This is a genomic window from Bacillota bacterium (genome assembly GCA_013178045.1).
Classification (GTDB): Bacteria; Bacillota; Ch66; order Ch66; family Ch66; genus Ch66.
Genome location: JABLXP010000005.1, coordinates 115343 through 160614, shown reverse-complemented (window position 1 = coordinate 160614; position 45272 = coordinate 115343). Strand labels below are relative to the sequence as shown.

Annotated in this window: 51 protein-coding genes and 1 tRNA gene (1 of these 52 cut by a window edge); 49 read left to right on the top strand and 3 right to left on the bottom strand. The window is 49.4% G+C overall.

Features of this window, described 5'->3' with window-relative positions; translation table 11 throughout:
* The first annotated feature begins 169 nt into the window (after window positions 1-169).
* The 9 genes from yidD to HPY81_04980 all read left to right on the top strand — a co-directional run bounded on the left by yidD (window position 170) and on the right by HPY81_04980 (window position 8718).
* On the top strand, window positions 170-379 hold the full coding sequence (yidD, locus tag HPY81_05020) for a membrane protein insertion efficiency factor YidD (GenBank protein NPV26818.1): 210 nt from the start codon (window positions 170-172) through the stop codon (window positions 377-379).
* Window positions 380-515: 136 nt separating this feature from the next.
* On the top strand, window positions 516-1205 hold the full coding sequence (locus HPY81_05015) for a membrane protein insertase YidC (protein ID NPV26817.1): 690 nt from the start codon (window positions 516-518) through the stop codon (window positions 1203-1205).
* The gene (locus HPY81_05010) at window positions 1202-1822 is read left to right on the top strand and encodes a protein jag (GenBank protein ID NPV26816.1); all 621 of its coding nucleotides are present in this window, start codon (window positions 1202-1204) and stop codon (window positions 1820-1822) included. Before HPY81_05015 ends, HPY81_05010 begins: the two co-directional genes overlap by 4 nt.
* A gap of 165 nt (window positions 1823-1987) precedes the next feature.
* Window positions 1988-3370 carry a tRNA uridine-5-carboxymethylaminomethyl(34) synthesis GTPase MnmE gene (gene mnmE, locus HPY81_05005; protein ID NPV26815.1) on the top strand — a complete coding sequence of 461 codons (1383 nt, stop codon included), beginning with the start codon at window positions 1988-1990 and terminating at the stop codon, window positions 3368-3370.
* A 16-nt stretch (window positions 3371-3386) separates the two neighbouring features.
* A complete protein-coding gene (mnmG, locus tag HPY81_05000; protein ID NPV26814.1) occupies window positions 3387-5297 on the top strand; it encodes a tRNA uridine-5-carboxymethylaminomethyl(34) synthesis enzyme MnmG in 1911 nt (636 codons plus the stop codon).
* Window positions 5290-6009 carry a 16S rRNA (guanine(527)-N(7))-methyltransferase RsmG gene (gene rsmG / locus HPY81_04995; protein ID NPV26813.1) on the top strand — a complete coding sequence of 240 codons (720 nt, stop codon included), beginning with the start codon at window positions 5290-5292 and terminating at the stop codon, window positions 6007-6009. The genes mnmG and rsmG overlap by 8 nt, the downstream gene beginning before the upstream one ends.
* 234 nt (window positions 6010-6243) lie before the next feature.
* A complete protein-coding gene (locus tag HPY81_04990; GenBank protein ID NPV26812.1) occupies window positions 6244-7005 on the top strand; it encodes an AAA family ATPase in 762 nt (253 codons plus the stop codon).
* Entirely contained in the window at window positions 6998-7867 is an 870-nt protein-coding gene (locus HPY81_04985) for a ParB/RepB/Spo0J family partition protein (GenBank protein NPV26811.1), read from the top strand. Before HPY81_04990 ends, HPY81_04985 begins: the two co-directional genes overlap by 8 nt.
* 173 nt (window positions 7868-8040) lie before the next feature.
* Complete coding sequence (locus HPY81_04980) at window positions 8041-8718, top strand: DUF554 domain-containing protein (protein NPV26810.1); 678 nt, start codon at window positions 8041-8043, stop codon at window positions 8716-8718.
* 6 nt (window positions 8719-8724) lie between these two features.
* Here the strand turns inward: HPY81_04980 and larC are convergent, their stop codons facing one another.
* Window positions 8725-9960, bottom strand: coding sequence for a nickel pincer cofactor biosynthesis protein LarC (larC, locus tag HPY81_04975; GenBank protein NPV26809.1), 1236 nt, complete (start codon window positions 9958-9960; stop codon window positions 8725-8727).
* 243 nt (window positions 9961-10203) lie between these two features.
* On the opposite strand from larC, the gene HPY81_04970 reads away from it, so the two are divergent.
* The 4 genes from HPY81_04970 (at window position 10204) to HPY81_04955 (ending at window position 12521) form a co-directional block, all read left to right on the top strand.
* The gene (locus HPY81_04970) at window positions 10204-10716 is read left to right on the top strand and encodes a DUF4446 family protein (protein NPV26808.1); all 513 of its coding nucleotides are present in this window, start codon (window positions 10204-10206) and stop codon (window positions 10714-10716) included.
* A 35-nt stretch (window positions 10717-10751) separates the two neighbouring features.
* Entirely contained in the window at window positions 10752-11711 is a 960-nt protein-coding gene (locus tag HPY81_04965) for a M23 family metallopeptidase (protein NPV26807.1), read from the top strand.
* A gap of 66 nt (window positions 11712-11777) precedes the next feature.
* A complete protein-coding gene (locus HPY81_04960) occupies window positions 11778-12194 on the top strand; it encodes a polymer-forming cytoskeletal protein (GenBank protein NPV26806.1) in 417 nt (138 codons plus the stop codon).
* A 72-nt stretch (window positions 12195-12266) separates the two neighbouring features.
* On the top strand, window positions 12267-12521 hold the full coding sequence (locus HPY81_04955) for a YkuS family protein (protein ID NPV26805.1): 255 nt from the start codon (window positions 12267-12269) through the stop codon (window positions 12519-12521).
* A gap of 88 nt (window positions 12522-12609) precedes the next feature.
* On the opposite strand, the gene yyaC is transcribed toward HPY81_04955, so the two are convergent.
* The gene (gene yyaC, locus HPY81_04950; protein ID NPV26804.1) at window positions 12610-13233 is read right to left on the bottom strand and encodes a spore protease YyaC; all 624 of its coding nucleotides are present in this window, start codon (window positions 13231-13233) and stop codon (window positions 12610-12612) included.
* A 221-nt stretch (window positions 13234-13454) separates the two neighbouring features.
* Here yyaC and HPY81_04945 point away from each other — a divergent pair, with 221 nt between their 5' ends.
* The 13 genes from HPY81_04945 (at window position 13455) to HPY81_04885 (ending at window position 26852) form a co-directional block, all read left to right on the top strand.
* A complete protein-coding gene (locus HPY81_04945; protein ID NPV26803.1) occupies window positions 13455-14420 on the top strand; it encodes a hypothetical protein in 966 nt (321 codons plus the stop codon).
* Between the two features lie 101 nt (window positions 14421-14521).
* Entirely contained in the window at window positions 14522-15934 is a 1413-nt protein-coding gene (locus HPY81_04940; protein ID NPV26802.1) for an L-seryl-tRNA(Sec) selenium transferase, read from the top strand.
* Window positions 15931-17841, top strand: a complete 1911-nt coding sequence (selB, locus tag HPY81_04935) for a selenocysteine-specific translation elongation factor (protein NPV26801.1) — start codon at window positions 15931-15933, stop codon at window positions 17839-17841. The genes HPY81_04940 and selB overlap by 4 nt, the downstream gene beginning before the upstream one ends.
* Before the next feature lie 243 nt (window positions 17842-18084).
* Window positions 18085-19071: a 2-hydroxyglutaryl-CoA dehydratase gene (locus HPY81_04930; GenBank protein NPV26800.1), complete on the top strand. Its 987-nt coding sequence runs from the start codon at window positions 18085-18087 to the stop codon at window positions 19069-19071.
* Complete coding sequence (locus tag HPY81_04925; protein ID NPV26799.1) at window positions 19068-20159, top strand: CoA protein activase; 1092 nt, start codon at window positions 19068-19070, stop codon at window positions 20157-20159. Before HPY81_04930 ends, HPY81_04925 begins: the two co-directional genes overlap by 4 nt.
* A complete protein-coding gene (locus tag HPY81_04920; GenBank protein ID NPV26798.1) occupies window positions 20156-21115 on the top strand; it encodes a 2-hydroxyglutaryl-CoA dehydratase in 960 nt (319 codons plus the stop codon). The genes HPY81_04925 and HPY81_04920 overlap by 4 nt, the downstream gene beginning before the upstream one ends.
* Before the next feature lie 213 nt (window positions 21116-21328).
* On the top strand, window positions 21329-22507 hold the full coding sequence (locus tag HPY81_04915; GenBank protein ID NPV26797.1) for an ABC transporter substrate-binding protein: 1179 nt from the start codon (window positions 21329-21331) through the stop codon (window positions 22505-22507).
* Window positions 22508-22647: 140 nt separating this feature from the next.
* Window positions 22648-23535 carry a branched-chain amino acid ABC transporter permease gene (locus tag HPY81_04910; protein ID NPV26796.1) on the top strand — a complete coding sequence of 296 codons (888 nt, stop codon included), beginning with the start codon at window positions 22648-22650 and terminating at the stop codon, window positions 23533-23535.
* 9 nt (window positions 23536-23544) lie between these two features.
* Window positions 23545-24525: a branched-chain amino acid ABC transporter permease gene (locus HPY81_04905; GenBank protein ID NPV26795.1), complete on the top strand. Its 981-nt coding sequence runs from the start codon at window positions 23545-23547 to the stop codon at window positions 24523-24525.
* On the top strand, window positions 24503-25270 hold the full coding sequence (locus HPY81_04900; protein ID NPV26794.1) for an ABC transporter ATP-binding protein: 768 nt from the start codon (window positions 24503-24505) through the stop codon (window positions 25268-25270). The genes HPY81_04905 and HPY81_04900 overlap by 23 nt, the downstream gene beginning before the upstream one ends.
* Entirely contained in the window at window positions 25271-25975 is a 705-nt protein-coding gene (locus HPY81_04895) for an ABC transporter ATP-binding protein (GenBank protein ID NPV26793.1), read from the top strand. It abuts the gene before it with no gap.
* A gap of 45 nt (window positions 25976-26020) precedes the next feature.
* Window positions 26021-26665: a CBS domain-containing protein gene (locus tag HPY81_04890; protein ID NPV26792.1), complete on the top strand. Its 645-nt coding sequence runs from the start codon at window positions 26021-26023 to the stop codon at window positions 26663-26665.
* Between the two features lie 89 nt (window positions 26666-26754).
* Window positions 26755-26852 (top strand) — tRNA-Sec (locus tag HPY81_04885).
* A 122-nt stretch (window positions 26853-26974) separates the two neighbouring features.
* Here HPY81_04885 and HPY81_04880 read toward each other — a convergent pair.
* Complete coding sequence (locus HPY81_04880) at window positions 26975-27184, bottom strand: DUF378 domain-containing protein (GenBank protein ID NPV26791.1); 210 nt, start codon at window positions 27182-27184, stop codon at window positions 26975-26977.
* Between the two features lie 160 nt (window positions 27185-27344).
* On the opposite strand from HPY81_04880, the gene HPY81_04875 reads away from it, so the two are divergent.
* From HPY81_04875 to HPY81_04765, 23 genes are all read left to right on the top strand, one after another.
* Complete coding sequence (locus HPY81_04875; protein ID NPV26790.1) at window positions 27345-27563, top strand: hypothetical protein; 219 nt, start codon at window positions 27345-27347, stop codon at window positions 27561-27563.
* A 79-nt stretch (window positions 27564-27642) separates the two neighbouring features.
* The gene (locus HPY81_04870; GenBank protein ID NPV26789.1) at window positions 27643-27963 is read left to right on the top strand and encodes a hypothetical protein; all 321 of its coding nucleotides are present in this window, start codon (window positions 27643-27645) and stop codon (window positions 27961-27963) included.
* A gap of 12 nt (window positions 27964-27975) precedes the next feature.
* Window positions 27976-28821 (top strand): GGDEF domain-containing protein, encoded by an 846-nt coding sequence (locus tag HPY81_04865; GenBank protein NPV26788.1) that lies wholly within the window; start codon window positions 27976-27978, stop codon window positions 28819-28821.
* Between the two features lie 183 nt (window positions 28822-29004).
* On the top strand, window positions 29005-29442 hold the full coding sequence (locus HPY81_04860; protein ID NPV26787.1) for a prepilin-type N-terminal cleavage/methylation domain-containing protein: 438 nt from the start codon (window positions 29005-29007) through the stop codon (window positions 29440-29442).
* 4 nt (window positions 29443-29446) lie between these two features.
* On the top strand, window positions 29447-30979 hold the full coding sequence (locus HPY81_04855) for a prepilin-type N-terminal cleavage/methylation domain-containing protein (protein ID NPV26786.1): 1533 nt from the start codon (window positions 29447-29449) through the stop codon (window positions 30977-30979).
* Entirely contained in the window at window positions 30960-31547 is a 588-nt protein-coding gene (locus HPY81_04850; protein NPV26785.1) for a hypothetical protein, read from the top strand. Before HPY81_04855 ends, HPY81_04850 begins: the two co-directional genes overlap by 20 nt.
* Before the next feature lie 34 nt (window positions 31548-31581).
* Window positions 31582-32556, top strand: coding sequence for a TIGR01212 family radical SAM protein (locus HPY81_04845; GenBank protein ID NPV26784.1), 975 nt, complete (start codon window positions 31582-31584; stop codon window positions 32554-32556).
* A gap of 92 nt (window positions 32557-32648) precedes the next feature.
* Window positions 32649-32975, top strand: a complete 327-nt coding sequence (locus HPY81_04840; protein ID NPV26783.1) for a hypothetical protein — start codon at window positions 32649-32651, stop codon at window positions 32973-32975.
* 279 nt (window positions 32976-33254) lie between these two features.
* On the top strand, window positions 33255-33725 hold the full coding sequence (locus HPY81_04835) for a hypothetical protein (protein NPV26782.1): 471 nt from the start codon (window positions 33255-33257) through the stop codon (window positions 33723-33725).
* Window position 33726: 1 nt separating this feature from the next.
* Window positions 33727-34374, top strand: coding sequence for an accessory gene regulator B family protein (locus tag HPY81_04830; GenBank protein NPV26781.1), 648 nt, complete (start codon window positions 33727-33729; stop codon window positions 34372-34374).
* A gap of 15 nt (window positions 34375-34389) precedes the next feature.
* Window positions 34390-34524: a cyclic lactone autoinducer peptide gene (locus HPY81_04825; GenBank protein NPV26780.1), complete on the top strand. Its 135-nt coding sequence runs from the start codon at window positions 34390-34392 to the stop codon at window positions 34522-34524.
* A 72-nt stretch (window positions 34525-34596) separates the two neighbouring features.
* Window positions 34597-36135: a diguanylate cyclase gene (locus HPY81_04820; protein ID NPV26779.1), complete on the top strand. Its 1539-nt coding sequence runs from the start codon at window positions 34597-34599 to the stop codon at window positions 36133-36135.
* On the top strand, window positions 36132-36317 hold the full coding sequence (locus tag HPY81_04815; GenBank protein ID NPV26778.1) for a hypothetical protein: 186 nt from the start codon (window positions 36132-36134) through the stop codon (window positions 36315-36317). Before HPY81_04820 ends, HPY81_04815 begins: the two co-directional genes overlap by 4 nt.
* Window positions 36314-37996 carry an AarF/ABC1/UbiB kinase family protein gene (locus HPY81_04810; GenBank protein ID NPV26777.1) on the top strand — a complete coding sequence of 561 codons (1683 nt, stop codon included), beginning with the start codon at window positions 36314-36316 and terminating at the stop codon, window positions 37994-37996. The genes HPY81_04815 and HPY81_04810 overlap by 4 nt, the downstream gene beginning before the upstream one ends.
* Before the next feature lie 354 nt (window positions 37997-38350).
* Window positions 38351-38686 carry a hypothetical protein gene (locus tag HPY81_04805; GenBank protein NPV26776.1) on the top strand — a complete coding sequence of 112 codons (336 nt, stop codon included), beginning with the start codon at window positions 38351-38353 and terminating at the stop codon, window positions 38684-38686.
* A gap of 66 nt (window positions 38687-38752) precedes the next feature.
* On the top strand, window positions 38753-39502 hold the full coding sequence (locus tag HPY81_04800; protein NPV26775.1) for a CvpA family protein: 750 nt from the start codon (window positions 38753-38755) through the stop codon (window positions 39500-39502).
* A gap of 111 nt (window positions 39503-39613) precedes the next feature.
* Window positions 39614-41050 (top strand): aminopeptidase, encoded by a 1437-nt coding sequence (locus tag HPY81_04795; GenBank protein ID NPV26774.1) that lies wholly within the window; start codon window positions 39614-39616, stop codon window positions 41048-41050.
* Window positions 41051-41189: 139 nt separating this feature from the next.
* Entirely contained in the window at window positions 41190-42212 is a 1023-nt protein-coding gene (gene selD, locus HPY81_04790; protein NPV26773.1) for a selenide, water dikinase SelD, read from the top strand.
* A gap of 1 nt (window position 42213) precedes the next feature.
* Window positions 42214-42792, top strand: a complete 579-nt coding sequence (gene yedF / locus HPY81_04785; protein NPV26772.1) for a sulfurtransferase-like selenium metabolism protein YedF — start codon at window positions 42214-42216, stop codon at window positions 42790-42792.
* A 31-nt stretch (window positions 42793-42823) separates the two neighbouring features.
* On the top strand, window positions 42824-43768 hold the full coding sequence (locus HPY81_04780; GenBank protein ID NPV26771.1) for a HEAT repeat domain-containing protein: 945 nt from the start codon (window positions 42824-42826) through the stop codon (window positions 43766-43768).
* A gap of 117 nt (window positions 43769-43885) precedes the next feature.
* On the top strand, window positions 43886-44740 hold the full coding sequence (locus tag HPY81_04775) for a mechanosensitive ion channel family protein (GenBank protein NPV26770.1): 855 nt from the start codon (window positions 43886-43888) through the stop codon (window positions 44738-44740).
* Between the two features lie 47 nt (window positions 44741-44787).
* Window positions 44788-45000 carry a DUF951 domain-containing protein gene (locus HPY81_04770; protein ID NPV26769.1) on the top strand — a complete coding sequence of 71 codons (213 nt, stop codon included), beginning with the start codon at window positions 44788-44790 and terminating at the stop codon, window positions 44998-45000.
* A gap of 158 nt (window positions 45001-45158) precedes the next feature.
* A protein-coding gene (locus HPY81_04765) for a 30S ribosomal protein S6 (GenBank protein NPV26768.1) crosses the window boundary here: on the top strand, window positions 45159-45272 show its beginning. The gene runs 174 nt beyond the window's last position; 114 of the gene's 288 nt are visible here — the first part of the coding sequence; the start codon lies at window positions 45159-45161; the stop codon falls past the right edge of the window.

Genomic DNA, 45272 nt, shown 5'->3' with positions numbered 1-45272 from the left:
CCTGGAATAAAATGTTAAATTACATTGTGGTTTGGTTTTTGACCTTAATCTAGCGAAAAAAGAGTACATCTAAACGACTAACAATGTTTTACCTTTAACAAAAAAGCTAATTTTGCAAAAGGCTCATTTAATTACTGTTAGGATTGGGCAGGGGATATTAGTGGAGAAAATTCTCGTGTCGGTTATAACTAAGACGATCTTATTGTATCAAAAATATATTTCACCTTTAAAAACCCCGTCATGTCGTTTTTATCCCAGTTGCTCGACATATACCATACAAGCCCTGGAGAAAAAAGGGATAATTAAGGGTTTGTTTTTGAGTGTTCGGCGAATTCTGCGATGTCATCCATTTAATCCGGGAGGGTATGACCCTGTTTAATCTCGCCGGTAGGCCGTAAATATTCTTTTGAGTTTTGAGAGCGGTTTATGTGAAGAGTGGAGGAGGTGAATCCTGCGTCAAACCTAACGATAATGGTACCGGCGAGAGACGATAGGGTTTGAGCAGGGGAAGAACTTTGTGGGCGAAACTGGTTGCGGGATTTTCTGATATTATACAATTATTCTATAATTTTACAGTGCAAATTGGTCTCCCCAGTTATGGGTTGGCAATTATTCTGCTAACGATCGTGATCAAGATGGTATTGTATCCCCTGACGATTAAACAAATGATGTCGATTAAGGGATTAAAAGAGATTCAACCGAAAATTGACGAAATTAAGCGTAAATATCATGATAAGAAGGATAAAATGCAGGAAGCGATTATGCAACTCTACAGAGAGCACAATGTTAATCCACTGGCGGGATGTTTGCCCTTACTGGTTCAGATGCCTTTCTTAATCGCATTGTATCAAGCGCTTTTACATTTTAATTATATAAATCCAAGTCATGCAAGATTTTTTTGGATTCAGAATTTAAGCGAACCAGATCCCTGGATTATACCGATATTGGCTGGCTTAACCACCTGGTGGCAACAAAAGGTAAGCATGGTATCGCCCAATGACCCTAACCAAAAAATGATGTTGATCTTTATGCCGTTATTCCTGTTCTGGATTGCGCGGAGTATTCCGGCCGGGTTGGGTTTGTATTGGGTTGTCTTTAGTGTGGTGGGTGCAATTCAACAGATCATTATTAATCGGCAAGTACGACCAATACCGGTACCGGCAGTTGAGGGGAGAAACAAGAAGGAGGATCGGAACAAGAAATGAAGATGGTCGAAAAAAGCGGAAAAACAATAGATGAAGCGATTGAGGCGGCTTTAGCGGAATTAGGCGTTGGCAGGGAGAACGTGGAAATAGAAGTTTTAGAAGAGGGTAATAAGGGGATTTTTGGCATAATTGGTGTCCGTTTAGCACGTGTCCGTTTGACTGTTAAAGACGATCCGGCCGGTCGTGCCGTCGCTTTTTTAGAAGAAATTTTCAAATCAATGAATGTTCAAGCTCAGATAGATGTAAAAATGAACGGGGACAATATCTATATTTGTTTTAGTGGCAAAGACCTAGGTATTCTAATTGGACGGCGTGGCGATACCCTGGACGCCCTGCAGTACCTGGTAAATCTGGCGGTCAATAAATCTGGTGAAAAACGAGTTAAGATCGTGCTTGATGTGGAGGAATACCGTAAGCGTCGCGAAGAAACAATAGTCAAGTTAGCCCACCGACTTTCTGATAAAGTAAAAAGAACAAAAAAGAACGTTGTGTTAGAGCCCATGAATCCTCACGAGCGGCGGGTAATTCATACGGCCTTGCAAAATGACCCTTCTGTTTATACATTCAGTCAAGGGAATGAACCATATCGAAAGGTGGTCATATCTTTAAAAAAGTAGATCGCCCCGGTTCAAGAATTAGTTGGACGGGGCGAAAAGTACGGAGAGATAAGGAAGCGGAATCCAAATAGTAAGGGAATATCGATATTTGCAAGTGGGGCCGCTTGTTGTTAGTATTCTAACCACGGGCGGTTTTTTTGATCTGGTTTAAAGGAGTTGTTGAGTGTGCTTACTGATACGATTGCTGCTATTGCCACCGCTGTTGGCGAGAGCGGTATAGGGATTATTCGCGTCAGTGGTGAACAGGCGATTGCTGTTGTAGATAAAGTATTTTCCGCTAAGCGCGCAATAAGATTGAGGGAATGCGCTACTCACACCCTGCACTTGGGTTATATTATCGACCCGGTTAGTGGGGAAAAGGTTGATGAAGTTTTAGTTTCTCTGATGAGAAGGCCGAAAAGTTTCACTGGTGAAGATGTTGTGGAGATTAATTGTCATGGTGGATTGGTCCCGCTGAGAAAAACCTTGGAGCTGTTGTTAAAGGCGGGGGCTAGAATGGCCGAACCGGGTGAATTTACAAAGCGCGCGTTTTTGAATGGAAGGATTGACTTGGCTCAAGCCGAATCGGTGATCGATATTATTCGGGCGAAAACAGACGCCAGTTTAAACGTAGCTTTAGGACAATTAGAGGGTCGGTTATCGGAACGGATACGAGATGTTCGTCGCATGATTGTTGAACTGTTAGCGTTTATTGAGGCAAACATAGATTTCCCAGAAGAAGACATCGAGGAAATATCGCGAGGAGAAATTTTAGCCAGAGTTGAAACCATTCGCACCGCAATTGCTGATTTACTGATTTCAGCTGAGCAGGGAAGAGTTTATCGAGAGGGTTTGCGCGTAGTCATTGTTGGACGGCCAAATGTGGGGAAATCCAGTCTGTTGAATGCCTTACTCAAGGAAAAGCGGGCCATTGTTACAGATATTCCGGGGACAACGCGGGATGTTTTAGAAGAAATACTTAATATTCGAGGAATCCCGGTGCGCATTATCGACACAGCAGGAATCAGAGAGACAGGTGACCCGATCGAAAGGATTGGCGTAGAAAAGGCTCAGGAATATTTAAATCTGGCTGATTTGGTTTTGCTGGTACTGGATGCGGGTGAGAAATTGTCCGCAGAAGATCGCCGGATCATTGAGATGGCCCAAAAAAAGCCGACTATTGTCTTGATAAATAAAACAGATTTAGTCGAACAACGACTTAATGAGCAAGAGGTTGAAGAATTAGTAATAGGTGCCAAGATCTTGCGTATCTCAGCGAAAGAAGAATTAGGTCTTAATGAACTTGACGAAAAAATTGTTGAGATAGTCACTGGTGGTTCAATCAAACGGGAAAGTCCTCTGGTTAGCAATATACGTCATAAAATTGCCCTGGAGGAAGCACAGGCGAATTTAGCTGATGTCGTAGATGCATGCGTGGCTGGCGTATCTCTAGACTGTCTGGCGATTGATATACGGGAAGCGTGGGAACGCTTAGGTGAAATCACCGGGGAAACGGTGACTGAAGACATCATTGACCAAATCTTTTCCCAATTTTGTATCGGTAAATAGCTGGGGGTGAGAGAGTATGGAGTACATCGCGGGGGAATACGATGTCGTGGTAGTCGGGGCAGGACATGCTGGTTGTGAAGCCGGACTGGCGGCCGCACGCATGGGCTGCCGAACTTTAATTCTCACAATCAGTCTGGACAATATTGCATTAATGCCTTGTAATCCTGCCATAGGCGGACCCGCTAAGGGTCACCTGGTACGAGAAATCGATGCCCTGGGTGGAGAAATGGGTATAAATATAGATAAAACATTAATCCAGGTCCGGATGTTAAATACAGGAAAAGGACCGGCGGTGCGTGCGCTGCGGGCTCAAGCAGATAAAAAAGATTACCAACGGGAAATGACCTATACCCTACAAAAGCAAAAAAACCTGGACCTTAAACAAGCCATGGTGGAACGAATCATTACCCAGAATGGCCGGGTTGCTGGTGTAGTAACGAAAACCGGGGCGATTTTTAAGTGCCGTGCCGTGGTGATTACTACTGGTACCTATCTCAAGGGGCGGGTGATTATCGGTGATGTCGCTTACAGTAGCGGCCCGCATGGTCAGTTCCCATCGATCACGCTCTCCGATAGTTTACGTGATTTAGGGTTGGAACTGGGTCGCTTTAAGACTGGAACCCCGGCGCGTGTAGACCGGCGTAGTATTGATTTTAGTAAAATGATTCCGCAACCTGGGGATGAACAAGGATGGTGTTTTTCCTTTATGAATTCCCCTAGGCGTCGGAAGCAAGTACCATGCTGGTTGACCTATACCACAGAAGCCACACATCGAGTAATACGAGATAATCTTCACCGTTCACCTCTATATAGTGGTGAGATTAAAGGCACCGGTCCACGTTACTGTCCTTCAATTGAAGACAAAGTTGTGCGCTTTGCCGACAAACTTAATCACCAGGTATTTATTGAACCAGAAGGATGGAACACTCAGGAGATGTATGTTCAGGGTATGTCAACCAGTCTTCCTGAAGATGTTCAGATCGCTATGTTACGGACAATCCCTGGTTTAGAGAACGTCCAGGTTATGCGGGCTGGGTATGCGATCGAATACGATTATTTGGTGCCTACCCAATTATGGCCGACCCTGGAATGTAAAACGGTGCCTGGATTGTTCAGTGCCGGGCAGATTAATGGAACTTCCGGATATGAAGAGGCAGCGGCGCAAGGGATTATAGCTGGAATAAATGCAGCTTTGTCTATTAAAGGAGAAGAACCACTGATCTTGAAGCGTTCTGATGCTTACATTGGTGTTTTAATTGATGACTTGGTTACAAAAGGTACAAATGAACCGTATCGCATTATGACGTCCCGGGCTGAATACCGCTTGTTATTAAGGCAGGACAACGCTGATCTACGATTAACTGAAAAAGGATGGCAGGTTGGTTTGGTAACACCAGAAAGGTATCGGCGATTTTGTGAAAAACGTGAAGGTATAAAAAAAGGGCTCCAATGGTTAAAGGAGACCACTGTCACCCCGAATAATACAAAGGTGAGGGAGGTATTGCAGAAGCAGGGCAGCAGCGAGTTGCGACAGCCGACAACTTTATTAGAACTACTGCGCCGACCCGAGATCAGCTATGTAGATGTCACGATGATGGTGGAGGAAGAAGTAAAAGCAGTTCCTGATGAGGTTAAGGAACAGATTGAGATTGAGGTCAAGTATGAGGGGTACATCTGTAAGCAAATGGCCCAAGTCGAACGTTTTGAAAAGCTGGAGAACAGGCGGATTCCTGAAGAAATAGATTATAATAAGATAAATGGCTTGTCGTCTGAAGCGAGACAAAAATTAACACGTTTGAGACCAGCCTCGATTGGACAGGCTTCACGGATTTCCGGCGTTTCACCGGCGGACATTTCTATTTTGCTGGTGTACCTAGAGCAGTGGCGGCGTAGCCGTGAACAGGAAAGAAGGAACGAACTTGTCTAGTTTTAAAGAGAAATTACAGCAGGCAATTCAGGAACTGGGGATATCCCTTTCTGAGGAACAAGTAAGTCTGCTTGAGAAATACAAAAAAATTCTCCAAGAATGGAACACACGGATGAATTTAACAGCGATCGACGATGATGAAGCTATGCTTTGGAAGCATTTCATTGATTCTCTGATGTGCACCCGCTATGTTGAATTTACCCCGGGCATGAGGATTATTGATGTAGGAACTGGCGCCGGCTTTCCGGGAATCCCTTTGAAGGTTTGGCAGCCAGGATTGAAAATGGTGTTGCTCGATTCCGTTAAAAAAAAGGTAAATTTTCTCAACGAGGTAATTAAACAGTTGGATTTAACTGAATGTGTAGCAATATGGAGTAGAGCCGAAGAACTGGGGCATCAAGAAAATTATCGTGATAGCTTTGACCGAGTAGTCGCGCGCGCTGTGGCTAGATTAAACATATTAATTGAATACTGCTTCCCCTTCGTAAAAGTCGGCGGAATTTTTGTTGCATACAAAGGAGTTGAGGGAAGGAGTGAATTAGAGAATGCTATAAAAGCGATTGGTATACTAGGTGGAGAAGTGGAAAATGTGTATGAAACTGTGCTTGGTCCCGGTCAGGAAAAACGTACCATTATCGTTATTAAGAAAATTGTGCCAACTCCTAAGGGTTATCCCCGGCGGGTTGGCATTGCTGAGAAAAGACCTTTGTAAAAAACGAATAAAATTTTTGGTTGATATTAAAGCAACTAGGGAAGTTTTCATTTATGGCAGGATTTCTAAACATGAACAAGAATATTGAGAATGAAAGAGGTACAAGAGACGGAACAATCGATAAATCTTTTTGTTAGATGTTCACCCTGGACAATGCAGGAAGGAAGTTCGGTGTATTTGTTGAATTCTAAGTGATAATGTGATGTGTAAGGCTGGCAGGGGGGTGATCGGGTCATGGGCAAGGTAATGGCTATTGCTAACCAAAAGGGGGGTGTGGCGAAAACCACTACCGCAGTTAACCTAGGAGCATGTTTAGCCGCTAACGGCCGAAAAGTGTTGCTGATAGATATCGATCCCCAGGGGAATGCAAGCAGTGGGCTGGGTGTAGATCGGCAGGATTTAAAAGCTTGTGTGTATGATATTTTGATCAACGGCATTCCGGTGGAAGCGGTTATTCAAGGGACGGAAATTCCAAATTTGTATGTTGTTCCTGCTACTATCCAGCTGGCTGGCGCAGAGATTGAGCTGGTTTCCGCGATATCCCGGGAAGCCAAGTTAAAAAAAGCCATCGAACGGGTTCGAGATGAATACGATTATGTCATCATCGACTGCCCACCGTCGCTCGGCTTGTTAACTCTGAACGCGCTTACTGCGGCCGACCGCTTATTGATCCCGATTCAGTGTGAATATTATGCCCTGGAAGGGCTCGGCCAGTTAATACATACCTTTCAGCTGGTCAAAAAGCACCTCAACCCCAGCTTGGAAATAGAAGGCGTTGTTTTAACTATGTTTGATGCGAGGACAAATCTGTCGATTCAGGTAGTTGATGAAGTAAAGGCATATTTTAAGAATAAGGTATTTCGCACGATCATCCCGCGAAACATTAGATTGAGTGAGGCACCCAGCCACGGGAAACCGGTTATAACTTATGATCCAAAGTCACGAGGAGCCGAGGTATATCATGAATTAGCGAAGGAAGTGATGGAAAATGAATAAAAGGGGATTAGGGCGAGGATTGCAAGCACTTATACCAAATACGCCGGTCGCCCAGGATGGCGAGGGAATGATCCGGGAGCTTGCTATTACGGCCATCCGCCCAAACCCCCAACAACCACGGCGGGAATTTAAGGAGGAAAAACTGGCAGAACTGGCGACTTCGATAAAAGAACATGGGGTTATTCAGCCAGTAGTAGTTCGACCGGTAGGAGAAGGCAGCTACGAATTAATAGCCGGTGAACGTCGCTGGCGGGCTTGCCTGAAGTTAGGGCTGGACACGATTCCGGCAATTATTAAAGAGGTCGATGATTTAAATGTCACAGAATTATCGCTTGTTGAAAACATTCAGCGTGAAGATCTCAATCCATTAGAAGAAGCAACAGCATACCGACGATTAATGAACGAGTTTGGTTTTACGCAAGAAAAGTTGTCAGAACGGGTAGGAAAAAGCCGATCTTACATTGCTAACTCTGTTCGATTGCTGAATTTACCGCCAAAAGTGCAGGAACTAGTAGCTGACGGGATTCTTTCAACAGGACACGCCAAGGCGTTACTGGGTATCTCTGAGGAAAAAAAACTTATGGAAATGGCTGAGCGTGCTGCTCGGGATAATCTAACTGTTAGAGAAGTGGAAAATTTGGTGCAGCTTGAGAACCGACCTCTCAAAATAAGCCGGAAGCAGACAAGTTCACAGGAACAGGACGGAGCCATGAGGGAGATTGAGGAGCGGTTACGCGAAATTTTTAACACAAAAGTTAATATAAAAAAAGCCGGGAAGGGCGGAAAGATTGAAATTTGTTATTACAGCGAAGAAGAATTACAGAGGATAGTGGAGACAATCCTTGATGGACAGGACGTATAGAGTGGAAGGATGAAATAGAAATGTATATAAATGGTCAGGATAAAAACAATGAATGTTCCACGTGAAACAAATTGCTGGACCATGAGCAGCCATAAATTGTTCCACGTGGAACAGTATTTTTTGTCTGCGAAAGACGTATCTGGATATATATTTTCAAGGGATGGAGCAAAGTTATGTGGGGGACAATTGTAAACGCAGGAGCAGTAATAATTGGCGGAATGCTCGGCGTAATCATTGGACAAAAAGTGAGTAGAGGCATGGGAGATACTCTCATGAAGGGGATTAGTCTAGCGGTTATATTAATCGGGTTACAAATGGCGTTGACAACCCAGAACATCCTAATCGTAATCGGTAGCCTGGTTGCAGGCGGGACAATCGGCGAATTACTGGAGTTCGAAGGTCGGTTAGAACAATTAGGAAAAAGGCTAGAGGAAATGATGAAAGAAAAAAAGGGCAATGTAGCTCGGGCTTTTGTTACCTCGAGTCTTATTTATTGTGTTGGAGCAATGGCAATTGTTGGTTCGCTGGAAAGCGGGCTGCATCAAAATTATCAAATTCTCTACGCCAAGTCTATCCTCGATGGTATTTCCGCCGTCGTTTTTGCTTCCACCATGGGGTTGGGGGTGGTTTTTTCGGCAGGGTCAATATTTATCTACCAGGGAGGGATAACATTGTTGGCTGGGTGGTTGCAGGGAGCGCTAACTCAGCCAGTAATCACGGAGATGTCAGCGACAGGTGGACTATTAATCATGGGGATCGGTTTTAACATGTTAAACATTAGCGTGATAAAAGTAGGAAACCTCCTGCCAGCGATACTGGTGGCTGCATTGCTGGCTGGGATTTTCCTTTGATTGGTGTCAATTATCACGTTTTTGTTTTAGAAATTGGGAACGGACGGCATCGTACACAACCCACAAAGGCACACCATGGGTTTTAGCAGCAAGGCGACAATCTTCGAATTCAGGGGCGAAATATTCTGAAGCGATATTTGATGTTACGGCAGTTGACAGGTTCTTTCTGAATTTAACCCGGATCTCACCATAGGGAGTAGGGACAACCTCCCGGAACCGGTCAGCGATAAAGCGGCGTTCTTCCCGAATGCGAACACCAAGGGTAGTGGTTTCTTCAAGGAGGATAACACATAAGCGGTCAGCCAATTCTGGCGCACTGAGGACGGTGAGTAATGTCCCCGGGCGATTTTTTTTCATCTGAACCGGTGTCAGGAATACGTCCAGCGCCCCCTCGCTGAATAGACGCTCGGCCACATAGGCATACCATTCGGGGTTCATGTCGTCAATGTTTGTTTCTAACACGCATACGGATGTTTGTTGATCTAAGGTATTATGCGGTGAAGTCATATTGTTGGCCATTTCTTCCCCGACCACCAGACGCAAAACATTGGGGAATGAGCGCTCATTACTGCCGGCTCCATAGCCAATTCTTTCAATTGTCTGGGCCGGCAGGGTGCCAAAAGCAGTGGCCAGAGAGGTAACCAGGGCTGCTCCGGTTGGGGTGACCGTCTCCCCAGTGACCTGAACCGAATAAACAGGGAAACCCTTCAATAGCTCCAGGGTAGCCGGTGCCGGAAGGGGCAGGACACCATGGGCGCAATTAACAAACCCAGAACCCATCGGCAACGGAGAGCAGAAGATTTTCTCTACGCCGAGGAGATCAAAACCCGCCACTGTCCCAACAATATCAACTATTGAGTCAATTGCGCCAACTTCATGAAATTGAAGAACTTCAAGTGGACAACGGTGAATAGTCGCCTCGGCTATTGCTAAACGTTCAAACACGGCTAAAGACTTACTTTTCACGCTTGGAGACAGGCTACTGGTCAAAATCATTTCTTTTATCTGCGTCCAGGACCGGTGTTCGTGCTTATGGTGTGTAAGTTCACGCTCGACGACTTCAACCAAGGTTGCTCCCAGTGGTCCCCTTTTAACCGACTCAACCCGTAACTGGTAGTCGTCAAGGGGTAATTTCCGCAGTTCTGCTTCCAAACTGTCGAGCGGAAGACCAGCATCTAAGAGAGCCCCCAAACACATGTTCCCGCTTATTCCGCCAATGCAATCCAAATAGGCAATACGCATTCTTATCACCCCAATCATAAAGTCGCTTTTTCGGCAATGCTTTTTCACATTTTATCCCAAGTGAACAATAATTGTCAAACTGGTGATGCCTAACGCCACCTTGCAAAAATTTTTTGGTAGGTTTCTGCCGGAAAAGGAAAATTTATTTTTCTGTGGAAATATTTTAGTCCGACCGTTTAAAAAATTTGGTTCAAACTATCAAACTACACTAAAAAAGAATATGAGAAACGTGGAGGTATTGCAGTGGGAATAGAACTACCATTTATTACACCATATCGAGATTTATTACTGCTGTTTTTGCTGGTTACCACCGTAATTGATTTGCTTCTCCTATTAATTCTTATAATCAGGACAACCCGGCTTAATAGACGATACCGGCAGTTTATGGCCGGTATGGAGGGCAAGAATCTGGAAGATATGCTACTGGAAAACCTTAAACTGGTTAAAGCCGGTTTTCACCGGGTTGAAGAAGTTGAACTAATCTGTCGACGGCTGGAAGGTATAACGCAACGGTGCATCCAGGGGGTCGGTGTTGTTCGGTTTAACGCTTTTGAAGATGTTGGCAGTGATCTCAGTTTCGCGGTAGCGCTGTTAGACCAACACGGAGATGGCGTTGTGTTCAGCAGTCTTTATGGCCGGGAAGATACTCGAACTTACGCCAAGCCAGTAACCGGCGGGCAATCATCATATCTTCTAACCGCGGAGGAAAAAGCTGCTATTAAAAAGGCACTTGATACTAAAGCGACGAGGCGTTAGAATTCTAACGGATTTGCTGTTTGAGGGTGGTGGTCATGGCACAAAAAAAGAGAACCAAACCTCGGTCGTTCACTTTGTTATTGGTGCCGAATGGTCGCGCTCAGGTCAAGAGCTTTCGCCTCCCAAGATGGGTATTGGGGATAACCAGTGGTGTCTTAGTTGGTTTAATATTGGTTCTGGGATATTTGACCTATGTTTACATCACTGTGGCTGATGACCTGGGACGAATTCAGAGTTTACAAGCGGAAAATCGGCGACAAGCCATGGAAATTGAAGAGTTACACCGCAGCACAGAGGATATCCGGGGTCAAATCGAGGCGGTGGTTCAGCTTGAACGTGAATTGCGCCAGTTAATTGGTGTAGATATGTCGTCCGAACTTCCGACTAAACCCGTCTCCCGTTCCAATCGCGGTCGCCCTCCTCGCCCAAATAATTCAGATGAGAGTGAGGCCGCACAAATCGAAACAGGAACAAATAGCGAGGTGCCGCTGAACCTATCCGAGATCCGCCGTGAACTAAGTGGTTTAAAGGATATGATCAGGGATGAATACAAAAATCTTACTCTGCTAAAAAATGAGGTAATCAACAAGCAGGATGTTTTTCTGGCGGTTCCTAATCGATGGCCGATCAACGGGCGAGTAACTTCAGAATTTGGTTATCGCCGGTCGCCTTTCGGCATCCGGAAAGAGTTTCACAGTGGTTTGGATATTGCAGCGGCTTATGGGACTAAGGTGAGTGCTGCGGGGGCAGGGATAGTCACTTTTGCCGGCTGGAGGCCTGACTATGGACGTATGATAACGATTGACCACGGTAATGGGTATGTTACGCATTACGCCCATAATTCTCGGCTCCTGGTCAAGGAAGGCGAACACGTTCAGAAAGGACAAGCTATCGCTGAGGTCGGTAATAGTGGCCGCAGTACCGGCCCGCACCTGCATTTTATGCTTGAACTTAACGGCTCACTCACCGACCCGTTGACAGTATTGTATCCGTAGTGTGAGAGCAAGCGGATATCACAATGCCGAGAATCATATTTCATAAATTGCAGAGGGGTAACAACAATGTTTAACAAGAAAAGAGAAACCGAGATCAACATCGAGAAAATTGAAACGATCATTGGTAAAAGCGTGGTCTTTGAGGGGCGGTTGATTACCGAAGGATCCCTCAGAGTCGAGGGGCAGTTGCAAGGGGAAATTGTGGCCAAAGGCGATCTGGTGGTCGGTGAAACGGGCCAGATTAAAGCTAACATCCAAGCCCGGCATATCTTATTGAGCGGAGAGATTATCGGCAACGTTCGAACAAGTGGCCGCTTGGAAATTGGCAGCACAGGAAAATTAATTGGCGACGTTGATGTAGCGACACTGGTCGTTGAAGAAGGAGCAGTCTTCCAGGGTACTTGTAAGATGAAAAACGGAGCGACAGCCGGTAAGGAGACATCAGGCGGGAAGCAGAAGGCGAACAATTATGACCAAAAGTAGCGAGCATAAGTATTAGTATTTTGGACCATAATATCTCCGTGAAGAAAGTCTTGCTTAACGGAGGTGATTATTATGGTCAAACGGGAACAATTGATCGCTGTTGAAGACAGCCTGACTAACATTAAACATGCCTTAGAACAGGAAGGTTATCAAACGGTGGACCTGACCAAAGCGAAAATCGCCCAGGCTCAGGCGATTGTGGTGAGCGGAAGAGACAGTAACGTCATGCAGATGGAGGATTTGGTAAACAGCGTCCCGGTTATTGATGCTAAAGGCAAGACCGCGGATGAAGTGCTACGGCAACTCAGCAGCCGCCTTCTCAGTTAATAGGGCTGAGGGGAATATTTAAAGCCACTCCAAACGGGTGGCTTTTTGTCGTTTAGGAGATTATGCTTTAAGCTCTTGAGATTATGCTTTAAGCTCTTGCTGTGGATAAGTTTCCTATTTTATAGCTGCAAAAGAAAAGACTGCTGGCGATCTGGTTGGCCATCTTCATGACCAGACTAAGGCGAGTGTTCTGAAGAACCAGAAACTCCATATACCCACCCACATTAACGATGCCCGTCAAATGAATGTTCCCAATGGGGGGCAGATCTTTTTTTACCCCAGCCCCAGGCTTGAGTGGACCGACGCCTAAAGAAATATAACCTACACTTTCGAGACGGCCGAGGCAGGCATCGATTGCGATCACGAAGGGATCTTTATATTTTTCAGCAATTGCTTCCAGTGTTTCATTAAGATTAGTGGCGTGAACCGGCTCGTCCAGGGTACCGTAGACATGTAGCACTCCCCGGGTAATGTCTTTCAATTTGGAACCAACCAGCGGTCCGAGGCTATCTCCCGTAGAGCGGTCAGTTCCAATACAGATAACCACCGTTGGCCGTTCCTGTCCCGGGTTGTAGATCTCAAAATAACGGATGAGCACCCGAACTAATTTTGGAACACAAAAAGGATCATCGGTATGAAAACCATATTTTTCTTCCTGAGCGGGCACAGGCCTGGAGAAAAGGGTAGCTACTGCTTGATGCCAGCGTTTCATTGTCCCTCCGAATTTCCAAAATAAAACTGTGCTAATAAGAGTATAGTCACTAATCAGCTGAAATATACATGAAATAAAAACTGGGCTTGCACCACGAATCGGCAGGTAATCGATTTTGTCGTTCAAGGGGGTGAAAGACAGTAAAGACCAAATTAAATTTACAAATTGCCGCGACTTATATTGGCGCCGTGGTTGGAGCTGGATTTGCCTCTGGTCAGGAAATGATGCAATTCTTTGTTCCTTATGGACATAAAGCCTTTTGGGGAATTGCCCTGATCACACTTCTTTTCGCCGGTTTAGGAATGGCAGTCTTGCAGTTGACCCGACGGTTTCAGTTAAAGTCATACCAGGACATGGTTAACTACCTGCTTGGTCGTCGTATTGGGCAGGCAATAGATGGGGTAATTACCGTATTTCTTTTTCTGGGTCTGTGTATTATGTTGGCGGGAAGTGGCGCAATTTTTGAGGAGCATTTAGGGAGTACTGCTGAACTGGGCATTGGTTTAGCGGTGGTCTGTCTGGTTGTTGTTCTGGCGGGAGAGGTAAAAGGAGTTGTTTGGTTTAACAGCCTGCTGGTCCCACTAAAATTTCTGATTTGTCTTGGGGTAAGTCTAACGGTGGTGGTTAAGGGAAAAGGGGCTCTACCCACGATCTGCCCCGGCGCCCCTGATCTTACACCGGTCAGCGAGCACTGGGTCTTGGCCAGCATTCTCTACGTCTCCTATAACATGGTGCTGGGAACAGTTATCTTGGTTTCACTGGGGGATTACGTCAGCCGGAGCGGTAGCCTAATGGGTGCGGCCTGGGGTGGAGCCGGTTTAGGGTTATTCGCTTTGGCAATAGTCTACACTTTACAAATTAACTACCCTGCGGTGACCCAGTATGAGGTGCCTATGTTGTACATTGCTGCGTGCATCCACCCGTTCTTGAAATACTTCTACGCCGTTATTCTCTGGATAGGGATTTTAACCACGGCGTTGGTGAATGCTTACGGGTTTGCCAAACGCTTGACTGCCTTGAGCGGCATGCCCTATATGCTAAATCTTGGACTGACCATAGTGCTGGCGATACCTTTCGCTCAGTATAGGTTTTCTACACTGGTTGGCACTATTTACCCGCTTTTCGGCTATATCGGTCTGGCCTTGTTGGGTGGGCTGCTGATCCGCGCGCGTCAGATCTTAAAATAATCAGGTTTCTGCATGGTTTGCCTTGGAAAAATAGCGTTGATCATAAAAATCTGGTAAAATAGGCATAACATTAAATTCATAGCCGGAGTTGAGGGATAGGCATGACCAAAGAACAATTGCTCAGACAATTACCGGCGGTCGACGCCGTACTAAAACACAGGCTAGTTGAGGACAGGCTTCAACAGTATCCGCGCAGTTTAGTGCTGGAAGCAATTCGTGAGGTCTTGGGAAATTACCGCCAGTCGATCTTGACTGGTGCAGCGAATTTATCTTTCTCAAACGAACAGCTTATCTCCGATGTAGTCCAAACAATTGAGCAGAAGGGACACAGTAGTTTGTGCCGGGTCATTAACGCTACCGGCGTAGTGCTGCATACCAACTTGGGGCGAGCTGTGCTGAGTAAACGGGCTCAGTTGGCGATTGTTCAGGCGGCGAGTGGTTATTGTAATTTAGAACTGAATTTAACTAGTGGTGAGCGCGGTTCCCGGTACAGCCACGTGGAGGGCCTTTTAACTCGACTTACGGGGGCAGAAGCGGCGTTGGTGGTTAACAACAATGCGGCGGCGGTACTCCTGGCCCTGAGCGCTGTGGCAAAAGACCGCGAGGTGATTGTCTCACGCGGACAGCTCGTCGAAATCGGTGGTTCGTTTCGGATCCCGGAGGTAATGGCCCAGAGTGGAGCGAAACTGGTGGAAGTAGGGACCACTAATAAAACCTATCTCGCGGATTATGAACGGGCGATTACGGATCAGACAGGCTTACTGCTTAAGGTTCATCCCAGTAACTACCGGGTGGTTGGTTTTACGCACGAAACGTCATTAGAAGAGCTGGTGAAATTAGGCCGGGCCTATAACCTGCCGGTTATGGATGATTTAGGCAGTGGGGCCTTGCTGAGACTTAATGCCCCGGGACTTTCTTCAGAACCAACGGTTAGTGCAAGTGTAGCCAGTGGAGCGGATATTGTGACCTTCAGCGGCGATAAACTGCTCGGGGGCCCCCAGTCCGGGCTGATCGTGGGAAAACGGTGCTGGATCGACCGGATGAAAAAACATCCGCTTAACCGTGCTCTCCGCATTGATAAACTGACGCTGGCTGCCCTGGAGGCTACCCTGCGTGAATACCTAGATCCCGAAGGGGCACAGCAGAATATTCCCACTCTGGCGATGCTGACCATGCCGGCGATGGTCATCAAGGAACGGGCCGAAGAGTTGGCTGAACAACTAAAGGAAAGACTGGCCGGACAGGCTGAGCTGAAGATTATTACCGGCAATTCCCAAGTCGGTGGAGGGGCCATGCCTTTGGCGGAGCTGCCAACCTGGCTGGTCCGTGTTAAGCCTATCCATTTAACGTCCCAGGCTGTGGCGGCTGCGTTGCGGGGAAAGAAACCTGCGGTGCTGGTCCGCATCCAGGATGACGCCCTGTTGATTGACCTGCGCACTGTGAGCGACCAGGAGATCCCGGCATTGATTATGGCGCTGGAGACAAGTCTGAACTGGGGAGGGAGAAGCGAATGAAGCATATCATTATTGGCACGGCCGGCCATGTCGACCACGGTAAAACCACGCTGGTTAGGGCCATGACCGGGGTTGATACCGATCGCTTGAAAGAGGAAAAAGAACGTGGCATTTCTATCGAACTTGGTTTTGCGCCGCTGACGCTGCCCAGTGGGCAGCGTGCCGGCCTGGTGGATGTCCCTGGCCATGAAAGGTTCATCAAGCATATGCTGGCCGGGGTGGCCGGCATCGACCTTGTCTTGCTGGTAATAGCTGCCGACGAAGGGGTAATGCCGCAGACCCGCGAGCATTTGGATATTGTTCAGTTGCTGAACGTTAAGAAAGGGATCGTGGTTATCACCAAGAAAGACCTGGTTGAAGAAGACTGGTTATACCTGGTGGAGGAAGAAGTGCGCGAAGCTTTAAAAGACACCTTTCTGGCCGAGGCCCCAATGATCGCCGTTTCAGCCGTGACCGGGGAGGGACTGTCTGAATTACTCCACATAATTGATAGACTGGTGGCGGATGTAACAGAAAAGGCGGTGGATGGCAAAACGAGGCTACCGATTGACCGGGTTTTTTCCATTGCCGGCTTTGGCACGGTGGTCACCGGGACATTGTTTTCTGGTCAACTGAAGGTTGGCGACCCGGTGGAGATCCTGCCAGAGGGAATCAGCACGCGGGTAAGAACGCTGCAGGTTCATGGACATAAGGTCGACCGGGCCGTGGCTGGCCAGCGGGTGGCGGTCAATTTGGCCAGCGTGGAGACCAGTGAACTGGCCAGAGGGAGCGTTTTACTTGAACCCAATTACTTGAGCTCCTCTTTCCGGGTTGATGCCCATCTGGAACTTCTCCGGCACCTCGCTGCTCCACTCAAGAACTTGGCCCGGATTCGTTTTCACCAGGGGACAAAAGAGGCGCTGGGGAGGGTCGTCCTTCTAGATCGAGATGAGTTGGCCCCCGGGGAAAGCAGCTATGTACAACTGGTCATGGAAGAACCAGTGGTGGTTGCCCGATACGACCGGTTTGTGATCCGCTCCTACTCACCCATGGTCACCATTGGTGGCGGGACTGTGATCGATCCTAATCCGCCGAAGCGAAAGCGCTTCCGTGAGGATGTCCTGCGGGCACTGGCCACGCAAGAACAAGGTACACCGATAGAGCTAGTTAACCAGCACCTGTTAACCACCCGGCCACCGATTATTTCTGTCTCCCTTCTAACTGAAAAACTTGGCCTGCAGACAGAGATAATTAAAAACGCGCTGCGGGAACTCGTTGAAAGTGGGCAGGCTGTATTAATCAACGTCGATGGTAGCGAACATGCCATCCACCAGCAGGTGCTGGACAACTGGTGGTCAGAGGTGCAAAGTCTGCTGGCAAATTATCACCACGAGTATCCCTTACGGACGGGATTGCCAAGGGAAGAACTGCGCTCGAAAAAGTTCGGCGCTGTTCCAGCCAAGACCTTTAATGCCCTGCTTCAGTTTTGGGAAGAACGGGGCCTGGTAAGAGCGACGGGCAGAAATGTTTCCCTGGCCGGTCATCAGCCAGCACCGCAGGGGAAAATGGCGCAGGCCCTGGAACACGTGCTGGTCAGGTACCGGGTCGGGGGATTTCAGCCTCCTGATTGGTCAGAAATGGTGCAGGATTGTGCTCTGAGTAATTCTGAAAGCGAAGAGCTGCTTAATTATTGTTTGGAACAGGGTTTACTTGTCAAGGTTAGCGAGGACACGTTCTTTGCGTCTACGGCGATTGAAGAAGCAAAAAGGAAATTGACCCAATTCCTCAAAGACCATGGGGCAATCCAGATCGGCGAGGTCCGCGACCTTCTGGAGACCTCCCGGCGCTATGTTCTTCCCCTAATGGAATATTTCGATCGCGAAAAGTTTACCCGCCGGGTTGGGGACAAACGGGTCCTATTAAAGTAGAAACCGGGCATGGGTGGTGGAGATAACGTTGGCTGTTTTCGGAGGCAAGATTGACCGGAGACGGCCATATCTTTTGTTCGTTATGAATGTAACGACAAAAAGTTCAAATGGAGGAAAAACGTAGACTTTCTTGTTCGTAATTAAAAGGACTTTCACAAAAGATGTAGAATCTATTAATGATTTTTGGTAAGCAGGGTGCAAGTTACCAGACGAGGATGAAGCAGCAGCGAAGGAGGAGCCACCATGCCCCAGAAAATCGGAATACCGCGAACATTGGGCTACTATGCCTACTATCCGCTGTGGAAGACTTTCTTTGAAGAACTGGGTTTGGAAGTAATTACTTCTAGCCCGACCAGTAAAACAATTCTTGATGCTGGAGTTAAAGAAGCGGTCAATGACGCCTGCATTCCGATCAAGATCTTACACGGGCACGTTATTGATCTTAAGGGCAAGGTTGACTACATTTTTTTACCTCGGTTGGTCAGCGTGCGCAAATTTGGTACGGAGACTTTCTGTCCAAAATTTTTGGGGCTGCCGGATATGGTTAGGGCAGCGATCGCAGACTTGCCAGAAATAATTGACACGCGGGTTGATTTGGCTAAAGGCCGGTTCGAGCTATTTCGGTTGTGTTGTAAATTGGGCGAGCGTTTCGGGGCATCATTGCCCAGAGTTATCCGGGCCTATTGGCGTGCCTTAATGGTTTATCGCCAGTACCAACGACTGCTGCGGGAGCGGTATACCCCAGTGGAGGCGATCGAGATTTTGGATGGGCGACAGCCAGAGTCTCAAGATTCCCCCAAAGAAAGCCTGGTTTTTGCAGTAGTCGGTTATCCTTACGCGATTTACGATAATTTTTTGAATGTAAACTTGCTTAAGCGCTTACGCGGGTTGGGGGTGCGGATCCTGACGGCGGAAATGATCCCTACGCGCCTGCTTATACGGGAAGCCAAAAAATTACCCAAAAATTTATTCTGGCATTTCAGTAATCGTGCTGTTCAAGCCGCCTGGTACTTTTTGTATCGCGAACGGGTCGATGGTATCGTCCATGTCACCGCGTTCGGTTGCGGGCCCGACGCGATGGTTGACCGAATGATTGAGCTGGAAGCCAAAAATAACGGGCACCGTCCTTTTTTATCCTTGACTATTGATGAACACACGGGAGAAGCGGGAATCCAAACAAGGGTAGAAGCCTTTGTTGATATGCTCAAACTACGGAGGGGTGTCCTATGAAGATCAGCTTTCCCCGTATGGGTAATTCGTTTATTGCCTTCAAAATGCTGATTAATAGCCTGGGACACGAGGCGATTGTTCCCCCAGCTCCGAGTGAACGTACATTAAGCTTGGGAGTTCGGTACGCACCCGAGTTCGCGTGTATCCCCTTCAAAATATTGCTGGGGACCTATTTAGAAGCTATCGAGCTGGGGACAGAAATGATCATTACCTCCGGTGGTGTGGGTCCATGTCGAGCCGGCTACTATGGGGTCCTCCACCAGATGATTCTCAATGACCTGGGACACAAGGTAAAGATCATGGTCATTGAACCACCACTGCGGGACATATTCGGTTTCATCCGTAACGTAAAAACTCTGATTAAACCAACCCGGATTGGCTGGCGCACGTTCTGGCACCATTTAAAAACTGCTTGGGAAAAACTGGTTGCTTTGGATGACATCGAACGTATCTCCCATCAAGTACGTCCGTATGAAGTAAATCGAGGGGAAACCACGAAAGTCTACGAACGGGTTCTGCAGATGTTGGATGAGGCCAGAAATATCCAGGAAATAACTGAAGCGCGGGTTGAGGGCGAACGCTTACTGCGGCAGATTCCCTGTGATTACAACCGGCCTACGCTGAAGGTGGGGATAATCGGGGAAATCTATGTGGTTATTGAACCCTTTGCCAACCATGACCTCCAGGTTACCCTGGAGTCGATGGGAGTAGAAACACAGCGGGCGATCTATCTCAGTGGCTATACCAGGGATTGCTTTGTTTTCGATAGCGAACACGACGTTAAAAAAGCCGCTGCGCCCTACCTGAATGAACTCATTGGGGGTCATGGGATTAACAGTGTTGGTGAGACTGTTCTTTATGCCAGACACGGGTTCGATGGGGTGGTGCAGTTGGCACCGTTTGCGTGTATTCCCGAAATTGTGGCCAAAAGTATCCTGCCCAAGGTCAGCCACGATCTGGGGATTCCTGTGCTGACACTGTTTATCGACGAGCAGACCGGCAAGGCAGGGATACAGACCCGGCTTGAGGCATTTGTGGATTTACTCTGGCAGAGGCGACAGATGATGGAGGTAAGACCAGCCATATGAAAGGTTATTTAGGGATTGATGTGGGATCCGTTAGCACCAATCTGGTCGTGCTTGACGAACATGATGAAGTTATCACCAGCCTGTACCTGCGGACAATGGGGCAGCCGATCAAGGTGGTGCAGGAGGGACTCCGGCAGATCGCGGAGACCTTGGGGTCAGCGGTTGAGATCGCTGGAGCGGGAACAACCGGCAGTGCCCGCTACCTGACCAGTGTCATGGTCGGGGCGGATGCCGTGAAAAACGAAATTACCGCCCACGCCATCGCGGCTTCCCGGTTTGTGCCGGAAGCCCGGACAATCATTGAAATTGGTGGCCAGGATTCCAAAATAATAATCCTGCGGAATGGTGTCGTGGTGGATTTTGCCATGAATACTGTTTGTGCTGCAGGCACCGGCTCGTTCCTGGATCAACAGGCGGCCCGGTTGAATATCCCGATCGAACGTTTTGGTGAACTGGCTATCCGCTCTCAACATCCGGTACGCATTGCCGGTCGATGCGCGGTTTTTGCGGAATCAGACATGATCCACAAACAACAGCTGGGGCACAGTCTGGAAGACATTGTGGCGGGGCTGTGTGATGCCCTGGTCCGAAATTATCTGAATAACGTTGGGAAAGGCAAGGATATTCTGCCTCCTGTAGTGTTCCAGGGCGGGGTGGCCGCCAACGTGGGAATCAAGCACGCCTTTGAAAAGGCTCTGGGGGTTGAGATTACGGTTCCGACCTACTACAACGTCATGGGAGCAGTCGGCGCTGCTCTAATCGCTAAGGAAGCGGTAAGCCGGACGCAGCAGACCCATTTTAAAGGCTTCGCTGTTACTGAGGTCAAATATCAGGCCCGTAGTTTTGAATGTAAGGGTTGTGCTAATTGCTGCGAAGTCATCCAGTTCTATCAGGACGATCGGGTAATTGCTCGTTGGGGAGACCGGTGCGGAAAGTGGGAGGCAATGGTAATTTAAACTGGAGACGGCTTGAAAAACATTGACAGGCCTGGTGACGAGTTATATAATGAACTCGTCTTAAATGAGATATTACATAGCAGTTTTGAGAATTACATTATTTTACTTGGTTCTACTGTTTTATAATCTACGATCCCGGGGAGGTGAAGCAGGCTATCAGCATTCCCTTATGCGGGATTTAACTATTATTTTATTTAAAAAAGGAGGATACACATGAAAGCGAGCAAAAAACTGGCCCTATTACTGGTCGTAGCTCTGATGATCAGCTTTGTTGTTGGTTGTGGTGGGGCAAAAGCACCGAACCAACCAGCAGCCAGTGACAAGATCAAGGTCGGTATTAACTATGAATTGTCGGGCGGGTTGGCGATGTATGGTACGCCGGCCAAAGATGGTATTTTATTGGCTATCGAGGAAGTGAATAAGGCCGGCGGGGTTTTAGGTAAACAAATCGAACCAGTCATTGTAGACAATAAATCAGATAACGCAGAATCTACCAGCGTAGCGGCAAAATTAGTGCAAGAAAAAGTTGTGGCGGTTTTGGGGCCGGCCACCACGGGGAAAACCCTGGCCGCCGAGCCAGTGATCACCCAGGCCAAGATTCCGCTGATCACCGCGTCGGCAACAGCGGAGTCGGTCACCTTCGACCCCAAGACGAATAAGGTGCGAGATTACATGTTCCGGGTCTGCTTTATCGACCCGTATCAAGGAAAACTCATGGGCAAGTTTGTCTATGACAACCTGAAGCTGAAAACCGCAGCCGTGCTAGTTGACACCAGCAACGACTACAGCAAAGGGTTAGCTGAAGCCTTTAAACAAAGCTTTACTGGTTTAGGTGGAACCATTATTGCAACTGAGGGTTATGTGACCAATGATAAGGAATTTAAACCGACTCTGACCAAGATATTAAGCAAGAAGCCGGACTTCATTTATGTACCTGGCTATACCCCGGAAGTTGGTCCCATCGTTAAACAAGCCCGTGAATTGGGATTCACCGGCCCGATGGGTGGCGGTGACGGTTGGGATGATCCGAAGCTGGCCGAACTGGCTGGACTGAAAAACCTGAACAACACCTTCTTAACCAACTCCTATTCGGTGGATGACCCGGATCCTGCGGTGCAGAAGTTCCGTGCTGCCTATAAAGCCAAGTATAACAGTGAACCACCGGCGTTCGCGGCTTTAGGTTATGACTCGGCCATGCTGCTCTTTGACGCGATCAAACGGGCGGGTGCGGTTGATCCGGCGAAGATTACCCAGGCTTTAGCGGCGACCAAGGACTTCGCCGGCGTGACGGGCAAGATCACTTTTGATGACAAACACAACCCGAACAAAACGGGAATCATTATGGAGTTTGTTGACGGTAAACAAGTCATGAAAGCGAAGATTAATCTCTAGACAACTTCACAGTGGACTGGCATCCTCGGACACCTTAAAGAGAGACCCTGGAATTTGTACAGTCCCAGCCTGAAGGGGGGGCAACAGAAAGCCCCCTCTTCTACTGATTTTTTCGGTGTGGAAAAGTGAGGGGTGAAATCGTGGCAGAATTCCTGCAGCAACTGGTTAACGGTATTTCACTCGGCAGCATCTATGCGCTAATCGCCCTGGGATATACCATGGTTTACGGAATCATCAAACTCATCAATTTTGCCCACGGCGATGTGATGATGGTGGGGGCATATGTTGGCCTGTTCGCCACCGCGGTGCTTGGGCTAGACGTATTTATGGCCATGCTGCTGGCAATGGTGGTGTGCGCTGTTCTCGGCGTGGTCATCGAACGGCTGGCGTACAAGCCATTGCGCCACTCCACCCGGATCGCGGCGTTGATTACTGCCATCGGGGTATCACTATTTCTGGAGTATATCATGGTTTGGGGGGTTGGCCCCCAGCAGCGTACTTATCCCACTGGTACTCTGACTGATGCCAGTTTTCGGATCTTCAATGGACAGGTCACCGTAACCAGCAAAGACATGGTGACCCTGCTTGTCTCTCTTGGGCTGACGGTCATCCTGACGTATATTGTTCACCGTACCCGGATCGGGAAAGCCATGCGGGCAGTTTCCTATGATGGTGAGGCGGCGATGCTGATGGGGATTAACGTGAATAGTACCATTTCGGCAACCTTCGCGATTGGCTCGGCGCTGGCGGCGGCGGCCGGGGTGTTGATCGGTGTTTACTACAACTCTGTTGATCCACTGATGGGCATCATTCCGGGTCTCAAGGCCTTTGTGGCCGCCGTCTTAGGGGGGATCGGCATCATCCCTGGCGCGTTACTGGGTAGTTATTTGATGGGCATCGTTGAGGCTTTTGTCAGCGGTTACGGCAGCAGTATGTACCGGGATGCCGTGGCATTTGGCATACTGATTTTGATCCTGATTATTAAACCCGTCGGCCTGCTTGGTAAGAACGTCGGGGAGAAGGTGTAGGTGGTCGCAATGGTGGGAAAGGAAGCCCAAGTGAAATCGAACCTGAAGGGGATTATCTACCGGATCCTGGCCGTGGTCGCCCTATTTGTGGTTGGACAGGTTGCCCTCGAGGGGGGACTGATCGATTCTTTCTACCAGATTAATATTTTTCTGATAGGAATTAACATCATCCTGGCGGTTAGCCTGAACCTGATCAACGGTTATACCGGCCAGTTTTCCATCGGTCACGCCGGTTTTATGGCCGTGGGTGCCTATGTGGCGACGGTTTTAACCATGAAACTCGGGTACCCATTCGCGGTGGCCTTATTAGTGGGGTCGCTTTCCGCCGGGCTGGCGGGCTTTCTGATTGGTTTACCCACCTTACGCCTGCGGGGCGACTACTTAGCTATTGCCACGCTTGGTTTCGGGGAAATTATTCGAGTATTGCTCTTAAACATTGAATATGTAGGCGGGGCAGCCGGTATTATTGGTATTCCGCGGCAGACCAACTGGGCCTGGTTGTACTTTTCTTGTGTGCTTACGATCGTTGTCATTACCAACTTGATCAACTCCAGCCACGGTCGAGCCTTTATTTCCATTCGCGAAGACGAGATTGCGGCTGAAACCATGGGGATCAATACCACTCGGTACAAGGTTATGGCTTTCTCCATCGGGGCGTTTTTTGCCGGACTGGCGGGCGGTTTGTATGCCCATTACTTTTTCCTGATCCAACCGTCAACGTTTTCTTTCCTGAAATCGTTTGATATCCTGGTGATGGTGGTACTGGGAGGGTTAGGGAGCACGACAGGCTCGATCCTGGCCGCGATCGTTCTGACCCTGGTTTCAGCGGCCCTGGCCAGTTTCGCCGAAATTCGCATGGTCTTGTATGCGATAGTTTTAATCATCTTAATGCTGTATCGGCCGCAGGGCATGATGGGTAACAAAGAACTCAGCTTGTCAATGTTGCGGTTGAAACGGGGTGATCGGCGTGACACTGCTGTCGGTGAGTAAACTGTCGAAATCCTTCGGGGGCTTGAACGCGTTGGCGAACGTCAATATCGAGATGATGGCAGGAGAACTGGTTGGTTTAATCGGGCCAAATGGAGCAGGGAAAACGACGGTCTTTAATCTATTAACCGGCGTGTATACACCGACACAAGGGACAATTGTCTTTAACGGCCAGAATCTGGTCGGCTTGAAGCCGTATCAGATCACCCAGCGGGGAATCGCCCGGACGTTCCAGAACATTCGGCTGTTCAACCACCTGTCTGTCCTGGATAACGTGCGCATCGCCTACCACACGCACGCCCGCTACGGAGTGGCCAGCGCGATTTTACGCTTGCCGTCGTACCAGCGGGGTGAAGAGGAGATCCGGCAAAAAGCCCTGGAGTTCTTGAGGGTTTTTGGTCTGGATACCAAACAGGAGGAGATCGCTAAAAATCTGCCTTACGGCGAGCAGCGGCGCCTGGAAATCGCCCGGGCTCTGGCGGCCCAGCCGAAGCTCCTGCTGCTGGATGAGCCAGCGGCTGGAATGAACCCGCAGGAAACTCAGGAATTGATGCAGTTGATCAAGTGGATCAGGGATAAATTTGGCCTCAGCATACTGTTGATCGAGCACGATATGTCCCTGGTGATGGGAGTTTGTGAGCGGATCTACGTCCTTGACTACGGGATGATCATTGCCCACGGGACGCCAGATGAAATCAAGCGCAATCCGAAGGTTATCGAGGCCTATCTGGGAGAGGAGGTCAGCTAAATGCTAAGGGTGGAAAACATTCATGTTTACTACGGAGCAATTCACGCCTTGAAAGGCATTTCCCTCGCGGTTCCCGAGAAGGCCATTGTTACTTTGATTGGGGCCAATGGTGCGGGTAAGAGTACCACTTTAAAAACGATTTCCGGGCTTTTACGCCCACGGAGTGGACGTATCCTTTTTGAGAATAAACCGATCGAAGGGTTGCCAGCACCAGAAATTGTGAAGATTGGTATTTCCCAGGTTCCCGAAGGCCGGCGAGTGTTCGCCAATATGAGCGTGTATGAAAACCTGGAGCTGGGCGCGTATTTGCGGAAGGACAAAGCCGGGATCCTGGCTGATATGGAAAAGGTCTTTGGCCGCTTTCCGCGCTTGCGAGAACGACGGAACCAGTTGGCGGGTACGCTCAGTGGAGGAGAACAACAGATGCTGGCCATCGGACGCGCCCTGATGTCGAAGCCTCGCCTGATGCTTCTGGATGAACCTTCGATGGGATTGGCGCCCCTGCTGGTGAAGGAGATTTTTGAAATTATTAAAGAAATCAATGCCGCGGGGACAACCATTTTACTGGTCGAGCAGAACGCACATATGGCTCTATCCATTGCCCATTACGCATATGTATTAGAGACTGGTAAAATCGTTCTGGAAGGTAACGCCAAAGAATTGGCGGAGAGCGAAGAAATCAAAAAAGCCTACCTCGGCGGGTAATCTTCAGGCTATCCACAAAAGAGATCGAGTAGGAGGGAACAGATTATGTTTGTTAAGAACCGGATGACGCCTAATCCGATCACGGTCAACAAGAAAACAACCATTGCGGAAGCCCTGGAAATAATGCGAGAGAATAAAATTCGTCGACTGCCGGTTATGGACCGGGGAAAACTGGTAGGGATTGTTACCGACCGGGACCTCAGTGAAGTATCACCTTCGCCGGCTACCAGTCTGAGTGTTTTTGAGATTAACTATCTGCTGGCCAAAACCCGGATCGGCGATATCCTACCCAAAAACCAAACTGTCTATACCGTAAGTCCTGATGCCTATCTGGAAGAGGCGGCCCTGTTGATGCGGGAACACGAGATCGGTGGTGTTCCTGTGGTGGACAACGGCCAATTGGTTGGGATCATCACGGAAACAAATATTTTTGATGCTTTCATCGACATCATGGGCTTGCGACAGGAAGGGACCAGGATTCACCTGGGGGTTGAGGATCGCCCCGGGGTGTTGGCTGATGTAACCCAGGTCATCAAAAATTTTGGCGGCAATATTACTCACATAGTTTCTTATACCGACCCGGATGGGGTCGTCAACCTGGTCATTCGTTTGAACAAAGGCGATTCAGACTGCATCGTAGCCGAACTGAAGAAGCAAGGCTACCATGTGCTGTCGGTGGCCAGAACCTGATCGCCTGAAGGTACAATCATTCCAGGTTTACCCGAGTTGCTAAGCCGTCTGAGGCGTGTTATAATAAAGCAGTATCAAGGCATCTTTCTGGGGGTGGATTGGGCCTGGTGGCTCGCCTGGACTTCAAATCCAGTTGTGCGGCAGCGATCCTGTCGCAGGTGGGTTCGATTCCCACACACTCCCGCCAGAATTGATTATCATTAATAACTTTAATAACTTTATGCGGGAAAAACCCGGTTGGAAGAGTGGCTAGAAGTCAATCTTCCCCCGGGTTTTTGGCTTTCCCAACGTGCCTAATTGTTTTGTAAACTAACTCTTAACCTTTACCCTGTCCTTAAGCAGAAAAGTAATTGCATAGGCACCCGCCAGGCCGACCAGAGTATAAATTGTGCGACTGACAACCGCGGACTGCCCGCCGAAAAGCGCTGCGACCAGGTCATATTGGAATAGACCGATAAGACCCCAATTTAGTGCTCCAATAATGACAAGGACGAGCGCAATCTTGTCAAGGGTTGACATATTTTTCCCTCCTTTCCTGAAGTAATCAATAACTAGTATGCGCAGGGTTTAAGAATTTATACGGAAACAAAATTCAAAGAGACAGTTATCCGGGTTGCAGGAATACGATAATAAATGTTGAATTAAGTCAATATTATGCAAAAGCGGCGAGGGCGTTTGCATGAAACGAGCGGTTATATACCGAATTCATGAAGACATCGTTGAAATTTGTGGGGACGATGTTGGGATTTTGGCCCGAATCTGGCTACCCGAAGGGGCAAAGCCGGGAGATGTTATTCTGTTTTCTGAAAACGGCATATTGCTGGAAAAAAAGCCCTCACTTAAGCCATCATGTGATTTGAACTACCCAGGCATGTCTGATGATCTCGATGGCGGGTGAGGTATTTTTATTTTACAAAGCCTATTGCAATAATGAACGTTTTTTAGGAGATGAGTTTGTGAAAAACGACGCGAAAAGTATGACTGTTCAGATGGTCGTGTCAGAATTTGAGATTCCACCGATGCGCGAAATCCTAGTCTTAGGCAAAAGGTCACCGTTTGGCCCGGAAGCTGCCCAGAGAATGGCCGAAGCGATCGCGCCTGAACAGTATGAGGTTGTTCGGGTTCAGCATGCGATGATAGAAGCGCTGGTTATTCGTAAAAAACTGTATAAGATGCTCGATAAAGCAAAACTAATCGACATAGTTTTAGCAGAAGTTGGACCAATCGCTGCGGAGAACAGCATCCTCCGGGTAGATATGAAAGTGGTCTTGACCATTTCGAAAATGATTACAGATTAGCGAGGAGTTTTTATGGAAGTCGTCAGGAATATAATGAACACATCGCTGGTCACGGTGGATAGTTTTAGCAGCCTGGAGCGAGCCGGCGGGCTGATGAACCAGCAGTTGGTTGGCAGTGTTCTGGTGGTTGATGAGGGAGAACTGGTAGGTATCGTCACCTCCCGGGATATCCGTAATCACCACCATAACCGACTGGTCTGTGATGTTATGACCAGGGAGGTCAAAAGCATTCCGGCGAGCGCTGATATCATCGAAGCTATTGAAGTAATGCAGGCGCTGGGGGTGGAACGCCTACCGGTAATAGATGATGGAAAACTGGTCGGAATTATCACCATGAAAGATTTATTAAGGCACTATGGAATTTTGAATGATCCGTTAACCGGCCTACCCTGGGGAACCTTGTTGCGGGTAATGGCGGCTAGGTTGTTGGATCAGGGCAAAGAAATTGTCATTCTGTTTGCTGACCTTGATGATTTTGGGAAAGTGAACAAGCAATATGGACACGTCTGGGGTGACAAGGCGCTGGTCGGAGTTGCCCGTTTGATTAAACAACTGAGTGAAAAAAATATTGATCTGGCCTGTCGGTATGCGGGGGACGAATTTATTATTTTAAGCGAACGGGATTTAAGCGGGGCAGAAAAACTAGCGCAAGACATCATCTCTGGAATAAAAAGTATCGAACTGGAATTTCAAATTTCCCTGTCAATCGGAATATCGGGGGGCCGAAGAAGGTCGGTTCGAGAAGAAACGCCGACCAGTGTAGTGGTGGACGACCTGATTAACCTGGCAAGCCGGGCTTCTACCCGGGCCAAACACAAACCTAAAAAGTATCTGATCGCAACCAAAAGTGAAAAATAAGCGGAGCAATTCCGAGCAGTAAAGAGCGGAGTTGCCCTTTGTTTTTTCAGAGCATAATTTAGCGATTCAAACTTAATTTATCAGCCAAGCAGGAATAGATTGAAAATTTGTAGAAAATTTGCGTGAATGAAGATGAAAATGAAATAGGAACGTCTTTGAGAAGACGTAAATTCTGAGGAGACTATGAAAACATTGACGAGGTTGCGAAAAAACGACGGCTTTACGCTGATTGAAGCCATGGTGGCCAGCGCCATCTTAGTCGTGGCTCTGCTTGGTTTCCTGGAGATGATTGAAGTCGGGTACAATACCAGTATGCTGCACAAGCAAAAAACTACCGCGCTGGTGCTGGCGGAAGAGAAAATGGAGGAGATTAAGGCCCTCAATCCTCGACGCCTGGATGATTGGCGGGGCCTCGTTCTGACCGATACAGTTTACCGCAATGGGGTGACATATTCGCGCCGGGTGACGTATCTGGACCGGGCCGGTCAACCGGCTGAACAGTTTATAACCATTGACGGGAGCCAGGCGTTTTACCTGTATGATGTCAGCGTTACGGTTAACTGGGAATACCGGGAGATAACCGAACAGGTTGAACTTAGAACTTTGATCACAGGTAGGTGAGCCGGTGAAGTACTTCAGGCAGTTGCGGAATAACCGGGGCTTCACGTTGGTTGAGGTCATCATCGCTGTTTTTATCATTGGCCTGATCATCCCGGCCCTTATTGACGTTCTGGCGGTTAGTCAGAAGACGATTAACCAGTCGTCGCTTGATATGGATTTTCGTCAGTCTGCTCGTGCTGTTCTATTTACCATGGTCCGGGACATCCAGCAGGCCAAGGTAGTGCAATTTATCACTCCCCAATCGCTCGGTCTGACTGGCCCAAATAACGAAGTAATTACGTATACCTATCAAGCAACCGCGCAAAAATTGATGAGGACGGAAAACGGCTTGGAAAAACAGCTGGCCGAATCGGTTACTGACTGTACCTTAACCAGTGACAACGGGACCATCTTGATTCGGCTTTCTTTTGCCCAGCGGGGGCAAACTTTTGATCTGGTGGCCCGGGCCTTTCCCCGAGTAAATCAAAGCATTCTTCCTTTCCCCCGCATTATTGCGGCCAATCCCAATCTCTTGCCGGTGGGGTATTCGCCGGTGGTGATCGAAATCATGGCGGAGAACACGCATTTTGTGAACAGGGAAAGCCGGGTACAGATTGGCCCGTTTTGGCTTGCGGATGTTCAGGTCCTCAGCCCGACTCTGCTCAGGGGAACGCTGCCGGCTGGACTGGGCGAAGGTACATATGACGTGATTGTGGAGACAAACGAAGAGATCGCCATTTTGCCGGATGGATTCCAGGTTACGCCCAGGCCGACCATCCAGTCGGTTACGCCAAACTCCGTATTGGTGGGGTATACTCCCACGTTAATCACCATTATTGGTGCAAATACTCATTTTGCCCAAGGGGTGACGACAGCCCAGATCGGTGCCCAAACTTTAACAAATGTGCAGGTAACCACACCAACTGCCCTCAGCGGCATCCTCCCTTCTGGATTGGCCGAAGGGACGTATGACGTGGTGGTGAAGACGGGCGGCGAGGAGGCTGCGCTGACTCAGGGGTTCAGAGTCGTCAACACCCTGCCGCCGGCTTGGCCGCACGTACCGTTCCCAGGAGGGGATTGGCACCTCGAGCCAGGGGGCCATTATCAAATCCTCAATGACCATCAATTATTCCACGACGGACTTGGGTCAGATAAACCGCCATACTATCTTCCCTTCTGGGGCGCGGATTTTATTTATCAGTGCACGATTACCTTCAAAGGCACTCCACAAGTGGGCAAAACGCAGGAGGCGGGGCTTGTCTTCTTCTTTGACGGTGACTACAGAGGCAATAGTTATAACGCCATGTACTTTGGCATTGAACTTTTTACCCGCACTTTTAAGTACGGGCCCTGGGATAACCCGACTGCCTTTACTTTCTCTGGGAACAACTTTCAGCTTGATACTCCCTACACCCTGAAGGTGATCTCCAACCAGCGGAATATTCAACTGTACATCAACGGTCAACTGGTACAATCAGAAACTCTGCCGGCGACTCAATCGGGCTACCTGGGGGTCTGGTCAGACACCCAAAAATGCGATGTCTATTTTGATTTTTAGCGGGAGAATGGTTATGCGCCTTTTGGGGAAGAAATTTATCAATGGCCAACATGGCTCAGCGTACATCCTGGCGGTGATCGGCTTGGCGATCATCATGATCGGCGGATTCGGCTTAATGGATCGCCTGTTGAACGAGATTCGGGCGGTCAAACAGGTAGATGTTACTTACCAGGAACGTTACCTGGCGGAAGCCGGGATTGAAAAGGCCATTTATGAATTGAAGAAGAGCATTCAAAACAATGGGGAAAAACTACCTGATCTTCAGATGTATCCTTTGCCCAATTTACTGCCGCCGGCATTGCCGACCGGGGTTCTAGGTCATGGGACGTACACGGTGACCAGACTAACGCTGACTAAGACCGAACCAACTCCCCCGGTGGACCCTTTTCCCCAGTATTTGACGCTCTGGGTATCAATCACCAGCACGGGGAAAATTGATCCCAATGGGGCGGGGTGCACGATTAGCTGTGACCTGAAGGCCACCTTTATTCCGAAACTGGTGCCGAATTCACCAGTGACGATCGTGATCACCAGGTGGGATACCAAAAGTACTCTGGCTGGCCAGTAAAGGGCTCACCCCGTGATGCTAAAGGAGAAGAAGTATGGAGAAACGGTCAGCCCAGCAGCCGCTTTTTTGGGATGGCAAACGATACCACAGTCTTAATTATCACTTGCGCCACCAGTTTGGGGAAAAAGTCTTCAAAGTACCACTTGATGCCGGCTTGACCTGCCCCAACCGGGATGGAACAGTCGGGACGGGGGGCTGTGTTTTTTGTAGTGCCCGTGGTGCCGGTGATTTTGCCGGCGACCGCTCCCTCGACTTGATTACCCAGTTTCGTACTGTCCGCGACCGAATGCATAAGAAGTGGCCAAAAGCGAAATACCTGGCCTATTTTCAGGCTTTCACCAATACCTATGCGCCGGTGGATACCCTGAGAGGGATGTATGAGTTGGTGCTCCAGGAGGAGGGGGTGGTAGGGCTGTCTATTGCTACGCGGCCCGATTGCCTCCCCACAGAGGTGCTGGACCTGCTCTCCGAGCTAAACGAACGCACTTATCTGTGGGTTGAGCTGGGACTCCAGACCATTCACGAGCGGACCCGCCGGGAGATCAACATCGGCAGTACCTACGCCGGCTTTCTTGAGGCGGTGGAACGTCTGGCGGAACGCCACCTGCGCACCTGCATCCACATCATTCTGGGTCTGCCGGGAGAAACTGAAGCGGAGATGCTGGCCACCGGCCGGGCGGTGGCCAATCTGCCCATCCAGGGCGTAAAAATCCATCTGCTTCACCTGATGCGGGGGACGCACCTGGCTCGCCAGTATGAGAACCGCCCATTTCCCTTTCTGGACCAGGACACCTATGTCAAACTGGTGGTGGATATCCTCGAGATTCTGCCACCAGCAGTCGTAATCCACCGGTTAACGGGAGACAGCCCCCGGGAACTGATCCTGGGCCCAATGTGGAGCTTGAAGAAGTGGGAAGTGCTGAACGCCATTGATGCTGAGCTGGAACGACGCAATACCTGGCAGGGGCGATGGTGGGTAAAAATGGGGGAACATTATAAAAATTCCTAAATTATAACTGACAGAAAAGGATTCTTTCGGTGACCGTCGAAATAGTCGAGATATAGGTTGAAAAACCGCAATTAGACGGAGGCTACAGATTAATGGGACCAAAACTTACTCTGACACATCTGTTGCTGCAAGGTATCCCGGAAACAATGGGAACCACGGCGGTTGCCCTAGCCTTTGCGAACCTCCCGTTAAATTGGTGGATAATTATCGCGGTTGGAGTAATCCAGGGACTCACGGCCTATTTAATCCGGCTGCTTCCGATCCCATTTGGTTTTCACACCATTTTATTAATGATTACCTTGCCGGTTTTCCTAAAAGTAGCCACGCGGCAACCATTTAGTTCAGTCTTGGTCAGAGCCAGTGTGATTGCTATGCTTGTGTTGGTAGTAGGGAGAGCTTTGTTCTTTAGCCTCTGTTGAAGGCGCTAAATTTTTCGGTGGAAGAAGCCAGTGCCAATACGGCGTTATGGATTATATCCGGGTGGCCGCAAGTGGTAGTTTTATTCGGGATTGCCTGGTTTAAGGATCGCCAGCGGAAAAAGGTAGATACAGTTGGGCTTTGAGAATGTTTTCCTTCCTGGAGCGAGCATAAGAAAAAATCAAATAATTATTACCATCAGAAGAGGATTATTCCTGTGATCGTCGAAATATTGGGAAATATAGGGGCTAAAACCCAATTTAGCGGAGGAGATATTATTTATGGCACCCAAGATGACACTTATCCATTTGTTGCTGCAGGGGATCCCGGAAACAATGGGGATAACGGCGGTGGCCCTGGCCTTCGCAAACCTCCAGCTGAATTGGCGGATAATAATCGCGGTTGGAGTAATCGAGGGGCTCACGATTTATTTAATCCGGCTGCTGCCGATCCCGTTTGGTTTCCACACCATTTTATTAATGATTACCTTGCCTGTTTTTATAAAAGTAGCCACCAGGCAACCATTTAGTTCAGTCTTAATCAGAGCCGGCGCGATTGCTGTGGTAATAATGGCAGCAGTGGAGCTTCTCGTTATTTGGCCGCTGTTTAAATTACTAAATCTTTCGGTGGAAGAAGCCAATGCCAATACGGCGCTCTGGATTATCACCGGGTGGCCGCAAGTAGTGGTTTTGTTTGGAGTAGCCTGGCTTAAAGACCGCCACCGGCGAAAATGCCAGTCTGTTGGCCTTTAGAATGACTGAAAGAGGGGTGACACCGTTGAGTCTGAATCCGGGAGAACAGTTAAGTGAATATTTGCGCAAGGAAATGAAAGTTACGGCGGAGACCATAGAAATTGTCCGGTACGGGCTGGAGGTGTTTCTCTCGACTCTGGGAGGTATACTAGCGATATTGGTGATCGGGGCAATTTTCCGGGTGGTGCCGGAAGCCCTGGCGGCGGTGGTGGCTGTGGCCGCGCTGCGGGTCTTTGCGGGTGGGGCACACTGTTCCACGGCGGTCCGCTGTGCCCTGGTCAGCGGTCTGGTCTTTCCGGGGATTGGTCTATTGTCTCGCTGTATATTTTCTTTTCTCCTACCACATATGGAAGTATTCCTGGGTGGGGTTTTTTTAGTGGGTTTGATGTCGGCCTATTTTTTGGCACCAGTGGATTCTCCCGAGAAGCCGATCCGGACGGCGCAGCACCGGCGGAGGCTCCGTCGCCTGGCCATGGTGACAGTGTTGGTTCTGGTCAGTGCAATTTATGTCCTTTTTCAGACCACACCAAACGCCAGCACCCTGATTGTTGCGGCCGGATTTGGTCTGCTCTGGGAATGCTTTGTTTTGACCAGTATGGGACATAAGCTAATCGCTTTTATAGATAAGGGATTAGCGCATTTTTGTTGAGGGGAGGTGAGAAGAATGAAGAAGATCAAGTACCTGCTCTTGACCGGCTTGGTGACCGTATTGTCGATCCTGGCAACTGTCAGCGCTGCTTCTGCATGTGGTTTTATACACTATCAACCAAAACTTCCGACATCGCTACAAAAATATTAAGAAAAACGGGGTGGATGAAATGCATCCACCCTAAAATCACTTTACGCTCATTATTTTTGGGATGGGAAGAGAATGAACAAGTGGGAAATCAAGCGACAGGAAAAACTGCGGGAATTTATTACAGTTAGCTTTATGATGATGGCACTTATTGTGGCCCTGGCTATCCTAGGCTGGTTGTATAAAGAATTTGCCGATCTATCGTCGATTCCATATGCGTTTGTCATTACATTAGCAATAGTTGGGGCTTTAACCGTATTCTTAGGCTACTTTGGCCATAAGATCTTAGGTCAGGCTATTCTGGTGGATCGACCCAATCGGCTTACCTACCTCACTGGCATGATTTTGTTGGGCCTGATTGCGATAATTGTCTTAAAGACAGGCGGGGCGGCCAGTCGAGCTAAAGTCCTGTTTTTCCTGCCAATCATTATCTTCGCCGGACAGCACGGGCGGAGATTCGGTTTGGGGCTGACCTCAATTATCGCCATCTTCCTGGTGAGTTTAGATCTTGTTGGGTTTTACGGTGTTTATCCCAACCGGGAACTGGAAGTCGATCTTGTCAATCTGTCCATTATGTTTCTTCTTTCCTGGTTGCTGGGCGGGTTGGCCAATATCGAAAAAGAGGTGCGCCAGGAGCTGTCCTTGCTGGCCAGCCAGGATGACCTGACTGAACTGGACAATCACCGCAGTTTTCAAGAAAAACTTGATGTGGAAATCCAACGGGCCAGGGAGCAGCGGAGCTCTGTTGGCCTGATTATGCTTGATATCGATTATTTTAAGTTTTATAACGATACCTTTGGACATCAGCAGGGGGACGAGGTCCTCAAGCAGATGGGAGGGCTACTGAAGATGGAGGTTCCCGAGCCGGGTTTTGCCGCTCGGTACGGGGGTGAAGAGTTTGCCATTGTCCTGCCAGGGGCAACCCGGGAAGTAGCCTTGGAGATAGCCGAGCATATTCGCCAGCGGATCGAGCGGTTTCCTTTCTACGGGGCCAGCCTTCAGCCACAGGGACGGCTGACGGCCTCGTTGGGTGTAGCCTTATTCCCTTTCCAGGCGAAGAACAAAGAAGAACTGATCCGCTTGGCGGATCAAGCCCTATATCGCGCCAAGTACGCCAGCAAGAACAAGGTTGAGTTGTATTTCTCGGTGCTGGATGAACTGCGGGACGAAGTTGATGAATCCGAGCAAAACCTTCTGACCTCAATTCGGACGTTGATCAGTGTGATCAACGCCAAAGACCGGTACACCTATGGCCATTCGGAACGGACAGTTATTTACGCGACAGAACTGGCCCAGGCCCTGGGGTGGACGGCGGAAAAAATCAATCATTTAAAGTACGGCGCGTTTCTCCACGATATCGGAAAAATCGAAATCGGACGGGATATTTTAAACAAACCTGGCGTCCTCACCGAAGAGGAGTGGGCGATCCTGAAGCAGCATCCCGTCTGGGGAGCGGAAATTATTCGTCCGATCTCCTCGCTGCAGACCCTTGATCCCATCATTCGCTATCATCACGAGAATTTTGACGGGACGGGTTACCCGGAAGGCTTAAAAGGTCAGGAAATTCCACTTGCAGCCGCATCCTGCGGGTCGCAGACAGCTTTGATGCGATGACGACCCAGCGCGTCTACCGACCGGCGATGTCCTGCTGGGAGGCGATTGAAGAAATTAAGCGAGGTTCAGGCAGCTGTTTTGATCCCGAATTAGTGGAAGTTTTTGTTAAGCTCGTCGAAAAATACAATTGGGGAAGCACTGAATCGTTGGAAATATTTAGCCCGGAAAGGAAGAAACAATGAGCGTCAATCAGCACGTGAGCAGCCTCGGCCGATCCTGGGTGGTATTTAAGCTATTGTTCCGGCTCCTGGTGGACTACTGGTGGTATAACCTCAAGGGAAAATTTCTTCCCCATCAGCGATCGCCGCGTCAGCGTTCACTTTTTTATCGTCAGATAGCGGTTCGCTTTCGGGAAGCGGCGGTTACGCTGGGGGGACTGCTCGTTAAACTGGGGCAGTTTTTCAGTACCCGGGTTGATTTACTGCCACGAGAGTTTATCGAAGAACTGGCGAAACTCCAGGATGAAGTGCCGGCTGTTGCTTATCCGGTCATTAAAGCCGCGGTCGAATCTGACTTGGGGCAACCGCTGGAAATCCTCTTCACTGATTTTGAGGAGACGGCAGTGGCTTCAGCTTCGCTCGGGCAGGTTCATCGGGCCACTCTGCCAACCGGCGAACTGGTGGCGGTCAAGGTACGCAGACCGCGGATCGAATTCCTGATAGCCAGTGATTTGCGGTCAATCAAGTGGTTTATCGTCTTGCTGCGGATGCTGACTGATTGGGCGAAAAACTTTGACCTGGAGGCCTTGTACGATGAATTTACTCAGACGATTACTAATGAACTAGACTACATTAAAGAAGGGCACAATGCAGAACGAATCAACGCTAGTTTTGGCCCTGATGCTGGTGTGGTTATTCCCCGGGTATACTGGTCACACACTACGGCCCGGGTTTTAACCATGGAATATATTCAGGGTATGAAAGTAACCGATTATGCTGCCCTCGTTGCGGCTGAGATTGACCGGGAAGCGGTTGCCCGCCAGTTGATCGCGGTGTATTTAAAGCAGATCCTTGAGCATGGTTTCTATCACGCCGATCCTCATCCCGGAAATATTTTCGTTTTACCGAGTGGCCACCTGGCCTTTGTTGACTTCGGGATGGTGGGCAGTGTCACCGAAAACATGAAAAAGAATCTGGGCCAGTTGGTCAGGGGATTGGCTCTGCGTGACAACTGGATGATGATCAAAGCCATGAGGAACTTGGGGTTTCTGCGCCCCCACGCGGACATGGATGTTCTAGCCAAAGGGATTGAACTGATTGTGGATAATTTCTTCAGCCGGTCCAGTGAGGGTGAGTATGACTATGTTGGGCTAGCCGAAGAATTCCGCGAGTTTATCTACTCTGAGCCTTTTCAGATTCCCGCCAAATATATGTTCCTGGGTCGGGCGGCTGGGACTTTGTACGGGCTCTGCATTGGCTTAAACCCGAAGATCAATTTTGTTGAAGAACTGAAACCTTTTCTCAATTATCTGTCTGGTGATCGGTCTACTAAAGGGCTGAGCGGCTTCATTTGGGAGCAGGTACAGGATTTTGCCACCGCTTCGGTTGGACTCCCCCGTCTGTGGCAGCGGGTTCTGCACAAATTGGAAAACGGCGATGTGCGCGTGAAAGTTAGCCGTGGCTCACTCACCCAGGCGATTGAAAACCACTCCAGGGCGCTTGACCGGTTGTCTTTGAGTATTATTTTTGCTGCTTTTCTAATCGTTTCAATTTTACTTTATCTTCATCAACTGATGGATGAGGCAAAACTTGCTTTTGGGATAACTGGACTGGTGGGACTGTTTTTACTGCGGGCGGGACGTCGGGCCAGGCGCTGGCGTGCCCCGCATTCCATGTTGGAGGACCTGACAAGAGACCGGTGAGGTCCGGCACATTATGGAGAAAAAAAATAAGGGGTCATCTCAGCTAACCCCTGGTTGAAAGTGGGTTCAAACGTGGGTGCTATTTCGGGCCTCCATTTTTTTGACATTTTTTCAGGTCGCGATTAACAAGGAAACGGTGGACATCATTGCGAAATTCCCAGGTTACCGGATCCGTGTGGCAAAAGTCTTTGGCGTGACAGACCTCGCAATTCATTTACCAGCACCTCCATTCGCTGTTAGTATGTCCATAAAATGTATAACTATACATTTTTTTCTTAGAACTTGTCCATGGTCTAATCATGGTTGGCCAGTGCGTATAAATAAGGGAATACTTTCCCGAAGGAGAGAAAAAGCGTGGTTGGACGGAGGGATTATTATTATCGCGTGGTGTCCGAATTGACGGGATTGCTGTCGTCGCTGGTTGGTTCTTACCGTTATTTAGTGGCAGCAGCTGATGAACTTAACCGGATCACCCTGGCGCATAAAGATGATGTGGAAGACGCCATCGACCGGGCGGATGATCTGGGTGATATTGTTTCCTGTCTGATTAAGGAACTGGAACGCCAGGTTAACAATTATCTGCGGGAAATCAAGGAACAGTATCCAGGTGAACTTAATGAATGTGTGCACCATGGTGGCACAGATACTCGCCAAGGCATATCAAGAGAAACAGACCAGATGGATGAGTAGGAGAAGGATTTCCCCGGCTATGTGTCAAATTCATTTTTTGAACAATTGAGGCAACGGGGGGATAATGTGAATTGGGTTGATGCGGTGATCCTGGCGCTCCTGACTCTGGGGGCAATCGAAGGCTACCGGCGTGGCTTAGCGAAATCCCTACTTGGAATCATCAGCTATTTGGCTGCCCTGGCGGTGGCTCTTATCTATTATCAGCGCGCGGCTGAATTCCTGGATAAACAATTCCATCTGACGGCTAAAATCGCCGGCTTCTTGCTTAATTACTTACGCCTGCCATCACCGGTATATTCAATAAAACTGGCTCCTTCACCAGTAGACCAAATGCTGAATGTTCTCCGAGATTTGCCGCTCCCCGCTGTTTATCAGGAGTTGCTGCGCCAGCAGATGGGGACAATGTTTTTACAACCTGCCGGGCTGGCTGCTTCTATCGCTGAGGCCATTGCACAAATGATCGCTTCTTCCATTGTCAGGGGGGTGGCTTTTTTGTTGCTGGTATTTGTGGTGGCTCGCGGTTTTCAACTCATCTGTGGGGTGGTAGGCCTGGTTTTTTATGGTAGGTCACATGGGGGATTGGATCGCCTGCTGGGAGCTGGGCTGGGAGTTTTGTCTAAAGGCGTCACCCTTTCCCTGGTCCTCGGACTGGTTGCTCCCTTCTTTTCTTTCATGTCGCTTGGCCAGCTGGTCGGCCAACCGGCGTGTGTCGCTCTAAGCGAAGCGATCAATCATTCTGTTCTGGCGCCATACTTTATCGAGTGGTTTGCCCGGGGTAATCTCTACTTACATCAGTTCTTCCCCGGCACCGGCTAAAGACTTGGCAAATTCTTGATTTGGTGCTAAAATGTATAAGTGTTATGGAAAATAATACTGCTGGATAAACTAACCTCCGAAGGAAGACCAAAGATGGGGAGGAGTGTTATTATGGATAAGCAAACACCAAAAGGCAAGATACTGGAAGAACAGTTGGGCCGTAAACGCAAATGTGCCTGGGAAGCCGTGGAAGGACAGGCGACCGAGACTGTGTTCCAGTTTGCCGAGGATTATAAAGAATTTCTTGACCGGGCGAAAACCGAGCGGGAAACGGTCAGAGAGATTATCTGCTTAGCCAGAGAAAACGGGTTTTTACCCTTTGAAGAATATCGAGCCGGGCAGCAACCTTTGATGCCCGGGACCAAGCTGATCGTGGAACAGCGGGAAAAGGCGGTCGCTCTGGTGGTGATAGGTACCGAGCCCATTACCCAGGGCTTTCGCCTGGTGGGTTCCCACCTGGATTCCCCGCGTTTAGACCTGAAGCCGGAACCCTTGTATGAGGACGAAGGACTGGCGCTTTTCAAAACGCACTATTACGGAGGAATTAAGAAATACCAGTGGACATCATTACCTTTGGCTCTACATGGCGTGGTGTACAAAAGAGATGGTAGTAAGTGTGAAATTGTCATTGGCGAAAACCCGACTGACCCAGTGTTCCTGATCAGTGATCTGCTGCCGCACCTGGCCAAGGACCAGATGCAGAAAAAGATGTCTGAGGGAATAGAAGGGGAAACTTTAAATCTCGTCGTTGGCAATATACCCGTCACTGATGATGACGTGAAGGAGAAGGTAAAACTGGCGATCCTGGCGACCCTGCACAGGAATTATGGCCTGGTAGAAGAAGACTTCATCAGTGCCGAACTGGAAGCTGTTCCCGCGGGTAAGCCCCGGGATGTGGGTTTTGATCGGGGGCTGATTGCCGCCTACGGGCAGGATGACCGGATCTGCGTTTTTGCTTCCCTGAAGGCAATTCTGGAATTAGGCCAACCCCGTCAGACGGCGATTGCTCTGTTTATGGACAAAGAGGAAATTGGCAGTGTCGGTAAAAGCGGGATGCAATCGCGATTTTTCGAAAACCTGATCGCCGAGTTGGTCTACTCGACCATCCAGTCCGACCAGAGTATTTGGGTCCGCCGAGCTTTAAGCAGCAGTCAGGCTATTTCGGCAGATGTCAACGCTGGCCTCGATCCGAACTTCGAGGGAGTGTACGACAAACGGAATGCAGCACGGATTGGTTACGGGGTGGTTCTAACCAAGTATACCGGGAGTGGGGGCAAAGCCAACTCGAATGAAGCTGATGCCGCGTATGTCAATGAAATACGCCGCTTGTTTAATCGCCATGGCGTGGTTTGGCAGACAGGAGAACTCGGGAAGATTGACCAGGGGGGTGGCGGGACGATTGCCGCCTTTATTGGCAACTACGGCCTGGATGTAATTGACTGTGGGCCGGCCTTATTAGGGATGCATGCACCGTGGGAATTGGCCAGTAAAATTGACCTGTACATGACTTACCGGGCTTACGCATCCTTCTGGACGCCGGATAAATAACCAGACAAACCCCGGGCCGTTGGACGCGGCACAACCCGTAGTAAGCCGCGAGCGCCAACGAGCAAGAGGGGAATGACCATGAAACACTTGTATTATTACGGAGGTGAGGGAGTTGTCCAAACAGATTCGCTTAACTCAGATGGTCCAGGCTTCCGGGTGAGCAGCGAAAATAGGTCCGGGGACCTTAGCGACGATTCTGGGGGGATTACCTAAATTCACTCACCCTGACCTCCTGGTTGGCTGCGATGTACCGGATGATGCCGGTGTTTTTCGCTTGCGGGAAGACCTGGCTCTCATCCAGACAGTTGATTTTTTCACGCCGGTGGTTGATGATCCTTATACCTTTGGGAGGATTGCCGCGGTTAACGCCCTGAGCGATATCTATGCCATGGGCGGGGAACCGATTACGGCCATGAATCTGGTGGCGTTTCCTTCGTGCTCTTTAGACCTGCAGATCCTGTCGGCTATCCTTACCGGTGGAGCAGATGCGATCCGGGAAGCCGGCGCGGTCCTCCTGGGCGGGCATACCGTTGAAGATAATGAACCCAAGTATGGACTGGCGGTAACGGGTGTGGTTCATCCCGGGCAGGTGGTGACCAACCACGGGGCGCGACCCCATGATGTGCTGGTACTCACCAAACCGATTGGTGTGGGAGTGCTGGTCGCGGCGGCGAAAGGTGAGGCCATAGATGCGGAAGGCTTTGCGCCGGCTGTTAAACTCATGTCAACTTCCAACCGGGTAGCGGCCGTGGCGATGAAAAAGGTTGGCGTAAATGCCTGTACGGATATCACCGGCTTTGGATTACTTGGACATGCGTATGAAATGGCGGCTGGGAGCGGCTGGGCTTTGGAAATTGACCTGTCCAGTGTGCCTGTTCTGCCGGAAGCCAGAGGGTTAGCCAGTTTTGGCTTGGTGCCGGCGGGGACCTACGCTAACGCCAGGTATCTGGCGGATAAGGTAATCTTCACCGGTGAGATCAGTGAAGTTGACCGGGATATCTTGTTTGATCCGCAGACTTCGGGTGGATTGTTGATCGCTGTACCAGCCGACCGGGCGGATGACTTGTTGGTGGCCTTACGTGGGGCTGGTATTAGCGAAGCGCAAATGATCGGTCGCGTCCTTGATGAACCCGCTAAAGTAGTTAAGGTAAGGGGGAACTAAAATGATCAATCAGGTGGATGCTCGTGGGTTGGCCTGCCCACAGCCAGTAATTATGACGAAAAAAGCGCTGGAAGAGATCGCCGAGGGCCTGGTTGTCACGATTGTTGACAATGAGGTTGCCCGCGACAACGTGATTAAGCTGGCCCAAAACCTGGCTTACGGGGTTGATGTTGAACAGCGCGACCAGGACTATTACATTCGCATCAGTAAAGGGCAGACGTACACCACCCAACTGCTGCAGACCGAAGATATTGTGCTGGTGATCACCGGCAATACCCTGGGTAAAGGGGACGACGAACTGGGAGCCGTATTAATGAAGAGCCTGATCTATACACTCACCGAGAGCGACGTCCTTTACAAGACGATTATTTTCTTAAATAGCGGAGTTAAACTTACTTGTGCCGGTTCCCCAGTGCTCGAGCACTTGATGGCCCTGGAGAAAGCGGGGACCGAAATTTTATCGTGCGGCACATGTTTGGATTTCTTTAACCTGAAGGATAAGCTATGCGTGGGATCAGTTACCAACATGTACACCATTACCGAACATCTGACCAAAGCCCAAAAGGTAATTAATTTCTAGCTTAGGGTTTACCCAGAGGGGTGTGAATTGGGTGGAGTACACCTGGTGGATAATTTTATCGGCATTGGTTCTGAGCGGGATACCAGTACTGTTTATTTTAATTAGAAGAGTCGGTGGGTATTATAATCCGAGTGCCGGTCCGATGGAGCTCGTAGCCGAACTGGTGAATGCCCCAATTCCACTACCAGGGCGTTTAGTCAGGGAATTAGAGACGGCTGGCCCCATCAAGGTGGCCGGTTTAATTTGTCAGGGCGCGAGGGAATGGCCGGCGCCGGTCATCCAGGAATTAAGGGAGCTGGCGGAACGAAACGGCTATATCGCTGCGTGGGTATCTCAACTGAAGAGTCCGGTCCCGACCGAGCGGATCGCTGCAATTGAGGTGCTGACGCTCCTGCGGGTAGAATCAGCTGTGCCTTTGTTGGTTGACCTGTTATGCGATCGCGTGGAAGATGTGCGCTGGACGGCGGCTGCTGGCCTGGAATCCTTCCGCGATCCCAGCGTCATTAAACCCCTGATCGAATTATTGGCTGAGCCAGCCCGCACGACTCCCGCGCGAGTGGCGAATATCCTGGTTGCCATGGGCCAGATGGCCATCACACCCCTGCTTGAGGCCCTACCCGGGTTGTCGCCGGTCAGTCGTTCCCTGGTGGTCGAAATCCTGGGTCAGATGAAAAGCCCGCAGGTGGTACCCGGTCTAACGGCTGTCCTGGAAAGTCCCGATCCGGTCCTCCGGGCCAAAGCAGCCGAGGCCCTGGGGGAGAACGGAGATTTATTGGCTTTGGAACCCCTGTTGCGAGCCCTGCACGACCCGGTTGAAGCCGTGCGCGTGCGAGCTGCCCGTGCTTTAGGCCAGCTTGGTTCCCCACGAGCCGTGGAAGCCCTGACCAGGGCTCAGCAGGACCCCTCGTGGCGGGTCCAGTCAGGAGCAGCCGAGGCGCTGGCGGCCATCCAGAGATTTGGCGCAAGCAGCCGCTGAAGCGGCATAGTCTCAAGTCATCCGCAGCATCGCGGGAAAAGGGCAAGGCGATTTTGCTTGCACGTAAAATGATCATAAACGTGAAATGAGGTGGTCTTTATTCCCGTTTGGACCAGTATTACCGACGCTTATCGGGAGGTCTTCGAATATTTGCTGCTGATCAATGCCCTGGGCAAACCGGTGCGGATTATTTTGATTATCGCCCTGGCCTGGCTAGCCCTGCGGATTGGCGGTGTGGCCATTCAGCGGCTTTTGACCCAGCGAGAAGGCCGGGGGATCGCGATGCCTGAGCAGCGGGCGAAGACCCTGAGCGGACTTCTAAGCAGCCTGCTTCGCTACACTGTTTACTTTATCGCCGGGGTGACCATCCTGGATGAACTTACAGGCAAAATTTCGACGATCTTGGCCAGCGCTGGGATTGTCGGTCTGGCGATCAGTTTTGGTTCGCAAAGTTTGGTTAAAGACGTCATCACCGGTTTTTTTATTATATTTGAGAATCAATTCGCGGTGGGTGAATACATTCAGGCCGCCGGGGTAGAAGGAATTGTCGAAGAGATTGGCCTGCGGATGACCAAACTGCGCGATTTTAACGGAGAACTCCATTATGTGCCCAATGGAGAAATCGGGAAAGTGACTAACCACAGCCGGGGGACGAAACGGGCTTTAGTCGAAATCGGCGTGGCGTACGAAGAAGATCTTGACCGGGTCTTAAAAGTTATGGCCGATGTTTGCCAGCAAGCGGCCAGAGATCTGCCAGATATTGTTGAGGGCCCCGATGTTTTGGGCGTGGTCGCGCTGGGGGAGTCTGAGGTCACGATTAGAGTGGTAGCGATGACCCGACCCCTGGAAAAATGGAAAATCGAGCGCGAACTGCTTAAGCGGATTAAGTTGGCCTTTGACCAGGCCGGGATCGAAATTCCCTATCCACGGCGGATTGTCTTAAGTTCGGTACCGGCCAAGGCCAGAGATTAAGTGGCTGTAGTTAGCATAGATTGCGTGTTAAGGCGGGGTGAACCAAATTGCTCAAATTCTCTCTGGGTGATGTTGTACGGATGAAGAAGCCCCATCCCTGCGGGGGATACGAATGGGAAATTACCCGCCTGGGGATGGATTTCCGCATCAAATGTGTTAAATGCGGTCGCCAGGTGATGATCCCGCGGCCCAAATTCGAAAAAAGCGTTAAAGCCATTGTGCGTTCGGGGCTAGACAACACTAACCCCAGCGCGAATTGAATGAATAATTATTATTTCCATAACTTGTTTCCAACTATCGACTATGATATAATTATTAAGCGACTTGCACTGGCAGGATCACAAACTGGTCCGGTGCTTAACATCCCTGCTCCATCCAAGCGGTGGGGCCGCTAGGCCGTGGGGAGGAGGTGAAGATCATGCGGGCTTACGAAGTACTTTTTATCATCCGGCCTGACCTGGAAGAAGAAGCGATTGCCGCCGTGGTAGACAAGTTCACGACTTTGATTAACAACAACGGTGGTGAGGTGACC

Bases quoted from the DNA above. Each gene is read 5' to 3' on its own strand.
- HPY81_05010 (NPV26816.1), top strand. From the start codon at position 1,202: ATGAAGATGGTCGAAAAAAGCGGAAAAACAATAGATGAAGCGATTGAG.
- mnmG (NPV26814.1), top strand. From the start codon at position 3,387: ATGGAGTACATCGCGGGGGAATACGATGTCGTGGTAGTCGGGGCAGGA.
- HPY81_04990 (NPV26812.1), top strand. From the start codon at position 6,244: ATGGGCAAGGTAATGGCTATTGCTAACCAAAAGGGGGGTGTGGCGAAA.
- HPY81_04985 (NPV26811.1), top strand. From the start codon at position 6,998: ATGAATAAAAGGGGATTAGGGCGAGGATTGCAAGCACTTATACCAAAT.
- HPY81_04980 (NPV26810.1), top strand. From the start codon at position 8,041: ATGTGGGGGACAATTGTAAACGCAGGAGCAGTAATAATTGGCGGAATG.
- larC (NPV26809.1), bottom strand. From the start codon at position 9,960: ATGCGTATTGCCTATTTGGATTGCATTGGCGGAATAAGCGGGAACATG.
- HPY81_04965 (NPV26807.1), top strand. From the start codon at position 10,752: ATGGCACAAAAAAAGAGAACCAAACCTCGGTCGTTCACTTTGTTATTG.
- HPY81_04960 (NPV26806.1), top strand. From the start codon at position 11,778: ATGTTTAACAAGAAAAGAGAAACCGAGATCAACATCGAGAAAATTGAA.
- HPY81_04955 (NPV26805.1), top strand. From the start codon at position 12,267: ATGGTCAAACGGGAACAATTGATCGCTGTTGAAGACAGCCTGACTAAC.
- yyaC (NPV26804.1), bottom strand. From the start codon at position 13,233: ATGAAACGCTGGCATCAAGCAGTAGCTACCCTTTTCTCCAGGCCTGTG.
- HPY81_04945 (NPV26803.1), top strand. From the start codon at position 13,455: ATGATGCAATTCTTTGTTCCTTATGGACATAAAGCCTTTTGGGGAATT.
- HPY81_04940 (NPV26802.1), top strand. From the start codon at position 14,522: ATGACCAAAGAACAATTGCTCAGACAATTACCGGCGGTCGACGCCGTA.
- selB (NPV26801.1), top strand. From the start codon at position 15,931: ATGAAGCATATCATTATTGGCACGGCCGGCCATGTCGACCACGGTAAA.
- HPY81_04930 (NPV26800.1), top strand. From the start codon at position 18,085: ATGCCCCAGAAAATCGGAATACCGCGAACATTGGGCTACTATGCCTAC.
- HPY81_04925 (NPV26799.1), top strand. From the start codon at position 19,068: ATGAAGATCAGCTTTCCCCGTATGGGTAATTCGTTTATTGCCTTCAAA.
- HPY81_04920 (NPV26798.1), top strand. From the start codon at position 20,156: ATGAAAGGTTATTTAGGGATTGATGTGGGATCCGTTAGCACCAATCTG.
- HPY81_04915 (NPV26797.1), top strand. From the start codon at position 21,329: ATGAAAGCGAGCAAAAAACTGGCCCTATTACTGGTCGTAGCTCTGATG.
- HPY81_04905 (NPV26795.1), top strand. From the start codon at position 23,545: ATGGTGGGAAAGGAAGCCCAAGTGAAATCGAACCTGAAGGGGATTATC.
- HPY81_04895 (NPV26793.1), top strand. From the start codon at position 25,271: ATGCTAAGGGTGGAAAACATTCATGTTTACTACGGAGCAATTCACGCC.
- HPY81_04890 (NPV26792.1), top strand. From the start codon at position 26,021: ATGTTTGTTAAGAACCGGATGACGCCTAATCCGATCACGGTCAACAAG.
- HPY81_04880 (NPV26791.1), bottom strand. From the start codon at position 27,184: ATGTCAACCCTTGACAAGATTGCGCTCGTCCTTGTCATTATTGGAGCA.
- HPY81_04875 (NPV26790.1), top strand. From the start codon at position 27,345: ATGAAACGAGCGGTTATATACCGAATTCATGAAGACATCGTTGAAATT.
- HPY81_04870 (NPV26789.1), top strand. From the start codon at position 27,643: ATGACTGTTCAGATGGTCGTGTCAGAATTTGAGATTCCACCGATGCGC.
- HPY81_04865 (NPV26788.1), top strand. From the start codon at position 27,976: ATGGAAGTCGTCAGGAATATAATGAACACATCGCTGGTCACGGTGGAT.
- HPY81_04860 (NPV26787.1), top strand. From the start codon at position 29,005: ATGAAAACATTGACGAGGTTGCGAAAAAACGACGGCTTTACGCTGATT.
- HPY81_04850 (NPV26785.1), top strand. From the start codon at position 30,960: ATGTCTATTTTGATTTTTAGCGGGAGAATGGTTATGCGCCTTTTGGGG.
- HPY81_04845 (NPV26784.1), top strand. From the start codon at position 31,582: ATGGAGAAACGGTCAGCCCAGCAGCCGCTTTTTTGGGATGGCAAACGA.
- HPY81_04840 (NPV26783.1), top strand. From the start codon at position 32,649: ATGGGACCAAAACTTACTCTGACACATCTGTTGCTGCAAGGTATCCCG.
- HPY81_04835 (NPV26782.1), top strand. From the start codon at position 33,255: ATGGCACCCAAGATGACACTTATCCATTTGTTGCTGCAGGGGATCCCG.
- HPY81_04830 (NPV26781.1), top strand. From the start codon at position 33,727: ATGACTGAAAGAGGGGTGACACCGTTGAGTCTGAATCCGGGAGAACAG.
- HPY81_04825 (NPV26780.1), top strand. From the start codon at position 34,390: ATGAAGAAGATCAAGTACCTGCTCTTGACCGGCTTGGTGACCGTATTG.
- HPY81_04820 (NPV26779.1), top strand. From the start codon at position 34,597: ATGAACAAGTGGGAAATCAAGCGACAGGAAAAACTGCGGGAATTTATT.
- HPY81_04815 (NPV26778.1), top strand. From the start codon at position 36,132: ATGACGACCCAGCGCGTCTACCGACCGGCGATGTCCTGCTGGGAGGCG.
- HPY81_04810 (NPV26777.1), top strand. From the start codon at position 36,314: ATGAGCGTCAATCAGCACGTGAGCAGCCTCGGCCGATCCTGGGTGGTA.
- HPY81_04795 (NPV26774.1), top strand. From the start codon at position 39,614: ATGGATAAGCAAACACCAAAAGGCAAGATACTGGAAGAACAGTTGGGC.
- yedF (NPV26772.1), top strand. From the start codon at position 42,214: ATGATCAATCAGGTGGATGCTCGTGGGTTGGCCTGCCCACAGCCAGTA.